The 41,988-nt window shown below is 44.7% G+C and carries 36 protein-coding genes, 2 tRNA genes, 1 pseudogene and 1 riboswitch; of the genes and pseudogenes, 20 read left to right on the top strand and 19 right to left on the bottom strand.

The window, feature by feature from the left end; translation table 11 throughout:
* Positions 1-67 precede the first annotated feature (67 nt).
* The 11 genes from H5073_RS14155 to gloA all read left to right on the top strand — a co-directional run bounded on the left by H5073_RS14155 (position 68) and on the right by gloA (position 9,917).
* Positions 68-143 (top strand) — tRNA-Asn (locus tag H5073_RS14155).
* 39 nt (positions 144-182) lie between these two features.
* Positions 183-258, top strand: a tRNA-Asn gene (locus H5073_RS14150).
* A gap of 203 nt (positions 259-461) precedes the next feature.
* Positions 462-2,369, top strand: a complete 1,908-nt coding sequence (locus H5073_RS14145) for an EAL domain-containing protein (RefSeq protein WP_182680211.1) — start codon at positions 462-464, stop codon at positions 2,367-2,369.
* Positions 2,370-2,503: 134 nt separating this feature from the next.
* Complete coding sequence (gene rsxA, locus H5073_RS14140; RefSeq protein WP_182680210.1) at positions 2,504-3,082, top strand: electron transport complex subunit RsxA; 579 nt, start codon at positions 2,504-2,506, stop codon at positions 3,080-3,082.
* A gap of 1 nt (position 3,083) precedes the next feature.
* Complete coding sequence (gene rsxB, locus H5073_RS14135) at positions 3,084-3,707, top strand: electron transport complex subunit RsxB (protein ID WP_182680209.1); 624 nt, start codon at positions 3,084-3,086, stop codon at positions 3,705-3,707.
* Positions 3,701-6,028, top strand: a complete 2,328-nt coding sequence (gene rsxC / locus H5073_RS14130; protein WP_182680208.1) for an electron transport complex subunit RsxC — start codon at positions 3,701-3,703, stop codon at positions 6,026-6,028. The genes rsxB and rsxC overlap by 7 nt, the downstream gene beginning before the upstream one ends.
* Before the next feature lie 2 nt (positions 6,029-6,030).
* Positions 6,031-7,083, top strand: coding sequence for an electron transport complex subunit RsxD (gene rsxD / locus H5073_RS14125; RefSeq protein ID WP_182680207.1), 1,053 nt, complete (start codon positions 6,031-6,033; stop codon positions 7,081-7,083).
* The gene (gene rsxG, locus H5073_RS14120; RefSeq protein ID WP_182680206.1) at positions 7,083-7,736 is read left to right on the top strand and encodes an electron transport complex subunit RsxG; all 654 of its coding nucleotides are present in this window, start codon (positions 7,083-7,085) and stop codon (positions 7,734-7,736) included. Before rsxD ends, rsxG begins: the two co-directional genes overlap by 1 nt.
* The gene (locus tag H5073_RS14115) at positions 7,733-8,428 is read left to right on the top strand and encodes an electron transport complex subunit E (RefSeq protein ID WP_182680205.1); all 696 of its coding nucleotides are present in this window, start codon (positions 7,733-7,735) and stop codon (positions 8,426-8,428) included. Before rsxG ends, H5073_RS14115 begins: the two co-directional genes overlap by 4 nt.
* Positions 8,429-8,435: 7 nt before the next feature.
* The gene (gene nth / locus H5073_RS14110; protein ID WP_182680204.1) at positions 8,436-9,077 is read left to right on the top strand and encodes an endonuclease III; all 642 of its coding nucleotides are present in this window, start codon (positions 8,436-8,438) and stop codon (positions 9,075-9,077) included.
* A gap of 429 nt (positions 9,078-9,506) precedes the next feature.
* Positions 9,507-9,917, top strand: coding sequence for a lactoylglutathione lyase (gene gloA / locus H5073_RS14105; RefSeq protein WP_182680203.1), 411 nt, complete (start codon positions 9,507-9,509; stop codon positions 9,915-9,917).
* A gap of 32 nt (positions 9,918-9,949) precedes the next feature.
* Here the strand turns inward: gloA and H5073_RS14100 are convergent, their stop codons facing one another.
* Positions 9,950-10,459, bottom strand: a complete 510-nt coding sequence (locus H5073_RS14100; protein WP_182680202.1) for a GNAT family N-acetyltransferase — start codon at positions 10,457-10,459, stop codon at positions 9,950-9,952.
* 238 nt (positions 10,460-10,697) lie between these two features.
* Here H5073_RS14100 and H5073_RS14095 point away from each other — a divergent pair, with 238 nt between their 5' ends.
* A complete protein-coding gene (locus tag H5073_RS14095; protein WP_182680201.1) occupies positions 10,698-11,600 on the top strand; it encodes a LysR family transcriptional regulator in 903 nt (300 codons plus the stop codon).
* Positions 11,601-11,677: 77 nt separating this feature from the next.
* Here H5073_RS14095 and H5073_RS14090 read toward each other — a convergent pair whose 3' ends face one another.
* On the bottom strand, positions 11,678-12,388 hold the full coding sequence (locus H5073_RS14090; RefSeq protein WP_182680200.1) for an SDR family NAD(P)-dependent oxidoreductase: 711 nt from the start codon (positions 12,386-12,388) through the stop codon (positions 11,678-11,680).
* A gap of 135 nt (positions 12,389-12,523) precedes the next feature.
* Between H5073_RS14090 and H5073_RS14085 the strand changes: the two genes are divergently transcribed.
* Positions 12,524-15,232: an acetate--CoA ligase family protein gene (locus tag H5073_RS14085; RefSeq protein WP_182680199.1), complete on the top strand. Its 2,709-nt coding sequence runs from the start codon at positions 12,524-12,526 to the stop codon at positions 15,230-15,232.
* Between the two features lie 68 nt (positions 15,233-15,300).
* Here the strand turns inward: H5073_RS14085 and H5073_RS14080 are convergent, their stop codons facing one another.
* Entirely contained in the window at positions 15,301-16,320 is a 1,020-nt protein-coding gene (locus H5073_RS14080; RefSeq protein WP_182680198.1) for a GGDEF domain-containing protein, read from the bottom strand.
* Between the two features lie 391 nt (positions 16,321-16,711).
* On the opposite strand from H5073_RS14080, the gene H5073_RS14075 reads away from it, so the two are divergent.
* Positions 16,712-17,359 (top strand): ecotin family protein, encoded by a 648-nt coding sequence (locus tag H5073_RS14075; protein ID WP_182680197.1) that lies wholly within the window; start codon positions 16,712-16,714, stop codon positions 17,357-17,359.
* Here the strand turns inward: H5073_RS14075 and H5073_RS14070 are convergent.
* The 5 genes from H5073_RS14070 to pssA form a co-directional block, all read right to left on the bottom strand.
* Positions 17,356-17,631 (bottom strand): hypothetical protein, encoded by a 276-nt coding sequence (locus H5073_RS14070; RefSeq protein ID WP_182680196.1) that lies wholly within the window; start codon positions 17,629-17,631, stop codon positions 17,356-17,358. The genes H5073_RS14075 and H5073_RS14070 overlap by 4 nt on opposite strands.
* Positions 17,632-19,581, bottom strand: coding sequence for an ATP-dependent DNA helicase RecQ (locus tag H5073_RS14065; RefSeq protein WP_404948402.1), 1,950 nt, complete (start codon positions 19,579-19,581; stop codon positions 17,632-17,634).
* Between the two features lie 80 nt (positions 19,582-19,661).
* Positions 19,662-20,006: a hypothetical protein gene (locus tag H5073_RS14060; protein ID WP_182680194.1), complete on the bottom strand. Its 345-nt coding sequence runs from the start codon at positions 20,004-20,006 to the stop codon at positions 19,662-19,664.
* A 184-nt stretch (positions 20,007-20,190) separates the two neighbouring features.
* On the bottom strand, positions 20,191-21,033 hold the full coding sequence (locus tag H5073_RS14055) for a DTW domain-containing protein (protein WP_310734255.1): 843 nt from the start codon (positions 21,031-21,033) through the stop codon (positions 20,191-20,193).
* Between the two features lie 8 nt (positions 21,034-21,041).
* Positions 21,042-22,355 carry a CDP-diacylglycerol--serine O-phosphatidyltransferase gene (pssA, locus tag H5073_RS14050; RefSeq protein WP_182680193.1) on the bottom strand — a complete coding sequence of 438 codons (1,314 nt, stop codon included), beginning with the start codon at positions 22,353-22,355 and terminating at the stop codon, positions 21,042-21,044.
* Between the two features lie 478 nt (positions 22,356-22,833).
* Between pssA and dacB the strand changes: the two genes are divergently transcribed.
* Positions 22,834-24,525, top strand: coding sequence for a D-alanyl-D-alanine carboxypeptidase/D-alanyl-D-alanine-endopeptidase (gene dacB / locus H5073_RS14045; RefSeq protein ID WP_182680192.1), 1,692 nt, complete (start codon positions 22,834-22,836; stop codon positions 24,523-24,525).
* Between the two features lie 76 nt (positions 24,526-24,601).
* Here dacB and H5073_RS14040 read toward each other — a convergent pair whose 3' ends face one another.
* The 9 genes from H5073_RS14040 to H5073_RS14000 all read right to left on the bottom strand — a co-directional run bounded on the left by H5073_RS14040 (position 24,602) and on the right by H5073_RS14000 (position 34,811).
* The gene (locus tag H5073_RS14040; protein ID WP_182680191.1) at positions 24,602-25,723 is read right to left on the bottom strand and encodes a putative metalloprotease CJM1_0395 family protein; all 1,122 of its coding nucleotides are present in this window, start codon (positions 25,721-25,723) and stop codon (positions 24,602-24,604) included.
* Between the two features lie 278 nt (positions 25,724-26,001).
* The gene (locus tag H5073_RS14035; protein ID WP_182680190.1) at positions 26,002-26,286 is read right to left on the bottom strand and encodes a chemotaxis protein; all 285 of its coding nucleotides are present in this window, start codon (positions 26,284-26,286) and stop codon (positions 26,002-26,004) included.
* Positions 26,287-26,418: 132 nt separating this feature from the next.
* On the bottom strand, positions 26,419-27,528 hold the full coding sequence (gene thiH / locus H5073_RS14030) for a 2-iminoacetate synthase ThiH (RefSeq protein WP_182680189.1): 1,110 nt from the start codon (positions 27,526-27,528) through the stop codon (positions 26,419-26,421).
* Positions 27,525-28,325: a thiazole synthase gene (locus H5073_RS14025; RefSeq protein ID WP_182680188.1), complete on the bottom strand. Its 801-nt coding sequence runs from the start codon at positions 28,323-28,325 to the stop codon at positions 27,525-27,527. The genes thiH and H5073_RS14025 overlap by 4 nt, the downstream gene beginning before the upstream one ends.
* A gap of 2 nt (positions 28,326-28,327) precedes the next feature.
* Entirely contained in the window at positions 28,328-28,531 is a 204-nt protein-coding gene (gene thiS / locus H5073_RS14020) for a sulfur carrier protein ThiS (RefSeq protein ID WP_182680187.1), read from the bottom strand.
* 9 nt (positions 28,532-28,540) lie between these two features.
* On the bottom strand, positions 28,541-29,464 hold the full coding sequence (locus tag H5073_RS14015; protein WP_182680186.1) for a HesA/MoeB/ThiF family protein: 924 nt from the start codon (positions 29,462-29,464) through the stop codon (positions 28,541-28,543).
* Entirely contained in the window at positions 29,454-31,229 is a 1,776-nt protein-coding gene (gene thiE, locus H5073_RS14010) for a thiamine phosphate synthase (protein WP_182680185.1), read from the bottom strand. Before thiE ends, H5073_RS14015 begins: the two co-directional genes overlap by 11 nt.
* 2 nt (positions 31,230-31,231) lie before the next feature.
* Complete coding sequence (thiC, locus tag H5073_RS14005) at positions 31,232-33,259, bottom strand: phosphomethylpyrimidine synthase ThiC (RefSeq protein ID WP_182680184.1); 2,028 nt, start codon at positions 33,257-33,259, stop codon at positions 31,232-31,234.
* 268 nt (positions 33,260-33,527) lie between these two features.
* Positions 33,528-33,628: riboswitch (TPP riboswitch) on the bottom strand.
* A gap of 370 nt (positions 33,629-33,998) precedes the next feature.
* Entirely contained in the window at positions 33,999-34,811 is an 813-nt protein-coding gene (locus tag H5073_RS14000) for a hypothetical protein (protein ID WP_182680183.1), read from the bottom strand.
* Positions 34,812-35,100: 289 nt separating this feature from the next.
* Here H5073_RS14000 and H5073_RS13995 point away from each other — a divergent pair, with 289 nt between their 5' ends.
* From H5073_RS13995 to H5073_RS13985, 3 genes are all read left to right on the top strand, one after another.
* Entirely contained in the window at positions 35,101-35,808 is a 708-nt protein-coding gene (locus tag H5073_RS13995; RefSeq protein ID WP_404948403.1) for a hemolysin III family protein, read from the top strand.
* A gap of 158 nt (positions 35,809-35,966) precedes the next feature.
* Entirely contained in the window at positions 35,967-36,347 is a 381-nt protein-coding gene (locus tag H5073_RS13990) for an MGMT family protein (protein WP_182680181.1), read from the top strand.
* 150 nt (positions 36,348-36,497) lie between these two features.
* A complete protein-coding gene (locus H5073_RS13985; RefSeq protein ID WP_182680212.1) occupies positions 36,498-37,289 on the top strand; it encodes a DUF3108 domain-containing protein in 792 nt (263 codons plus the stop codon).
* A 44-nt stretch (positions 37,290-37,333) separates the two neighbouring features.
* Here the strand turns inward: H5073_RS13985 and H5073_RS13980 are convergent, their stop codons facing one another.
* Positions 37,334-38,110 carry a class II glutamine amidotransferase gene (locus tag H5073_RS13980; protein WP_182680180.1) on the bottom strand — a complete coding sequence of 259 codons (777 nt, stop codon included), beginning with the start codon at positions 38,108-38,110 and terminating at the stop codon, positions 37,334-37,336.
* A 234-nt stretch (positions 38,111-38,344) separates the two neighbouring features.
* Here H5073_RS13980 and fadE point away from each other — a divergent pair, with 234 nt between their 5' ends.
* Together fadE and H5073_RS13970 are read left to right on the top strand one after the other, a co-directional pair.
* A complete protein-coding gene (fadE, locus tag H5073_RS13975) occupies positions 38,345-40,792 on the top strand; it encodes an acyl-CoA dehydrogenase FadE (RefSeq protein WP_182680179.1) in 2,448 nt (815 codons plus the stop codon).
* Between the two features lie 172 nt (positions 40,793-40,964).
* Positions 40,965-41,882: a hypothetical protein gene (locus H5073_RS13970; protein ID WP_182680178.1), complete on the top strand. Its 918-nt coding sequence runs from the start codon at positions 40,965-40,967 to the stop codon at positions 41,880-41,882.
* Here the strand turns inward: H5073_RS13970 and H5073_RS13965 are convergent.
* Positions 41,879-41,988 (bottom strand): annotated as a pseudogene (locus H5073_RS13965) (IS982 family transposase); the annotation flags it as partial. The gene H5073_RS13970 and the pseudogene H5073_RS13965 overlap by 4 nt on opposite strands.

Raw genomic sequence — 41,988 nt, 5'->3', positions numbered from 1 at the left:
TCACTGGTTCAAGTCCAGTCTGGGGAGCCACTCAACACAAAGCAAGACAAGAATACAGTTATACCATTCCCCAGTAGTTCAGTCGGTAGAACGGCGGACTGTTAATCCGTATGTCACTGGTTCAAGTCCAGTCTGGGGAGCCACTGTATTTTACTAGCGTTATCCAGCAATAAAGTTTCGATTCCCCAGTAGTTCAGTCGGTAGAACGGCGGACTGTTAATCCGTATGTCACTGGTTCAAGTCCAGTCTGGGGAGCCAACTTTACTGACCACCTTCCCTATTTTATTACAATCTTTACTGACCACCTTCCCTGACCACCTCCCCTGTTTTATTACAACATTCCTGTTTTAATTAGCATTGAGATTTTAAAAGACATTTATTTTAATAAATCCAATACCGTTTTATCCCTAAGCGTTACACTATAAGCATTAATCTACATCTAATGACAAAAGAGTGCGTTTATGGGTCTGTCTCGTTCCGTTCAGCTTATGCTACTCCTTGTATTTACAGCCTTACTAACCTGCTGTTACTTAAGCGCACAGCAACAAATTAAACTCAGCTCTTTGCAAGCGGTCGCTCAAGCCAAGCAACATATTCGTCAATATCAAGATTGGTCAGGTAATGGTGCTGCACTTTATCAGCGTCTAAGCCAGGATGATTCTTTTCAGTTTTTTCAATTTATACATGCCACCGATGGCAGCCTTAACTTCACCCATGGCAGTCTATCAGCCCAAGGCAACCTCCAAGAACCTGTTATCGGGCAGATATTCAGTTTTGATTTAGATAACACAACAGAGTTATCCCAAGCTAGGCTGCAGATCAGGCTGAATAAACACCAAGTGCTATCCGCAGAATTCAATACCCTCAGCCAGATCATGCTTCTTATATTACTGGCATACTTGCTCTTAAGTCTGATGTTTGCGGTACTTATGCATAAACACAAACAGCGCATTGTTTACGCAGCACAATGTATCAAACAAATGTCTGAGCTATCTTTTGATGCTATAGAGTCTTCTAAACTTATCGGGGCATTGATCCCCGTCGGTGAGTCGCTGGAGTATTGCCGCTCAAGATTAAAATTAAGTTTGGAAAAAGTGAAGCAAGAAAATGAGGCTCTGACTAAAGCTGCCTATCAAGATCCTGTTACCGGCTTTGCAACTCGCCAGCCTTTTATGCAGCATTTGGATGCTATTGCTCATTTAGAACAAGAAAAAAGTGGTCTTTTGGCCATGATAAAAGCCAGTGAACTTGGCAACATCAACCAACTCTTTGGCCGAAACGCTGGTGATGACTACTTAGCTAAAGTCGCCAACTGCATCCGAAAAGCCACGCAAGGCTACACCCAATTCAGTATTTATCGAATTTCCAGTGGCGATTTTGCGGTCATTTTTGCCGACATTCCTTTAAAAGAAAGCAAAACCTTTCTCGACAAACTCAAACTGCTATTGAATGAATACGGTCAGAGCAATAATGTGGATGCTGTCGCCCACACAGGACTTGTGCCTTACATTGGGCAAAATAAGCCAGAGGCGCTGTTATCTCTTGCCGATACAGCGGTCAGTATTGCCCAAACTTTAGGCCCTAACCGCAGCCACATTATTGAAAAACAAGATGAGCAGCAAAACACTGGCGATCATCACTGGCGCACTACAATTCATGAGCTCATCCAGCAAAAACGGATAAGTTTTCATCAGCAACTTATTCAGCCCAGTCAAAGTCATGTTGAAATATACCGTGAGCTTTTGACTCGCTTTATTAATGTCCAAGGTGATGTACTACCAACCACCAGTGTGATTGCAATGGCTGAGCGGTACGGTTTACATACCGAACTTGATGCCATGATTGTCACTCAAGCATTGAAAATGCTTACAGGCAACCCTAGCCTTTCTGGCCGATTTGGCGTCAACATCAGCGCAGCGTCGATTTTACAAGACAGCTTTGTGTTGTGGTTAAGAGATATACTGTCTAAGCAGGCTCAATTGGCATCAAGGATTATATTCGAAGTGAATGAAGTGGGCATGCAAACTAACTTGGCAGCCAGCCAGCGCTTTGTCAGTGAAATGCATAAAGTCGGCAGTAAAGTCGCTGTTGAGCGTTTTGGTTTGGGCTTTACTTCCTTCAAATTTTTCCGCGAAGTGCGCCCCGACTATATTAAACTCGACAGTAGTTACAGCGATGGCATAGAACAAGACAATAACAATCGCTTCTTTGTGCGGATGATTGTCGATATTGCCAAGCGAATAAGCATCAAGGTTATTGCCACCGGCGTTGAACGCCAAGATGAAAAGCTCACCTTAGAAAAACTGCTACTCGATGGCTTGCAGGGGTATTACATTGCCAAACCTGAAGCGATTGTCATCAGTAGCTGATCTGATGAAACCTTTCTCGTTAAGGAGATAGAGCGATTAAGTAGGGTTAATCTTGCCATATCGCTTTTTATCCGTTGTTTCTGCAGCGTAAAACGCCGATAATATGGCAAAATTTTAATGAAGAAAGCGTAGCGATGACAGAGTATCTCCTGCTGTTGATTGGCACTGTGCTAGTGAACAACTTCGTATTAGTTAAATTCTTAGGTCTTTGCCCCTTTATGGGGGTGTCGAGCAAATTGGCCTCGGCTATTGGTATGTCTATGGCCACCACCTTTGTGTTGACCTTAGCATCCGTACTCAGCTATCTCACTAATGAGTTTCTTTTGCAGCCTTTCTCGCTGGAATACCTGCGCACCATGAGTTTTATTCTAGTCATAGCGGTCGTGGTGCAATTTACTGAAATGCTGGTGCAAAAAACCAGTGCCAGTCTGCATCGCGCCCTAGGTATTTACCTGCCACTTATCACCACCAATTGCGCCGTTTTAGGGGTTGCCTTACTGAATATCAATGAAGACCATAACTTTATTGAGTCTGCCATTTATGGTTTTGGCGCAGCCGTAGGCTTTTCTATGGTGCTAATTTTGTTTTCTGCCATGCGTGAGCGCTTAGCGGCCGCTGATGTGCCACTGCCTTTTAGAGGCGGCGCGATTGCCATGATAACCGCTGGGCTTATGTCTTTAGCCTTTATGGGATTTGCGGGGCTGATTAAATAATATGTTTGAAGTGTTAATTGCTGTTGGTCTACTGACATTATTGGGGCTTATTTTCGGTGCCATTTTGGGCATTGCCGCAATCAGATTTAAAGTTGAAGGCAACCCCATAGTCGAGCAAGTAGAAGCTTTATTACCTCAGACCCAGTGCGGTCAGTGCGGCTACCCAGGTTGTCGTCCCTACGCTGAAGCCATCGCTGGCGGCGATAAAGTCAATAAGTGCCCTCCTGGCGGTACAGCCACCATGGAAAAGTTGGCGCAACTGATGGGCGTTGAGCCTGAGCCTTTAGATCAAGAACAACAAGATACCATTAAAAAAGTCGCCTACATACGTGAAGACGAATGCATTGGTTGTACTAAATGTATTCAGGCGTGTCCTGTGGATGCCATTTTAGGTGCTGGCAAACTGATGCACACAGTGATTACCGCCGATTGCACTGGCTGCGATTTGTGCGTTGAACCCTGCCCTGTTGATTGCATCGACATGTTGCCGGTAGAAACCAACCTTAAAAATTGGGATTGGAAATTAAATGCCATCGCTGTGAGAGTGATCGATACTGCCGTATCTATTCAAGCCCAAGAAAAAAACGAACATACAGATAAAAATCAAGGGGATAAGCAGTGTTAACCCTATTGGAACAATTGGATAAAGGCACCCTTTGGCACTCTCCTGGTGGCATTCATCCACCCGAGCTTAAACATTTATCAAATCAAAGCTCCGCCGCGACATTGGCTTTAGCCGCCCAGTATATCGTCCCTGTGCCCCAGGTAGGTGAACAAGCCATACTGCTGGTTAATGTGGGCGATAAGGTCAACAAAGGCCAAGTGCTCACCCAAGGAAAAGGCTTTAGTTACCTGCCCGTACACGCGCCCACATCGGGCGAAGTGATGGCCATTGAGCCTAGTGCCAGTAACCACGCCTCATCATTGCCCGTCATGAGCTGCATCATTCGCCCTGACGGTAATGATACCTGGACTGAGTTAACACCTGCGACGCTCACTGAGCTAAGCAAGAGTCAAATGTTAGCCCGCATAAAAGATGCTGGAATTGCAGGCATGGGCGGCGCGGCTTTTCCAAGTCATATAAAGTTAAATCCAGCCAGTGAAATTGATTTGGTGATCATCAATGGGGTTGAGTGTGAACCTTATATCACCGCCGATGACTGCCTAATGCGTGAACACAGTGGGCAAATTCTTGAAGGGATAGGAATTATTTTTGCTTTGCTGACGCCAGAGCGCATCATCATCGCCATTGAAGACAATAAGCCCCAAGCGGCCAGCGCCATGAAAGCCGCCATTATCAATGCTGAAGAGCAAGGCTTACTCACTAAGGGCTGCGTGCGAGTCACTCAAATACCCACTAAGTATCCTTCTGGCGGTGAAAAGCAGTTAATCCAAATCATCACAGGTAAAGAAGTCCCCAGTGGCACTATTCCTGCCCAGCTTGGCATAGTGGTGCACAATGTCGGCACTGCATTTGCGATAAAACAAGCAGTGCTTGATGGCAAGCCCTTGGTAGAGCGCCTTGTCACCATCACAGGTGAGCGCGTGGCGCAGCCTGGTAATTATTGGCTTCCTATTGGTATGCCCATTAATGACGCCCTTGAGCAGACGGGTTTTAGCCCCCAAACCGAGCAAAGAGTCATTGTTGGCGGCCCTATGATGGGGTACGCGCTGTCAAATTTAGCTGTGCCAGTGCTCAAAGGTACTAACTGCCTATTGGCACCCAGTGATAACGAAATTGCTGCAGATGCTGAAGAAAAAGCCTGTATTCGCTGCGGTGAATGCGCTGTCGCCTGCCCTGCACTGTTATTGCCTCAGCAATTGTTTTGGCATGCCAAAGCAGAGGAATACGATAAAGCGGCCAGCTTTAATCTTAAAGATTGTATCGAATGTGGCTGTTGCAGCTACGTATGCCCAAGCGACATTCCTTTAGTTGAATATTATCGAGTGGCAAAATCGGCTATTCGCTTAGAAGCTGAGGAAAAACTTCAGGCAGAGAAAGCTAAGCAGCGTTTTGAAACTCGCATTCAACGCCTTGAAGATGAAAAGCTTGCACGTGAAGCCAAGGCCAAAGAGGCGGCTGATAAACGCAAAGCGGCCATGAACAGCAGCGATAAGAATGCTGTCGCTGAAGCTATGGCGCGCATCGCGGCTAAAAAAGCCGCTCAAGCAATCACGACTGAGGCTGAAGAGGCATCAAGCACTCAAGCACGATCATCAATGCCAGAAGCTGGCACCACAGATAAGAAATCTGCTGTAGCCGCTGCGATTGGCAGAGCTAAGGCAAAGAAAGCCGCGCTGGCGGCTGGCACAGGTGACACACCATTAACCATTGAACCCACTACTGAGCACAGTGAGATCGATGATAAAAAAGCTAAGGTGACCGCTGCGGTGGCAAGAGCTAAAGCGAAGAAAGCGGCGTTAACGGCCCAGGCCAATAATGACGCCTCAGCGGACTCCACTCTCACTGAATCTATAAGCACTGGATCTATGGCCACGGATTCAGCACGCTCTGAGCCAGTGAGCAGTGAAGTTGATGATAAGAAAGCTAAAATTGCCGCCGCAGTGGCAAGAGCTAAAGCTAAGAAAGCAGCGTTGGCGGCCCAGGCCGATGATACTCCAGCGGTGCCCCCCCTTAGTGCAGAGGCATTCATCACTGAAACACTTAGCCCTAAGCCCGCTGTGTCTGAAGATATTGTGACACAAGCTGATGACAAGAAAGCTAAGGTAGCAGCGGCCGTGGCTAACGCTAAAGCAAAAGCCTTAGCGAAAAAACAACAGAGCCAAGAGACTGCTGCGCCCGAAACTAGCGCCGACACCAGTAGTGCAACCTGCATTGAAACGAGTGCTGATGACGCTAAGAAAGCCCGTATCGCGGCAGCAGTTGCAAAAGCTAAAGCCAAAGCGGCTCAGAAACGCGCCGAACAAGAACAGCAAGAGGATTAATCATGGCATTTAAAATTGCCTCGTCACCCCATGTGAGCCAAGGCCTGCAAACCGCCAATGTGATGCGCCGCGTTGCCCTGTGTCTTATTCCCGGCATTATAGTGCAAACGGTGTTTTTTGGCGTTGGCAGCCTAATTCAACTTTGTCTGGCCATCTTAACGGCATACCTTGGTGAAGCCTTAGTGCTTAAAGCACGAAAACGCCCTATTCTCGTCACTCTGAAAGATAATTCAGCCTTAGTTACAGCAAGCTTATTAGCACTTGCCATACCGCCATTAGCACCATGGTGGGTTGTGGTCATAGGCAGTTTATTTGCTATTGTCATAGTGAAACACCTTTATGGTGGCCTTGGGCATAATCTGTTTAATCCTGCCATGGCAGCTTATGTGGTATTACTTATCTCGTTTCCACTGCAAATGACTTCATGGGTAGCGCCCCAAAGCTTAGCCCTTAATGGGGTTGATGCACTGGCCGCTATCAAGGCGATTTTTGCTATTGGTCCGAGTTTTGCCAATGATTTTTACCGTCTAGGCTTAGATGGTATTGCCATGGCAACCCCCTTAGACACAATCAAAACTGACCTGTCTTTGGGGCTTACCACGATTGAAAGTTTGACCAAACCTATTTTTGATGGCAGTTATGGTATTGGCTGGTTTTGGGTCAATCTTGCTTACCTGGCTGGCGGCCTTGCCTTACTTAAAATGAAAGTCATCCGCTGGCACATCAGTGTTGGGATCTTAGCGGCGTTATTTGTGTGTGCAAGCTTTGGTTTTTTAATTAGCCCAGACACTCATGTCAGCCCGCTGTTTCACTGGTTTTCTGGTGGCACTATGTTGGCGGTGTTTTTTATCGCAACCGATCCTGTCACTGCCGCAACCAGCCCCAGAGGACGACTTATTTTTGGTGCCAGCATAGGCATTATTATTTATCTTATTCGCACCTATGGCGGTTACCCTGATGCTGTTGCCTTCGCTGTGCTATTAGCCAATATGTGTGCCCCTTTTATTGACCATTACGTGCGCCCAAGAACTTATGGTCATAGGAGTGCCAGCTAATGACACTTTTCAACAATCGCTTAGCTAACAACCCTGTAAGTAAAAACGCCGCACTGTTAGCCATTTTTGCACTCTTATGCACGGGCTTTGTTGCTGTAGTGAATTCCTTAACCGTGGATACCATCGCCGAGCAGCAAAGAAAGCACTTAGCCAGCGTATTAGATCAACTTGTGCCCCATAAGATGCAGGATGACAATTTAAGCCAGCGCTGCACCTTGGTCACAAGTCCAGAGCTTGGCAGTGACGCTCCATTATCAGCTTATCTTATTGAGCGCGATAATACGCTGCTGGCCATCGCCATTGAGGCTATTGCCCCGGATGGTTATAACGGTGAGATAAAATTAATCTTAGCCGTGGATGAGCACAATACGTTACTCGGAGTACGTACGTTATCCCACCAAGAAACCCCAGGTTTAGGTGATAAAATTGAGCTCAGAAAATCACCTTGGGTGCTTAATTTTGCTGGCAAAGTATTCAGTCAAGACGACAAAAGCTGGAAAGTAAAAAAAGATGGCGGTCAGTTTGATCAATTTACCGGGGCAACCATTACGCCTAGGGCTTATATCAAGGCTATCGCTAGGGCGCTCAGCTTTGTTGAGCAGCACAGACAAAGCTTGATCAAGAATCATAATCCCTGTGGAGGCGTTCAATGAGTCAATATCAAGAAATAGCCAAACAAGGGCTATGGCACAATAACCCAGGATTAGTGCAATTATTGGGGCTTTGCCCTTTGCTGGCGGTAACCGCCACAGTAACCAATGCGTTAGGGCTGGGTTTTGCCACGTTATTGGTGCTCGTTGGCTCGAATATTTTAGTATCACTTGTACGTGATTACGTGCCAAAGGAAATACGTATTCCGGTGTTTGTGATGATAATCGCTGCACTCGTGACCTCAGTGCAGCTACTTATCAATGCCTACGCCTATGGTTTATACCTGTCACTAGGGATATTTTTACCGCTTATTGTCACCAACTGCGTGATCATCGGCCGCGCAGAAGCCTTTGCCTCCCGCAATAATCTCGCGCATTCAGCCTTTGATGGCCTGATGATGGGCATAGGTTTTACCTGTGTATTGGTAGTATTAGGCGCAGGTCGTGAGCTACTAGGTCAAGGCACGTTATTTGATGGCGCTGATTTATTGCTCGGTGATTGGGCCAAGTCTTTAGTAATGCAAGTCTGGCAAGTGGATACGCCGTTTTTATTAGCTTTGTTACCCCCAGGTGCCTTTATCGGCATGGGACTCCTGATTGCCTTTAAAAACGTTATTGATGCCCGCTTAAAAGCCCGTCAGCCTAAAGCTCAGACTGAGCCTGTGGCTCGAGTTCGCATTACCAAAGTCAGCTAGGGATGCCATGAATAAAGATAAACGCCTGCAAATTCTAACTCGCCTTAGGGACAATAACCCTAAACCTGAGACTGAACTTAATTTTTCAAGCCCGTTTGAGCTGTTAGTTGCGGTAACCTTATCGGCCCAAGCAACCGATGTGAGTGTCAATAAGGCCACAGATAAGCTATTCCCAGTGGCCAATACTCCCCAGGCTATTTTTGATCTTGGGGTTGATGGATTAAAAACTTACATTAAAACCATAGGCTTATATAACAATAAAGCCATTAATGTCATTAAAGCCTGTGAGATATTAATCAATCAATATCAAGGTATAGTGCCTGAGAATCGTGAAGCGCTGGAGTCTTTACCCGGTGTGGGCCGTAAAACTGCCAACGTGGTGCTAAACACCGCTTTTGGCTGGCCCACCATTGCCGTGGATACGCACATTTTTAGAATGGCGAACCGCACTCGATTTGCCCCAGGCAAGAATGTCCAAGAAGTCGAAGATCGGATGTTAAAAGTGGTCCCGAGCGAATTTAAAGTGGACGTACATCACTGGTTTATTCTTCATGGCCGCTACACCTGCCTTGCAAGAAAGCCCCGTTGCGGCAGCTGCCTGATTGAAGATTTATGTGAATTTAAAGAGAAAATCTATCCCGAGGACTAATGCCTGAAAATGAGTATGATAAAGACAGGCGATCCACTGAATCTTATTAGATCGCGCTGTATTTACGATTTAAAACTGGATTAAAGGTTAGGTTAAAACAAGGCAACAAAAAAAGCACTAAAACAAATAGCAATGACTAAGGTGGTGCCTAGGGCCATTTTAAGTTCAGTCGTCATGATGCGCTCCAATTAGGCAGTCGATACGCCGCCTTTATTAGTCAAGTAAAAAACCATTAAGCTGTAGCCTTAACACTGCAACTTATTGCTACAACTCTTTGCTACAGTAGAGCCTGTGTTGCAAGTGCTTAAGTTAAGTAGAATATAACCAATAATTGCTGTGCTGACGTAATTTATCTGCGTCAACATAGACACTAATGTCAATTTTGTGAGTGAACGCACGCAAAACATGACCTAATCAAGGAGTCTTTCAATGTCGCAATTACTGCATACCATGATCCGTGTTGGCAATTTAGAGCGCAGTATCGCGTTTTATACCCAAGTTCTTGGTATGAAATTACTCAGAACCTCAGAAAATCCTGAGTACAAATATACCTTAGCCTTCGTGGGTTTTAATGATGAGTCCAGCGGTCAAGCCGTAGTAGAACTGACCTATAACTGGGGGACAGACAGCTATGACTTAGGCACAGGCTTTGGTCATCTAGCCATAGGCGAAGCCGATATTTATCAGCGCTGCGAGGCGATTGCAGCAGCGGGCGGAACTATCACCCGAAAGCCAGGCCCTGTTGCTGGCGGTAGCACCCATATCGCTTTTGTTGAAGATCCTGATGGCTACAAGATTGAACTCATTCAATTAAAAGATGCCACCAAGGCACTAGGTTAATCGCCACCTACAGCGCCTTTTGCAACATGAGTTTAGCTGAGGGACTTTTCCATGGGGACACAGGACAATACCAGTCCCCGTGGTGAATGATAATGGCTGAGCTCAGTGCCAATAAAGCCGCAGCGCTGATAAAACGGCGCAGCATTGAGGGTTGCATCCAGTTTTAAGCGTTGAAAGCCCGCCGTTTTAGCTTGTTGCTCTAAATACACTATCATGGCTTTGGCCGCGCCGCTGCCCATATGCAGTGGATCCACAAAAATAGCATCAACAAGGCCAAGATCACCTTCATCTTGTGCAGCCCTTAGTTGCCCAGAGCCTATAATGTCGCCGTTCAGTTCTGTGACATAGAAACTCACAGCCACATCATCGAGAAATTCTTTCGACATTTCCCCTTGGGTCCAATGAATTAGCACTTGCTCATCATAATGGCCGCTGCATTTAGCAAGAATGGCGCGAGTTCTAATATCAAATATTTGCTTAGCATCATAAATGCTGGCTTTTCTTATTTTAAATGCCTGCTTGTTCGTCCCTATTTCTTTCATATGTCGCCTCCCTTTTACAAGATGAGTAATGTTAGCGTTATCAAAATCTATCGTAGATTTATTTCATCCGCCATTCTTAACTGCTATCAATCGAAATAAAGTACCGTGAATATTAAAGCCCACCAAAAAATACTAAAAATAATTCACGAGACAGTAACGATTTACCGATAAAGGTTTGAATTATTAGCATGAAAACGCCATTATTTAATCTTATTGAAGCATTTATTGGAAAGATACTATGAGCCGAGCAAAATCAACCTTAGAACAATGGCGAATTTTACAGGCTGTGGTGGATCATGGCGGCTATGCTCAGGCTGCTGAGGTGTTGAATAAAAGTCAATCATCACTCAACCATGCGGTGGCTAAGTTGCAGCACCAATTAGGCATTCCATTACTTGAAGTAAAGGGCCGTAAGGCCTACTTGACTGAGCAAGGTGAAGTCATGCTGCGCCGCTCTCGTCATTTGACTCAAACCATGGAAGAGCTTGAACAACTGGCGAATAACTTAGAGCAAGGCTGGGAGCCGAGCTTAACCATAGGCAGGGAAATCATTTATCCTATGCCCACGCTAGTCGCGGCGCTAAAAGCTTTCTTGCCTCACAGCCGTGGGACCCGCGTGACCATTTTAGATACTGTGATATCAGGCACTAATGAGCTTATCAGCGCCCAAGCTGTTGATATTTCTATCTGCACCATTCCGCCTAAAGGCTTTATCTGTGAGCCTTTGTGTGAGATGGAGTTCTACCTAATGTCACATCCCAGTCATCCGCTTGCGCAGCTTACCCAAGTTGATGAAAAGCAATTGGCTCAGCACCTGCAACTGGTGATAAAAGATACTGGATTCAAGGGGAATACTGAAGCGGGCTGGCTCAAGGCTGAGCAGCGCTGGACAGTTGCCAATTTTCACGAAGCCAAAGAAATTCTCTATCAAGAGATAGGATTCTGCTGGCTACCTAAATTATTGGTGGAGCAAGACTTGGCAGCAGGCAAGTTAGCTCGAATTTGTTTACTTGGCAGTCAAAGCCGCAAAATTATGATGTCACTGGTTATCCCTAATCGTGACCGACAGGGCCCAGCCTCAAAATTACTTGAGCAGTGCATATTACAGCAACATAAATTAACCCCAGTTGAGGTTAAATAAGCAAATTAAGGTTAAGCCCGAGTTCAACTCTGAGGCCGCCGCTGACATGCCAGCCTCAGTCTCTAATGCAGATAAGTTTATCTGCGATTAATAGTGAGATCAGACACATAACCGTGAGCGGTACTCATTAATGCATGTTTTATCATTGAAGCGGTTTCAGCGGCGCTCATAAAGCCTGTGGTGTCTAACGCTTTACCACTGGTTTGCCAAAACTCTGTGGCCATCCCCCCGGGGTACACGGCAATTAAAGACAGCGGTTTACCTTTAAGCTCGAGTCGTAATGATTCAATTAATCCTTTAATGGCCCATTTTACCGCACAGTAACTACTCTCACCCGCTTTAGCTTGCAATGCCGCGGTAGATAACACCACCACTACCTTGATCGGAAGATCTTGATAACGACGGATCAATTCTTTTAAAAACAGTAAAGTGGCTGTAAGATTATTATTGACAAGATTGATTATCCCTTCACTTGTTTGCTCCGCCAACGGGCCAAAATAACCGCTGCCCGCGCAATGAAACACCACCTCCGGAGCTTGGGGCAAACTATCCAATAAAGCATTGATACTGACAGGCTTGTTGAGTTCTGCACTCATGGTATTAATGCTGCCTGCCATTGACGACTTAGTCGATGAAGTTATATTGAGTGGTAATTGCGACAATGACAGTGTAACTTGAGCAAGCTTGGCTTCATCGCGACCCGTTAGGTAGAGTTCGTGTCCATCCTGCGCATATTCATGGGCAAGTGCGGCCCCAAGGCCACTGCTGGCACCGGTAATTAAATACATATACTAACCTTGTTGAAATCTCAGTGTTCTATATCCTAACCTAGCTTAAGTTTGGTTCCTAAAAGATTGTGAAATAGGTATAGTATTTAATCACTTCTCTCTAAAAGTTTTTCTGCTCAGTCTAAAGGATTGCCAATGAGTCAACGCAGCATACATGCCTTGTTTAAACCCAGCTCTGTGGCTGTGATTGGTGCATCCGATAATCCCCAGCGCGCTGGTAATCTGGTGATGAAGAACTTATTGGCTGGGGGATTTAATGGCCCCATCATGCCTGTGTCACCTAAGTACACTGCGGTGATGGGCGTGCTTGCCTACTCCAGCATAATGATGCTGCCCATTAAACCCGATTTAGCCATCATCTGCACTCGTGCCAGCCGCGTCCCTGAATTGGTGGAGACCTTGGCGCAATTTGGCTGTAAAACGGCCATTATTATGGCCGCGGGTATGGCTCAAGAAAGTGATGACTTAGGCAATAATTTACTGCAATTGGCCCTAAAACACGCTAAACGCTACGGCATGCGGCTACTTGGTCCAAATTCTTTAGGCATGTTACTGCCCAATATTGGCCTTAATGCCAGCTTGGCGCACACAGGCGCTAAGCGCGGTAAAATAGCTTTCTTGTCCCAATCTTCAGCTATTTGCACTACTGTATTAGATTGGGCCAACAATAAAGGCATTGGGTTTTCATCGATTATTTCCTTAGGTGATGCCGCCGACGTGGATTTTGATGAATTACTGGATTACCTAGGTAAAGACAACCAAACCAGTGCCATTATTCTTTACTTAGATGCCATCAATGAGAAGCGGCACTTTTTATCAGCAGCTCGCGCAGCATCGCGAAACAAACCTATTTTAGTGATAAAGTCGGGCCGCAGTCTTGAAGGCATGCAAGCGGCTAAGCTACATACTGGCGGCACTCAAGGTAATGATGCGGTTTATGATGCTGCTTTTCGCCGTGCAGGTATGCTCAGGGTTAATACCTTAGTAGAGTTGTTTGCCGCAGTAGAGAGCTTGGCGCATTCCGTACGCCTTAAAGGTGAGCGCTTAGCCATTATCAGTAATGGTGGCGGACCAGGTATATTAGCAGCCGATGAACTTATCATTAAAGGCGGAAAATTAGCGCAATTATCGCCCGCCACCACAACCGCGTTATCAAGACTATTACCTAGCACTTGGTCTGGTCAAAACCCCATAGATATTGTTGGTGATGCTACTGGGCAACGCTATTGTCAGGCATTAGAGCTTGTCTTTAATAGCGGTGAAGCCGATGCTATTTTAATCTTGCATTCACCCTCAGCCAGCCAAGACAGCCTTGCTATTGCTGAGCAGCTCAGTGACTGTATTCGCGGACTTCCAGCCCATAAGGGCATTAACATTCTCACCAACTGGAGCGGTGAAGACTCCGCCTACAGTGCAAGAAAATATTTAAATCACGCAGGTATTGCCACATACCGAACCCCAGAAGGTGCCGTTAAAGCCTTTATGCACATGGTGGAATACCGCAGGAATCAAAAGCTGCTCCAAGAAGTTCCAGCATCGATCACCGCGTTTATTCCAAAAGATACCGTGAAAGCGCGAAATATACTTAGCGTAGCTCAAGCCCGAGGCCAGGATCAATTGGCCACCCATGAAGCCGGTGAAATCCTCGCAGCTTATGGACTTAATACCATAGAAACCGGTTTTGCACTCGATACTGATGCGGCGATTGATATGGCAGATCAACTGGGTTATCCAGTAGCGGTCAAACTTAAATCCGATGATATTACTTATAAAAGTGATGTCCATGGAGTGATGTTAAACCTTAAAAATGCGGCTGAGCTCAAAAAAGCCGTGGACGATATGTTAGCTCGAGTTAAGCAGACACTGCCAAGTGCGCATATTGACGGGCTTATCATTCAAAAAATGGCCTTAACTGCAGGAGCCCAAGAGCTTCGTCTTGCGGTTATCCATGATGAAGTGTTTGGTCCTGCCTTGTGTCTTGGCGAAGGTGGCAGTGAGTGGGATCCCACTCGCGACGCGGCAGTTGCCTTGCCGCCACTGAATATGGCATTGGCAAGGTACATGGTTATTCAAGCCCTTAAAACCAAAAAAATCAAAGACAGGCATTTGCCATCAGGGCTTGATTTGCACGCCTTGTGCATCACTTTAACCAAAGTGTCTCAGCTGATTATCGATTGCCCACAGATTAGAAGCCTAGATATCAATCCACTCTTAGCCAGTGGTGACAAGATTTGTATTCTAGATGTCTCAATGACGTTAACGCCTCAAGGGGTAGAGCCACTGAATCGCCTCGCTATCATGCCTTATCCTGTGGAGCTTGAAGAAGCAGTGACCCTTAAAAATGCCATGAAAATTATATTAAGGCCGATTTTACCTGAAGATGAGCCGCAGCATTTGGCCTTTGATAATGCCTTAAGTGCTGAAGACAGGTATAAGCGATATTTTGGTGCTCGCTCAGCCATGACTCATGAAGAAATGGCAGTATTGACACAAATTGATTACGCTCGCGAAATGGCCTTTATCGCGACCTATGACAAAGATGGTGACAACATTACCTTAGGCGCGGTGCGTGCATCAATCGACCCCGACAATACTGAGGCTGAGTTTGCTATGGCGGTGCGTAGTGACTATCAAGGGCTTGGATTGGGGAAATTATTACTGCAAAAGCTGATTAGATATTATCAGCAACAAGGCACTGAGCGATTAATCGGCTATACCATGTTTACGAATCAAAATATGGCAAACCTTGCTAAATCTTTAGGCTTTATTGTGTCCTTTGACATGGAAGAGCAACTGATCAAAATGGACATGCCATTAACATCGCAGGCAGAGGCAGAGAATTAACCACTGGGTATTTAAGTCAATTAACCATGTAATGGTAAAACGCGATCCCCACATTCCTGCGGTCAGCGTTAGCTTTTGACGCAGTTTCTACCTGAGCCTTTGGCTTCATAAAGTTTTTCATCTGCGCGGGACAGCAAGGTATCAGCATCATCGCCCACCTGCATACAAGCGGCGCCGATAGATACAGTCACTTTGCCCAATTGTTGCTTTTTTTCTTTACCTACGGTGAGCTGTTTATGGGATATACGCTCCCGTAAATTGTTGGCGAGCGTTACAGCATCCTCAAGGCTAGTGTCAGGCAATAGGATCACAAACTCTTCTCCGCCATAGCGGGCCACAAAGTCGCCTCCTTTAACGCCCTGTTTTAACGACATAGCCACAAAGGCGAGGACTTTATCGCCAATAAGGTGTCCATAGGTATCATTAAAACCCTTAAATAAATCAATATCGACAATCAAGAGACTACAGACTGTCTGAGTTTGATTAAATTTCGCCACTTGCTCCAAAGCAAAAACCTCATAAGCACGGCGATTGTTTAATGAGGTCAACTCATCAGTCATGGCAACTTTACTGAGGTTATCCATTTCATCTTTAAGACGACTTAACTCAAAATCTAATGTGTTGAGGTTTGATTTCATCTCTTCATTGTTGCTGATCACAAGATCCACTTCAGATGATATGTTTACGATAATTTGATTAAGCATTTCAAGGGTAGGTTTCTCCTTAAGCTGCTGATTATAATCTGTAAGTATTTCAGAAAAATCTTGAGTTTCATCAGTGAGCTGGTGGATTTTATTGAAAAGGCTCTTAATCAGTATTTGGGTTTCTATCTGTACATTTTGAATAATATCTGGGGATTGCTCTTGAATGAAATTGTTATAAAGCCCTTGGTTAACTTGACGGGTAAACGAGACTTCATTAGCTAACAAACCGTCGATGGCACGTTTCAAGTTGAGGTTTGTTTCAGAAAAATATTCATACCAAATGGCATAGTTTTCTGGGGTGACAGGAATATTCAATTTGGCCATTTGAGGGATCGCCATGCTCAAAATATGCGCTGAATAATCCAATTCTTTTAGCTGCTCCATCCCTGTCTACCTATTTTAAGTTAAATGAACCTTATCAAATTACGTCTTAATATCATTGACGCTACGGGCGGATTACGCCTAGTCATTATATAGGCAAGATCCATTAATCAGAACCAAACACTATGCCCAACAAATCATAACCGCATGATAGGATATGAATATAAGCACAAACAAAACAGACACATACAAAGCAGAGGGTGATAATTTCATTTAGCCTTAAGCCTGCATTCACTATCATTCATAAGTATAGTCGGCTTTTGTGTGTTACTGATTTTTTACCTTGTATACTGACTAAATATTGATTAATTTAAGGCCATAGTAGCTCAAGATGCTGTGATGTTTAGCAGCTGTGCATTAAACGAACAAATGGTTAACCATAAGGGATATTGCAGTGACGCCACCTAACACCAAGCTAAATGCTGTTGACACTAACAAATCGACTAAGAAAAGCACTGCACAAGCATTATTCAATAAGGTCGCAAACTTAAGTCTTCGAATAAGCTCAGTACTGCTATGTTTAGGTATGAGCCAAGCCTGTCAAGCAACAGCGGCACCAGAAGTCCTATTAACTAGTCCAGTCACGAGCCACATTCTACAAGCCGCTGACGTCTCTAGCATCGCCTCAGCCAGCTACCCTAAGCCTTTAGATAACCAAATCATACATGTCCTAAAGGTGGCTCAACTTGTTGAGCCAAGCAAATATCAACTACAAGTACAAATAGGTTTAACGATTATGCAAGACTGTAATCAGTCCAAGCTTATGGGGGAGATACAACAGCTTGCGCTGCCCGTAGAGCCAAATCAACTCGCTGACATGGAACAAGGGGCTGCAAGTTATTACTGGCTTGAAAGCCTGATGCAAGCTCCCATGGTAACCATGCCTTGTATTAACCCTAAAATCGCCACCTTCGTGCCCTTAGGAGACACCATCGTCATTGGGCCTGAGGCATTATCTGAAAATGTGTTTTATCTGCCACAGCACGCACAGCTGCGTTACCGACTCTGGCGTGCCAACGAAGACTGGTCATACAGCCACTAGCAACGCCTTAACCTGATAATTTGCATCACTTCTATTTGCATACCTGCAAGGGATTCATGTTTAGGGTAGTAGCTGATATTCACTCGTTGATCATTAAGGCTTTTAAAACGTTTAGTACGCTTGTATTTAAAGGGCACATCGTAGCCCTTTAACATTAAGGTATTCAAAAACCAATCGCCCTGCTCTCGTTGAACATGGGATACAACCTGTAGTCCTTCACTGTGAATAAGATTTGAGTGTTTCTTAAGCAATTCTTCGGCCGAAATATCCATCTATTCCTCGCTGTAAGTTGATAATTGCATTTTTACTTCATGAAAGCGTTGTGTCGCGCAAAGGCCAAAGCCTGCAAGCTTAGTTAAACCACTGCGGCTATAGGCCGGCATACTAAGCCCCATCAAAAACTTAGTTTTCATGCTCAAAGAGAGCTTAGGCGCAACGCTGTGCTGCTCAGCCCAAACCTGCAGCTGCTGCAAATGAGAATCCAGTAACTCTTTTGCTGGCATGGGGGAAATTTGAGTCGCGGTTAAATGAACTGGGCGTCCCAGACATACGCTGCAACTCATGCATTGGGCTGGACTCTTGTCATCATCAAAATAGCGCGCTAGGGCGTGACTTAAGCAAGTTTTCAGTTCAAAAAAGCGCACCAGCTGTGCAATTCTGGCAATTTCTTTTGTTTCTTTATCATTAAAATAATCAAGCAATTGGGATTGAATCGCTTCTATTTCAAGCTCATTAGCAGCAAGTGCAAACACCTGCGTCAGCTGTTTCGTCTCAAGTTGAATATGTCCTTGTTCACTAAGATAATCGAGCGCTTTCAATACTCGTTGCCTTTCATGGCCCAGAGCTTGATAAAGTCCATCAAAATCAATACTACCCCAAATCTTTTTAAAATGAGTATGGGCAAATACTTGCTGAAGAAATTCGCGGCGCTCCTCGGTGAATAACGCTAATATATCAGCCTCGCTGCTAATAAACTTAAAGCGGCAATCAGCATAATATGCGTGACTGGGCTTAAGCAAACCAAGAAGCTCGAGCTGCACCAGTAAGGTTTTTAGCGCCAGCACGCGGATATTGGTGAGTTTAGCTAAACTCAACTCTTGCATTTCCCAGCGAGCTCCCTGACGAGTGCTTTGAATATGCTGCAATAAGGTACTGATGCTATCGCCTTCAGGCGTATCACCGTAAACAAAGTTTTCGACTGTGCTCAAACCATCTAAATTAGCTAAGGTAATGCATTTTGACGGCTGATTATCTCGCCCTGCTCGGCCGATTTCTTGGCTGTAATTCTCAATCGACTTAGGTAAGTCATAATGAATAACAAAACGGATATCCCCTTTGTCTATTCCCATCCCAAAGGCGATGGTGGCAACAATGATCTGAATATCGCTTGCCATAAATGCACTTTGTACCTGTTGCCGCGTCTGTTGCTCCATCCCCGCATGGTAGGCTTTTGCATTGAAACCTTGGCGCTGTAAAAACGTCGCTATCTCATCGGCGGTATGCTGCAAAGTCACATAGACAATCCCAGCTCCCGCTAATGCTTGTAACTGCTGCACTAATTCAGCATTTTTTTGCACCTGAGGCACGCTAAGCACAGTTAAAGCTAAATTTTCACGATAAAAACCCGTCTGCACGATATGGGCGGCATCAATAGCAAAACGCTCAGCCATGTCTCGCTTTACTTTTCTTGTGGCGGTGGCTGTCAACAATAAGACTTTATCAATAGCAAAATCTTGGCAGTACTGAGGAATTTTTAAGTAATCGGGCCTAAAGTTATGCCCCCATTCAGAAATACAATGAGCCTCATCCACTACCAACAAAGAAATCTGTACGCTTTGTAAGAAATGACGAAAACGTTCGTTATTAAAACGCTCAACTGACACCATCAGGATTTTGATCTTACCTTGTCTGATGTCTTGCATTGTTTGTCGTGACTGCTCAGCGCTAAGGCCTGAATCAATACTTGCTGCCGCAATGCCTTTACCATGCAAGAAAGCTAACTGATCCTTCATCAATGCCAGTAAAGGAGAGATCACCAAGGTGAGATGAGGCAACTGTAGAGCACAAAATTGGTAACACAATGACTTGCCTGAGCCTGTAGGGAAAATGGCTAAGGCACTGTTGTTTGATAAAATAGATTCTATAACTTGCGCTTGTCCATCACGAAAATCATCGAAACCGAACTGTGTTTTAAGCTGGGGTAAATAATTGCTTTGGGTCACAAACACCTTCTTTGCTTATCCATCCATGGCTTAGGCAGGCGAAGAAGGCCTCACGTTGTTCAAGCTCATGAAAATTGCGACTAATGCTTACGTGCAATATATAAATTAATTAACTGGGTCAGTTTATCTTCAAACTTCTCTTCAAAGTTATCCCACTCTCTACCTGCATGGGCCAAATATTTTTTGGTCTGTTCTTTGGTTAACATTTTCCCCTTTAAGCCGTATTGAAACTCTTCAAGGCTTTTGTCAAATCTCGGCTCCAGTAACCAATGACAGACTTCAGCCTCATGGGTGACTAAGGCTTTTTGAGCCATGAGGCAAAATGTTTCAATATGATCAACGCCATCAGGTCCTAAACAACCAGCCTCTAATCGGCACAGGATCACTAATTTATTGTCTATGATTTTGGTTGGATCTTGACTCATTAATCACGCCCTATCAGGAATATCCCTTAATGGGAAAAATAATGACCGCTCAATTACCTCTGGGTAATGATGATCCCTAAAATCTATGGTTAACGTAATAGGTTAACTTAATGCCGAACTCAGTAACGCTGTCGCAGTTTATCTTAGCTTTATAGAGCATTTTTTCAATCTGCGAAAGTTAAACTTACTCGTTTTTAAGACTGGAGGCTTGATATGACAGCGCCAGTGCACGGGTAAACTTATCTTGGTAATTTTTAATAGGAAGAATATCTTCTTTACAGCGTCGATTACGCCCCAGTAAAGATGATTCAACGAATAAATCAAACCAAGCACTGAGCACCAAACCATTGTGCGGCTCCCCTGCAGCTTCTATGGCCAATGCAGCTACTTCTGCGGTGCCCAGCTGAAAATCATGGCTACCTTTACGTAAAGCATAAGTGGCTAATACTTTTGGATCAAACGATAACAAGGGTAGATGATGCAAATAGGGACTTTTTCTGAACATTTTTATGGCTTCACGCCAGCTTCCGTCAAGCATGATCAATAAGGGGCGTTTGACGGGAGCCTTCATTGATAACCTAATGCCAGTGTTATTTATGCTTGAGAGAATTTCTTGTCCTGTGTGCGCGTATTGCCCGGGGAAAACTAAATAAGCTTGGTATTCTGGATTATTCAACAAGGCTAACATTGCAGCATCGGTTTGCGTTCTGGACCAAATATATGCATGAGTCTCTGGCACAAGATCAGCAATCAAGCGGCCGCTGTTTGTCGGCTTTAGGACTTCATCATCATACATAATCAGTAAAAAGCTGACATTGGTTTTTAGTTGTCGACGAAATTCACAAGTGCAAAATTGTTGACCGAGCAAGCATGCATTACAACGAACAAGCTTCTTACCCCTTGCTCCAAAAGGCTTAGTCGACAATGCTTTACGCTGGAGATATAATTTATGAACAGCGTGAGGCCCTAGTGGCTGATGAGTATCAGCCAAAAAAATATCTTCATGTGAAAAAGATTCATCGGAAATATTATCCACTAAAGTATACGCCTCAATAGAAAGTCTGCCTTTAATCGCCTGATCCGAGTCATGACTTTTCTCACTGGCGCGGGGTACTTTTGCAATGTTTCTATCTGGCTATAGTGATACAGACGCTCGGTATGCTGCAAAATATGCGCTTGTTCCTGCTGGAACTTCTCTTGCCATGCACCTGATTCATCTTGTAATAACAAGCCATTTTCAAGATCTAATGCCCAGGCTCTTGGATTTAAATTAGAACCTGTGATCAGATGGCGTTTATTGTCAGCACTGATCCCTTTTAAGTGGTAGCTGTTTTTATCATGTTGCCATAAATAAATATTAAGCTGACCATTATCAATAGCCCATTGCTGACGCTTAGCAAAGTTACGCAGCGATTGCTCATACATATAAGGCAAAGCCCCTATGGTAGAGAAATCTTGTTCAGGGGGAATATAGAAGTCATTAGCTTTCTTATCACCGACAACTATGTCTATCTTTTTGCCATTTCTCAAGTGCTTAGCCAATGCACGAGTCAAAGGATTTGGCGGATTAAAATAAGGTGTGCAGATAAATAACGACTGTGTAGATGATTCCACTAGTCTTATAACAGTCTGATTAAGCTGATTTTTCTTACGTCCAAGGCCCACGATTGGGGTCACTCTGTTACCGATCCGAGTCGCTGTAAACTCGTATTGAGCTTGACTAAGACGATGCTTAAAACTGCGTATATCATTCTTTTCAGGATTTACATCACAATCTTCAGTTTGCACTAAAGAACACACAGCAGCATCGGCGACTAAATGCTGTTTAATGTAATCACGCATGCTACGGGCAAGTTCAACAGACTCAATTAAATGATAGCGATCGAAACGGTACTTCTCTTGCTGCTGCAGGTAGATATTATTGATGCTGGCACCACTAAAGATAACTGCATCATCAAAAATAAATCCCTTAAGGTGCAATACGCCCATAAATTCACGGGATTTAACTGGCACGCCAAGAATATCAATGGCTTCTTGAGCTTGTTCCATGGCGCGGCGGTACATTTTGTCATTTCCGCCATCATCTTTTTTACCTATGAGTCCACGACGGGCTCTGTGGTAGTCCACCAGCACCTTTATATCTAATTCTGGTTTCACCGCTTTTGCATCTAATAAGGCCTGCAGAACTTCACGTCCGGCTTCGTCATCTTCTAGATATAAGGCTGTAATATAAATACTGTGCGATGCACTGTGAATACGGCTTAACAGTTCTTCTTTAAAACGAACTGGGTTAAGTAACCAAGTCAGAGCATCGGCATTGAGGGCAATACCACCTAGCTTATCGAGCAAGGCATCCTCCTAAAATATGTTGGCCCTTAGGGCAATAAGCTTGAAGTTCAAGCCATCTATAGCTGGCTGCAATAATTAGATTTGTTGTTTTGATTTTTGCAGTTTTTCCATATTGCTTACTGGTATTAGTGCTTATCAATACAAGGCATTTGCCCAAGAATAGCAATTGCGATGATTTTCTCACATTGTTGCCGATTTTGAATGCTGTTTTATCATTAAATCTGCCTTAGTGGCTCATAAACGTGAATAAATGCTTAAAAAAACAGCTGAGCTGTTCGGTGCACGACTATTCTGCTGCGTATCATGCGGTACTTAAGCGACTTTTTAGCACTATGTAAGAGGATAACGTTTCTTCATCAGGCTTTTGAACTCCCGAAGATGCAGTAAATATGCCTACATATTCATCCCTAGACCATGCTTTTGAGCTAGAAATAGCGTAATTTAGTTAAGTATTCATTCAACTGTTAGGTTCTTATACGTGACTTGGCTATCTCATCATAGGGTGCGGGTACTGCTGGCTTTAGCCACCTGCTCAATTTTTTCTATTACCGCTGAAGTTAATGCCGAAGTGACGGCCAAAGTTAATAACGCTGCAAGCTCAGGCTTAAGTGATAGTACCAATCATTTACATGAAAACACTGATATAGGGAAGACGATAGCAGATGCAGTAAAGGCTATAGCATCGCCTTACTCGCAACTTGCTGTCGCTATCTGGGACCCAAATCATCAGCGCAGCATCTTTGAGTTAAATACACAGAAACTGATGCAACCTGCTAGTGTGATGAAGCTTTTTACGGCTGTCACCGCCCTTGCTGAACTCGGTAATGACTATCACTACCAAAGCCAAATCTATGCTAGGGGCACTATCATTAATAAGGTGCTTAAGGGCGATGTATGGATAAGGTTATCTGGGGATCCGACACTCACCTCTGAGCAGTTATCTGCCATGGTCGCTGAACTTAAGCAAATCGGAATTCAGCAAATACAAGGCCAAGTTTACCTATTAACAATACCTAACGAGCAAGTACGGGCACCAGGTTGGGTATGGGATGATTTAGGTATTTGCTACGCAGCACCAGTGTCACGGCTCATTCTTGATAAAAACTGTGTATTAGCTAAACTTGCCCCAGCTCAAAATACTCAAAAGGGGAAAACTGTTATTAACATGGCGCCATCTTCCGCGATTCATGTGACCAATCAGGCACGTTTCATCCCCTTGACCGCAGATAAACATACTCGTGACTTATGCCAATTATCCTTAGCACGTTTTGATAATAATCAGTATCAACTCAATGGCTGCTACCCCAGTAATGGAGCCATTAAGCTTGCTATTGCCGTTAATCAAACTGAACCCTACATGCTAGCAAGGCTTGAAGCCATCTTTAACCAACACGCCATAACACTCGATAATAATATTAGTCTACATTCAGAGACACCTGCGTTAATTGCCTTGCTCACTGACAGGGCTATGCCTAATATTATCAAAGAACAAAAACAACTTTCAGATGAGTCCGGCCATCACATTAACAGTGATGACATTCGCCTTATCGCTAGCCACAACTCAGAGCCGTTGTCTGTCATGCTCGATACCATGTTAAAAGACTCCAACAATTTGATAGCAGACAGCCTCTTTAAGGCTATCGGAAAATTTTATTATCAAAGTACAACAACTACATATAAGGAAGATTTCATTTCAGCAGCAAAAGCCCAGCTAACACGCCTTACAGAGATGGGCATAAAGCTTGATACTGCAAACGTAGTCGATGGTTCTGGGCTTTCTCGTTATAACGCTATTTCAGCAGAGCAATTAATGACGTTGATGAAATTAATCTACACTGACAAGCGATTCAGCAGCTTAGATGCTGCACTGCCAGAAGCCGGAGTCAGTGGCACCCTCACCTACAAACGAGGTTTTCAACGGCTGTTGCGAGCCAAAGTTAAAGCAAAGACAGGCACTATGTTAGGAGTATCAAATCTCGCAGGACGCTTACAGACAAGTAAAGGGGATTTGTTGTTTGTCATCTTAGAAAATGGCATTAGTCCCCATCAACAAGCTGAGAGTCGAACTGGCAGTGAAATACTCACAGCAATTATGGCAATATATGAAGCTGAGGCTGAGGCTGATAATGAAGCAAATACTAATGGCATAAAGCCAATTAGTAATAAGTGAATACTCGAGTAAATGAGTACTGGGATAGCAGCCATATAAGCTAAAAAAACAAGCTGATAAAATCGAGGTGCAAAGCTTAGACGTAAGCGTTAATCTTACTTGCCTGACGCACTGCGCCGGAGTTATTCAAACTGGCATTGGAGGCTTGATGATAGGCTAAGCTTGCATGCGATTGAACGCTTGAGCTGGTATTTCGACTATTTGCTTTGCTCTCAGTATTATCAATACCACTGATACTGATTAAAGGATCATCGGGTGATTTTTTGAATGGCTCAAGTTGCGAGAATTGCTCTTCTTGTTGGCTAGTTTTCATTTTTTCACCCAGACCAATAATATGATCTACATCATCAAGTTCTATCACGCTTTGCTGGCGCTCGATAGCAAGCTCTTCTCTCGCCGCATTCATCTTTTGTAATGCTTCAGCAGCAACGCGGATATCAGCCATTGAAGGTTGCACTGGTGCCATAGCCGCAGAATAGACTTTCATCATCTTATTCAGTGTGGCCTGAGCATCACCATTGACCACTGAAACATCAATTTGTACTTCACCATCGACAGCATAACGCTTTCCATCTGGACCTTTTTCATAGGTAAAGCTTGGGCTTTGAGCGTGAACACCACCTACGTCTGCATGAGCCTGCTCATGGGTTTTAACTTCAGTGTCACGCTTACTAAGCTGATTAACTTGTGCAGCTTCGATTTTTTCAGTTTTTTGAGCAAGTTGCTGCTCTTGCTGCTTTATGGCATCTTGATTCTGTTGCTTAGATTCTTGCTCACTTTGCGCTTGCTTTGTGATGGCTGCATCTACATCACTGCTTTGTTGATCACTTTGCTTAGTTTGTGCTACTGAGTCATCTTCATCCATTTGTTTTACAATGCTATTTTCATCCGCTTCATCACCATAAATACTCGCGAAGCTTTCAGCAACCGAAGGCTTAGCGACCTCTTGCGCAGGAACTTGCTCAGTTGGGGCTGTGTTCGGCTGGCTATTGGTTACCTTACCCGCTAGCCCAGTGCTGAGATTTGGATCATCAATCACTTGGCTTGTTATAGCACTTTTGAAAGATGAACTAGAAACTGACGATACTGTATCCAAGGTATTACTACTGAAACTTTGTAACCCCAGTAGCCCCTGAACACTGATAGCCCCTTGCTTTAAATTAAATTGTGGACTATCCGCTGCTACATTAGGTAACACGGTCGCAGGATCACGGGTAGCTATAGAATTTGCTGTAGAAATGACACCAGACGTTATTGCTATCTTTGATGGTACTGGCGTTGATATAAGAGATGAAGGTGATGATACAAATGATGAAACTGGCGTATTTGTTGAGTTAACATGAGCAGAGCTCAGATTGGCAGAGCTAACAACATCCAAGCCGCTTGAGGCAGAAGGCCTTGAGCTAGTGTTATTACTCTGCGACGTCTTTGGTGTAAAAGACGTCATCATAGCGTTTGCTGACGTCATTTCCATAATTAGACTTCAATATCAATCAAGCTGCCGACTGTCTCCGATGCAGCTTCGATAACTTTTACAGAAGCTTCACCTTGCTGCTCGGATTGAACTGCAGATACTAACGCTGAGGTTTTATCTGTCTGAGCAACAGCATTGGCACTTAAGGTTACTGTATCTTGAGTCGCCTGAGCTTGTGCAGGTTTTGGTGGCTCAGGCGCCGCGACAGCTGTAGTGGCTTGAGCCAAACCTGACTGCGCACTGCTTAAGCCTTGTAGCCCTGATGCATAAGCGGATTGGATTTGCATAGATAAACCCCTTGGGTTAAAGGTGCAAAATTGCTGCACCTGAACGTAACTAAGGTTAATTATTAATCAGTCTTACTATAAAGTACAGCAGATAATGATTAATATCTTCTGCCAGTACAGAGTTTGCATTCTTTAACTCCAACCCGCTTCCCAATCTTTCCATACTGGGGTAAAGCCCTGTTGCTGTATCTGAGCGACAACAAGTTCAACGGAGCGAGCATCGCTGATTTCAAATTGATCTAGCTGGGTGTGCGGTGCTTGATAGCCACCCGGTTGAGTGGAGCTGCCAGCGCTTAAATGTGTCACACCAAGCGGTAATAAATTATCACGTAGTTGTTCGGTCTCCCGTGTCGACAAGCTAATTTCCAGCTGGGGATTAAACAATCTAAACGCACAAATCAATTGCACTAAACCCAGATCAGTTAAAGGCACTTTTGGATTAACTCCTCCAGTGCAGGGCCTCAATCTGGGTAGTGAAATACTGTAACGGGTACGCCAATACTTTTTTTCCAAATAATCAATATGATGCCCCATGATTAAAGCATCTAAGCGCCAATCATCTAACCCCAGCAACACCCCTAAGCCAATTTTATCAATACCCGCCTTTGCGGCTCTGTCAGCAGTGGTTAATCTATGTTGAAAATCCTTCTTTTGACCTCGAGTATGGTGCTTGGCGTAAGTTATTGGTCGATACGTTTCTTGATACACCATCACAGCATCGACGCCCAACTCTTTCATGCGGGCATAATCAGTTTCACTTAATGGCTGCACTTCGATAGCAAGATAGCTAAAGTGGGCTTTGACTATAGGGATAACCCAAGAAAAATAATCCATCCCCACTTTTGTCTCATGCTCACCGGACACCAATAAAATAGAATCAAAGCCTCTGGCCTTAATGATACCAATCTCAGATCGCAACTCAGCCTCATTTAAAGTTTTGCGTTTGATTTTATTACTCATGGTAAAACCGCAGTAATCACACTCATTAGCACATAAATTAGACAGATAAAGCGGCAGATATAAGCCTAAGTTATTGCCAAAACGCTGCCGTGTTAGTCTTACCGATTCTGCCGCCATGGTTTCAATAAAGGGTGCTGCTGCCGGCGACAACAGCGTCATTAGACTTTCAAGATTGCCTTGAGGCGCAATTAACGCTTGCTCTACATCTGCTGCCGTTTTGCTATAAAGCCGCAAAGACAAATCATCTTGCTCAATGATGGCAAAAACATCGCTAAAACTCATAATTGCCCCGCTGTTGCTGGCATTTGTGCTTTACCTTGATTGAGAAACCCCGTCAAGGGGCTGGTGTGACTGGCATGAGTCAGTACTTGTCCCAATCCAGCAAGATAGGCTTCACGGCCTGCTTTCACTGCATCCGCAAAGCATTTTGCCATCACGATAGGCGAGCGGCTGCTGGCAATTGCGGTGTTGACCAATACTGCATCTGCGCCCATCTCCATCGCGCGGCACGCTTGAGAAGGTGCGCCAAGTCCTGCATCGACAATCACAGGCACTTTGGCTTGCTCTATGATGATTTTTAGAAAAGCTTCCGTTGCAAGCCCCTGATTACTGCCGATGGGACTGGCTAATGGCATCACAGCGGCGCAGCCCGCCTCTTCTAGACGGCGGCACAATACTGGATCTGCATGGACATAAGGCAAAACGTTAAAGCCCATTTGGCACAATTTCTCTGCCGCCAACAGAGTTTCGATAGGATCTGGCATTAGATATTTAGGATCTGGGTGTATCTCAAGCTTAAGCCAATTTGTACCCAATAAATCCCGAGCCAACTCGGCGGCAAAGATGGCTTCTTTGGCGTTTCTGGCCCCTGAAGTATTAGGTAATAGTGTGACGCCTTGCTTCAATAATGGCGACAATATGTCATCTTGGCCTTGCTTTAAGTCGATGCGCTTCATTGCAAGGGTGACGATTTGGCTTTCGCTGGCCACTATGCTAGCAAGCATGGTTTGAGGATTAGTGAATTTCCCTGTCCCAGTAAGAAGTCGTGATTTAAAGCATTGTTCTGCAAGTTTGAACATAATTAACCTCCTGCTACGGCAGAGAAAAATTCAACTTTATCTTGATCCTGACACATGATGTGCTGCCAGCGACTACGTGGCACAACTTCAGCATTAAGCACTAAGGCAATGCCTTTAGCATTTAGCGTTTTTATGCTGACCAACTGGGCTAAATTACTGTGTTCGTCCACTTCAATGGACTCACCGTTCAATTGTATTGAAATCATATTCATTCCTTAATCACTTAAGCGTGAGCCATAAAGCGTTTGACATCTCAAAACGTTGTTACTGATATCAACGCTGTCACTAATGTGACTGTTACAGACTGGGCAACTGGGATCTTGACTCAAGCCATAGCGTTCCCAAGTTAAGCTTTTCCCATCAAACTTATGCAGCACACCGCCTTGTGGACGATTAGAGAGCAGAATATTAAGCCCCATCATGGCTTGCATCGAGGTGACAGCCGCGACCGCAGGCCCGAGTACTCCGCTTTGGCTGCAAGATTGTTCAATTTGGGTGTCTTTGGGATACAAGCAGTGGTAACAAGCAGAAGCCCTGCTTTTTGGATCGTAGCTAAAAAGCTGGCCATTAAAATTGGCCACCGCAGCGCTGACAAGCACCAGCGAATGCTTTACACACAGCTGATTGACTTGATGACGTGTTACTAAGTTGTCCGAGCAATCAAACACAATATCTGGCATAGCACCAAGTAGACTTTTAAGCTTTTGACTATCAAAGCTGTATTGGATTACATCCTGATTATCGACATGACTTTTATCCCGTTCATTCATCTCATTGCCAGTAAAATAGCCATTGATGGCGATGAAATTAACATCAGGATAAGCAGGTTTAAGTTTACTCAGCGCCGCATTGGCCTTGTATTGACCAATGTCTGCGGCATCATAGAGTAATTGGCGCGGCAAATTGGAAAGCTCGACCTTATCAAAATCAATAAATAGCACAGTGCCGACACCCGCGGCTGCCAACATCTGCACTAATTGCTGTCCAAGACCTCCCATGCCAATAACGAGCACCTTGGCATTAAGTAGCTTAATTTGCCCAGCCTCATCCACTTCTGGCAGCATAATTTGCCTACTGTAACGGATGAACTGACTATCGCTCAAGCTATCAATTAGGGATTTTTTAGGTTCACTCTGCATAGCTTGTCTCCTCTACAGAGTCACGACTTTGGACAATATTCGCGTCTGCTGCCTTGGTCGCGACAAGATGCTTCCCTAACGCTAAAATAGACTTGCCATACCAAATTTCTGTCAATTCATCAAAGGCAGCTTTTGGATCTGCTGCCTGAGTCAAGGCACGTACCACTGCGGCATTACTCACCCCAGTGGCTTTTATCCCAGCCAAACACTGGCTATCTATTCCGCCAATGGCCACAGTCGGGTAATGGCCGTGTAATAACCTGGCATAATGGTTAAGCTTGATTAAGCCTTGAGGTTTAGAGGCCATGGTTTTTGTGGGGGTGGGGAAAATATGCCCAAGGGCGATATAAGAAGGCCTAAGCTGATGAGCCAGTAAAATCTCAAAATAACTGTGACTCGACAATCCAAGGGCCATACCTGCACCGCTTATGGCGTTAAGGTCGACCTCAAACAAGTCTTCTTGGCCTAAGTGGATCCCAAACGCTTGGTGCTTCAACGCCAATTGCCAGTGATCGTTAATAAACACTTGCGCATTAAAGGTTCGGCCAAGTTCAATAGCATTGATGATTTGAAGCTCAAGTTGCTGCGCTTGGGGCGGTTTTCCTTGCTGGCAGCACTTGCTATCACTCTTAAGCCTGAGCTGAATAGTGCGGCAACCTGCCTCAAGTAATTCCTTAAGTAACGCTACACTGTCCACCACAGGGTAAATACCTAAATCCGCACTTAATTTTTTGAATGTTAAGTTACTTGACTCACTCGCCTTGTCGCTTTTTCCTTGGTGATTATTTGCGTCAGCCATTCGAGCTATACGCGGGAACAGCGTCAAATCATTAGCCCAGCCCGTTCTTGCCAGCGAGCCAGGTCCCGCCCCTGGCTGGTAGCTATTGATTAATCCTTTCGTCACATAGGCTTTGGCCAATACGATGGCATCATGGAGCACAAAATCTTGCGCCATAAAGCTCGCTATCGCCGCAGATAACGTGCACCCTGTGCCATGGTTATTGCCAGTATTGATTCTGGTGTGTGTCAGCAAATAGGTGGCGTTATCATGGTGAAGGCTTGCACCTTCAACCTGATGACACACATAGCAATCAATCGCTTCATTGCCTTGCCAGTGTTGACCATCGCCACCTTTTGCCAATACATGGCAATCAAGGGCTTGGGCTAGAGCCTGAGTTTTAGCAATGAACTCTGCTTGGTTATCAATAAAAGAGTCAGCGTTGCCATTTAAGCTTGTCTGGCAAACCTCACGATAATCAAGCCCTGAAACCAGATGCTGTAACTCTTGCTGATTGGGAGTAATTAAACTTAACAGCCCTTTAAAAGGACTAAAATCTAGGCCAGAGCTTGAACCCGCACGAAAAGCAGTGTCAGTCTCTGAACTTAAGTTAAGTCTGTCGCCGCTGCTGGCGACCATTACAGGATCTAAAATCACCGCAAGCGGGCCTTCACTGTACCGTCCCTGAGTAAAGCGCTTTAGCCAATTCGCTACCACATCAAGCTGTTGCTGTGATGCTAATAAACCAATTTTAATCGCTGCAGGAGGTAAATCACGGGCGAGACTATTCAGCTGTGCCAGCAACATCGCTGCTGACACGCTTTCAACCAGACTGACACTGACAGAGTTTTGCGCCGTCACTGTGGTGATAACAGTGGCGCAATGACAACCTAAGTCCTGCGCCGTTGCTAAATCAGCCTGTATTCCCGCACCGCCGCCGCTATCTGATCCCGCTATGGTCCAGACAATTTTTGGAGGTGTGTTCATGTTTAGCCCTCGATTTCAAGGCTGGTGGCTCGACGCTCAGTTGCATTGTTAATGCCTGGTTCTGCATCAATGCCATGGTACAAGGCTGAGCCTTGGGATTTAAATTCTGCCGACTTTTGTGCCATAGCCTTAGCAAGATCTGCTTCAAAGGCTTGGCGTGCCTTGTAATCATCAGGGCTAATAAGTTCGACACCCTGAACATTAGCTTGTGCTAATAGCGCTTGTGCTTCTTGCTCAGCGGCGTATTCTCTGACTTCCTGGGTAATTTTCATTGAGCAAAACTTAGGCCCACACATGGAGCAAAAGTGCGCCACTTTGGCTGACTCTTGGGGTAATGACTCATCGTGGTAAGCGCGAGCCGTCTCAGGATCTAGCCCTAAGTTGTATTGATCTTCCCAGCGGAATTCAAACCTAGCTTTAGATAACGCATTGTCTCGAATTTGCGCACTAGGATGACCTTTTGCAATATCAGCGGCATGAGCGGCAATTTTATAAGCAATAAGCCCTTGTTTTACATCCTCTTTATTTGGAAGGCCCAAATGTTCCTTTGGCGTGACATAGCACAACATAGCGCAGCCGTACCAAGCCATTTGCGCGGCGCCTATGCCTGAGGTGAAATGATCATACCCAGGTGCGATATCGGTGGTTTGCGGGCCTAAAGTATAAAATGGCGCTTCATCACAGTGCTCAAGCTGCTTCTCCATATTCACTTTAATCAAATGCATAGGCACGTGACCTGGGCCTTCGATAATGGTTTGCACGTCGTATTCCCAGGCAATTTTCACCAACTCACCTAAGGTCTCTAATTCTGCAAATTGGGCTTCATCATTGGCATCAGCAATACAACCTGGGCGCATACCATCCCCAAGGGACAATGACACATCATAGGCAGCGCAAAGCTCACAAATCTCTCTAAAATGCTCATATAAAAAGCTTTCTTTATGATGGCTTAAACACCATTTCGCCATAATAGAGCCGCCTCGAGACACTATGCCGGTAAGGCGTTTTGCCGTCATGAGCACGTATCTGAGTAACACTCCAGCATGGATAGTGAAGTAATCCACCCCTTGCTCTGCCTGTTCAATTAGGGTGTCGCGAAACACTTCCCAGGTGAGATCTTCGGCAACCCCGTTTACTTTTTCTAACGCTTGATAAATCGGTACTGTGCCTATGGGCACAGGGGAGTTACGAATGATCCACTCGCGGGTCTCATGGATATAGCGCCCGGTGGACAGATCCATCACAGTATCTGCGCCCCAACGGGTAGACCACACCAGTTTCTCCACTTCCTCCTCAATGGATGACGTTACCGCAGAGTTACCAATATTGGCGTTCACTTTCACCAAGAAATTGCGCCCGATGATCATAGGTTCAGCTTCTGGATGATTAATGTTTAACGGGATAATGGCGCGGCCTCGAGCCACCTCAGAGCGAACAAATTCCGCCGTGATGGGCTCACCAATACAGGCGCCAAAAGATTCGCCAACCGCTTTTTGGGTTAACACCCCTTCCGGTACATTTTCACGGGCCATGTTTTCACGGATGGCAATGTATTCCATCTCCGGGGTGATGATCCCCTGTCTTGCATAGTGCATTTGGGTCACACATCGCCCAGCTTGAGCACGCCTTGGTTTCACAAGTGCATCAAAGCGCAAGTGATCTAGGCCATCATCAGCCAAGCGCTGCTGAGTAAATTGCGAGCTCACACCCTCAAGCAGTTCAGTATCTTGGCGCTCTTCAATCCAAGACTGCCTAAATTTTTCAAGACCTGAATGGACATTAATATTGGCATTAGGATCTGAATAAGCCCCAGCGCAGTCATAAACCATAATGGGTGGGTTTTGTTCCCTAAACGTCTCACCGTTGGTTTTTGCATGCAGGGTGTCAGTTTGATGAATTTGGCGCATGCCAACCCTAAGATCGGCTCGGCTTCCTGTTAGGAATATTTTCTCAGAATTTGGGTGTTGTAGCGGTTTTAAATTTTCAATAAATGTTTGTGCATTTGCACGGGTTTCACGACGCGATGACATAAGCAACCTCACTAAAAAATGAAAAGTGTTGCTTGCCTGGAGAATATGTTGAGGACCAGCGAATAACTGAGATATCAGTTACTTAAATAATCAAATTGCTATTTTAACTTAGGTGAATGACCAAATTTTGCCAAAACATTAAGCAACACCATCAAGGTTGCAGGTCTTGACATAAAATTTTAGTTCTATGGTAATCACGCACTAAGTGCACAGTTAAAAAGCTAAATCAAAGCCACTTAAAATAATAAGTAATAGCTTGATATGCAACAAGATTATTATGCTTGTTTCCTTCGCAGGTGTTAGCCTGATCAGGTTCAACGGATCCCGAATAAACGGTCTCAGCCATAAATGGCACTCCGACAAGAGGTTTTTAGTATAGGCAGTATATTCATGTTAATTCAAGCATTTATTAACAGCACATTCTAATCAAAGTCATATCAATAAATGATGATAAAAGCTTAGCCTTAAACTTAAGATGAAAATATTTGATGCGATAAGTAACTGTAAATATTTAAATAAACAACAAAACGTTAACTTATGAAAATATTAAAATCTAAATTCCTCATATTAATTCCTATTCACTTAGCGTAATTTAGCAGCTAAAGATGCCTAACAAGGTCACGATATTGTGAGACGGATCACTCTATGCCGGTTTGAAAACATCGAGATCCTTTGCCAGTTTTTACTTTATGAGTATCTAAAGGTTTCTTGCGTACTTTTATTTAGCTACATTTGAGTTTTACTTAAGCTTCATTTGAGAGAGTCGTTTACTGATCGCAGCATCTAATGCATGCTTAGTTGGAGACACAGGATCACAAGGCTCAGCAAACCCCAACCCTTCTGCGTGAGGATTTATCTGGGTCCCAAGCTTGACCACTTTGTAACAGGTATCACCAATTTTGACTCTGCGATTAGGATCTAACCTATGATCTAACGTGGTCGCTTGGGTTTTATCTTCGATTATATTGACTTGATATTGCGGCATTTCAGGGGTCATCTCACTTAGGCTGGCACCATACGCATTCACGTCCTTCGCTCGGGACAACCCCATGGCGTCAATACTCGCATCAGCTTCCCTTTGTAAATAGCCCCGCGTGGCTTGTAATAACTGATGCGAGGATATTACCTCCCTGCTATTTGGTGTATTTTCCTGAACACTGGTCTTGGTCTCAGTATTTTCCTTTGCGCTATGCGCCTTACTATCACTGCGGACCGGAGCAGATTTGGCCTTATTGGATATTGGGATTGCAGGTGTGACTGGCATTGGAGTTTTTATTGTGGCTTGTAAAGCTGCGGCAGCTTCTGGCGATTCTTCAAGGGGGTTATGTACTGGCATTTTAGCTTTCAGTTCTTGTGCCGTGATGAAGTAAGCGGTGAGTTTAGGTACCTGAGATGATAAAGCGGGATCTGGCCTCCAAAGCAAAGATTTAGGGTCTGGCTCCCAACTCAGCAGCAATAATATGAATACCCCAAGGTGAACCAAAACAGCAAGCGACACCGCGCGGCCGTGATTAGCCATTGCTGCGAACAAACCCGCTTCCATTAATTTCATGCTTCCTTTTTATGCTCATCATCTGCTTAGGTTTGAATCTTCGAGTTTAATAAAGTTCCATCCTCGTTTAAAAAGTTATTCCTGCTGTAATAGCCCAAAGTCATTGTCAACGCTATTATCACAATCCTCGTGAAAAACTATAATAAAAACAGACCTCTGAACAATGATTTGCTTACCATTGAAGATAACCACATACACACCAAAATTCAGCTTACAAGTGTACGCCAAATTGGTGGTTTTGTCGTTCTAGAGCTGATAAACTCCAGCCATCTAAGTTTAACTAGCCATCATAATGACAATCGAATTTACAGAGGCAAACGCAAACCCTGCTGCAGCTAAGCTCAAGTTTAAGCAAACGCATAAGTTGTATGAATATAGCCACAAAGAAGAAACCGCCAATGTCATTACTCATGGACTTGGGGTATTTTTAGGGCTAATGGCGCTGGTTTTTATGCTGCTAAAGGGCTATCAACAGCAAGTAGGCAGCATTAACTTGCTCGGTCTTGGCATATACGGGACCAGCATAGTGTTACTGTTTCTTGCATCTACTCTTTATCATGCCAGTCGCAGTGAATTATGGCGAAAACGCTTAAAGATTGCTGATCATTGCGCCATTTATACCCTCATTGCAGGGACTTACACGCCTTTAATGTTATTGACCTTGAATACCAGCAAAGCTAATGGCGTATTACTGGCTATTTGGCTGTTAGCATTAGGCGGGATCATCTTTAAAACGTTTTTTATTGGCCGCTTCAAGGCCTTTAGCGTCATCTTGTATCTCGTTATGGGCTGGCTGTGCGTGACTGTCATGGATGAGCTTGTAAATGCGATGTCGACACTGGGATTCAATCTACTGTTAGGTGGCGGAATTCTTTATAGTCTTGGGGTCATTTTCTATGTGACTAAACGCATTCCATATAACCATGCTATTTGGCATTTGTTTGTCCTCGCCGGTGCCTTATCCCATTTCTTGTGTGTTTATCTCACCGCTATGTAAGCGCTGTTATTCCAGCTTCTGCGACAACCACTATCACTAATGCCACGGCCAAGGCGAGCTAGAGCCTCGCCTTGGCTTTACATCTGCACATAAACTCATTATTTTAGGGCTTTGGTATCATCACCTTGTTTGAATCAAGGCTCTGTTTATAGGCTTTCATGACTCACCCTTTTTATCAGCCACAAGGATCTCAATCGCAAAAACTAACGCCCAAAGAGCGGATCTGGTTTGTGGTGGCACTCATTCCCGAAGGCAAGGTCATAAGTTACGGAAAAATAGCCGATTTAGCAGGCTTACCCGGACGAGCCCGCTATGTGTCTCGTGCGTTAAAGGAAGCCCCCGAACACTTAATCTTACCTTGGCATAGGGTGATTAATAGTCAAGGTAAGATTTCATTCGACAAATATAGCCAAATGTTCCAACATCAAATGCAATGCCTTCGCACTGAGGGTGTACCTGTGAACTCTGGCAAGATTGCCTTGTCTGAATTTGAATGGCGCCCAGAAATGGCGACCTTAGTGATGTCGCTGCCTTTTTAGTGGCTAGTTTGGATTTAAATATAAGGAAACACCTTGGGAACATTCGTTAATACTGCTGCCACTGGTTTATCAATAGCATTTTTTGCACTCACGACTTCAGCGGTTGGCGCACAAGAGTCACCAATTAAGCTTAACTCCGCTAAGGCACCTTTGACTCAGTCGTTATTATCCCCCTCATCCGTGGGACTTGACTCCGAAGCGGCCCCTAAACTTACGCCGCTTACGCCGCACAAAGCGCAATATCGCGTTTTTTACGGCAGCATAGAATTGGGACTGGCCAATTATGTGCTACCTCGTCATGATACTGGCTTGTATCGCTATGAATTCACCAGCAATGTCAGCTTATTAATGCTGTCCGATCTGCGCCGTGTAAAGAGTGAGTTTATGGTCGATGGTGATAAATTATTACCCTATCGTTACACCCATGAGCGCTCGGGCACTGGCAGCGACTATTCTGAACACACCTCATTCTTTAAGTCACAACACAATATTTTCACCATTTATAAGAATGAAAAAGCCGATCTTGCCTATGAAGGCACGATTTTCGACCCCTTGATGGTGCAATTGCAGTTTCGCTTAGACTTAAGCACCACAGCCGTTATCGATAGCTATAAAATGGTCAAAGAAAAGGAAGTTGATGAGTATAAATTCAACATCGTTGGTGAAGAAATCTTAACACTGGAGAGTGGCACTTACGATACCATTAAAATAGAAGTCGTGCGTGACAGCGCTAAAAGACAAACTTTTTTCTGGATGGCGCCCAAACTTGCTTACTTACCTGTGCGGTTAAGTCACTTTTCTAAAGGCAGTAAGCAATTGGATATTCAACTTGATAGTTATCAATTTGAATTGCCAAAGCAAGTCTTGATTGAACAAGAAAAAGGCGCAATCATGATGGGTGATAATCAAGCCTCTACAACTGAGACACAGCCATCACATTAAGCGTGTGAAACCAGTGCACTTATTAAAAGTGCACTGGTATCAGTTTAAACCGTCACCAACTCACCTTGGGAGAATAACGTCCACTCCCCAGGGGTTAATATTTTCCATTGCTCGTTGTTTGTTAACGGCCGCGTAGCGATAACGGTGACCACATCATCAGGGGTGGTTTCTTTTTTGAAATCAATCACTACATCGGTATCAATAAGCTTGGCTTCACCAAAGGGCGCGCGGCGGGTGATGTAACTTAAGTTATTAGTGCAATAACACATTAAGTAATTACCATCACTTAAGATCATATTAAACACCCCTAGTGCGCGCATCTCATCCGCAAGTCCTGCAATAAAGCGAAATACCGGCCGCATATCTGCTGGCGCTTTATCACCGAACTCAAACAAGACTTGCTCCATTATCCAACAAAACGCTAATTCGCTGTCGGTGTCACCCACACTTTGGAAGCGAGAAACGCTAAATTTAGTTTCATAATCAGATAATTGACCATTGTGGGCATAAGTCCAATATCGCCCCCATAACTCACGGGTAAAAGGGTGGGTATTCTCAAGTGACACGCAGCCACGATTGGCTTGCCTGATATGACTCACCACGATTTCACTTTTAATCGGGTAAGATTTTATTAACTGTGCAATATGAGACTCACTGCTGGGACAGGCATCTTTAAAGGTACGGCTTCCCTTACCTTCGTAAAAGGTGAGCCCCCAACCATCAACGTGGGGACCTGTCACTCCACCGCGCTCAGCCAAGCCAGTAAAACTAAATACAATATCCGTTGGCACATTGGCACTCATCGCCAGTAATTCACACATCTATCAGCCTTAGCCATTAAATTTATTCATTTTAACTATTGTACCTAGCACCATTAAATAGTGGAACATTTGCCTTTCACAAAATTTTAAACAATTGTTTGAAAATTACTTGTATTCAATGCCCGTTAGGGTTAACTTTTATGCGACACAGGTCTGACCACGGTCTATACTTGTGAATAGGATCATCATAATAAAAGTTACCTCAACTATTGAGTGGCTTTAAGGAGAAAAACAGTGACTACCCTACTTTGGATCATCGCCATGATCTTGGTGTTAGGTGCCATGGCTTACCTTCGGGTATCGTTACTCACAGCCACCTTAGGTGCGCTTGTAGTAATGGCAGTTGGCAGCGCAACTGAGATTGTAAATACCACAGCTTGGATCGTTTTCTTAGTCGTGGCATTACCTTTTAATATCAAATCATTTAGACAGCACTTTATCAGCCGTCCATTAATGAAAGTTTACCGCGGCATTATGCCTGAGATGTCTTCAACCGAAAAAGAAGCCATCGAAGCCGGTACGACTTGGTGGGAAGCTGACTTATTTGCCGGCAATCCAAACTGGAGCAAGCTGCATAACTACCCACAAGCCCGTTTAACGGCTGATGAACAAGCCTTCCTAGATGGCCCGGTAGAAACTGTTTGTGCCATGGTAAATCAACACCAGGTTTCTCACCAACTTGCCGATTTGCCACAAGATGTGTGGCAGTACCTTAAAGATAATGGCTTCTTCGCCATGATCATTAAGAAAAAGTACGGTGGTTTAGAGTATTCAGCTTATGCCCAGTCTCGTGTATTACAGAAATTGGCTGGCGTGAGCAGTGAATTAGCATCAACTGTAGGTGTACCTAACTCGTTAGGCCCTGGAGAATTGTTGCAGCACTACGGTACTACTGAACAACAAGATCATTACTTACCCCGTCTAGCTAAAGGCTTAGAAGTGCCTTGTTTTGCATTAACCAGCCCTGAAGCTGGCAGTGATGCAGGCGCTATCCCAGATTTTGGTATTGTGTGTAAAGGCGAGTGGGAAGGTGAAGAAATACTGGGGATGAAGCTGACTTGGAACAAGCGCTACATTACCCTTGCCCCTGTTGCTACTGTGCTAGGTTTAGCCTTTAAGCTGCGCGATCCTGATCATTTAATCGGTGAAACTGAAGAGCTAGGCATTACCTGTGCGCTTATTCCTACCGATATCGAAGGCGTGATCACCGGTCGTCGTCATTTCCCACTGAACTGTATGTTCCAAAATGGTCCAACTCAAGGCGAAGAAGTCTTTGTACCATTAAGTTTCATTATCGGTGGACCTGAAATGGCAGGCCAAGGCTGGCGTATGCTGGTTGAGTGTTTGTCGGTTGGCCGTGGTATTACCCTACCGTCAAACTCAGCAGGTGGTGTTAAAACTGCAGCACTAGCAACCGGTGCTTACGCTCGTATTCGTCGTCAATTTAAACTGCCAATTGGTAAACTTGAAGGTATCGAAGAGCCAATGGCGCGCATCGGCGGCAACGCTTACTTAATGGATGCGGTGACTACATTAACAACAACGGCCATCGATTTAGGCGAAAAACCATCGGTCATCTCAGCAATCGTTAAGTTCCATTTAACTGATAGAATGCAAAAATGCGTTATCGATGCCATGGATATTCACGGCGGTAAAGGCGTGTGTCTTGGCCCGAACAACTATTTAGGCCGTGGCTACCAGGCTGCCCCTATCGCGATTACCGTTGAAGGCGCAAACATTCTGACTCGCGCTATGATCATTTATGGTCAAGGTGCCATTCGCTGTCATCCTTATGTACTGGCAGAAATGGAATCAGCCTTTGATACTGAATCTGGTCAAGGATTAGCAAATTTTGATGCCGCCATCTTTGGTCATATTGGTTTTGCAACCTCAAACTTTATCCGCAGCTTCTGGATGGGCCTAACATCAAGCCGTTTCACTAATTCGCCTTATTCTGATAAAACCAAGCGTTATTATCAGCAAATGAACCGTTTCAGTGCCAACTTAGCGCTACTGTCAGACTTAGCCATGGCAACTTTAGGTGGTAATCTTAAGCGTAAAGAACGTATTTCGGCACGCCTTGGTGATTTATTAAGCCAGTTATACTTAGCTTCGGCAACCCTTAAGCGTTATCAAGATGAAGGTCGTTTAGCTGAAGACTTACCACTGGTTCAGTGGGCAGTGGAAGATTCATTGCACAAGCTACAAACCTCATTAGATGAGTTATTGGATAACTTCCCTATGGGACTAGGTGCTGTGCTACGTGTGGTTATCTTCCCGTTTGGTCGCCCGCTTAAGCGTCCATCTGACGTGTTAGATCACAAGGTTGCACAAATCATGCAAACCCCTTGTGCAAGCCGCGAACGCCTTGGTCAAGGCCAATACTGGACTGCATCACAGTACAATCCTGTGGGCATTCAAGAGCAAACCTTTAAAGATATCCTCGCTGCTGAGCCACTGTACGACAAAGTGTGTAAAGCTGCAGGCAAACGTCTGCCTTTCATGTGGTTAGATAAAGTGGCTGCAGAAGGTCGTGCTCTAGGTGTGTTAAGTGACAGCGAAATCGCCTTACTTGAACGCGCCGAGATTGGCCGCATGAAGTCAGTCAACGTGGATGACTTTGCCCCAGAAGAGCTTCAGGCTCAAGTGGTAAAAGCTGCCAAGCAAGTTAAAGCGGCTTAATTGCCGGCTATGTCATAAAGCCCCTGTCTTTATGACTCAACTCAAAAAGGTAACGCCAAGGCGTTACCTTTTTTGTTTTCATTATTCCTACAGCATGGGAAAATCCCCTGTTTAAGGTAAAGCCAAGCCACTTTCTCTGATTTTCACAGCGGCAAAATAATGGGAGTCAAGCATGCTAGATAAATTTTTACGTAAGAAAAAAGCCGCCCGCAACGATTTGGTTAAATATCAAGATGTGTATAACTATAACCAAGGAAAGTTACAAGCTTATGTCGCTACAGGCAAGGTAGAGTCAGCAGTTGCCCTACCCGATGACTGGTTTCCTTGGGAGCAGCTCCATGTGCTGACCATTCCAGAATATAATTGGGAAACCGCTGCAGAAGTCACTTTTATCCAGTCAGCAAGGGTCGATTACCCATTGTTGATGCGCTCATTAGCCTATGGGTATATTCAGACTGCCTTGGATTATTATCGGTTACACCATTTTTTCGCCCGTTTCGGCCGTGAAATGGATGGTGCTATAGCAGCGCATTCCATTTTTCGTCTCTGCTTCGCCGAGCTAGCTGGGCTAGATAAGGAGGCGCGTCAGCTGTATCAGGTTTTTAGCACTGGCTACAAGCGGGACTGGTTTATTCGCTCTAATAGCCATATCGGCGATGTATTACTGCTTATCTATTCTCGCTACCTTGAAAATCTAGACTTGGAAAAACGAGGCCTTGAGAGACCGGAGTATGGGGAAACACTCGAACCTAGGGTGGATGATTTTGCCTACCCCGATGTGTTAGCCCATTGGGATAGCACAGTTCTCAAGCAAGTGACCGCCGTGCTGCAACGCTTGTGTGATGAGCAGGTGGCTCAGGCCGCCTCGCCAGCGAGTAAGTTTTTCACAGAGTTTAAAACCGGTAATTGGTGCTACATTCCTTATCCCGCCTTGTTTGTGCTCAAGCTTAGGCAAAATTTGGGGCTTGCTAACCCTAGCTTTTCTCACCCAGGCTTTGGTGAATTGACCGCCTTAATGCCGACGGGGCCGATGAACATGGTGGTGGATGAGTTTCTTGAGGGCGCCCTAACTAACCTGAGATCGGTTTAAGCCATAACAGAAATCGCATTGAAATCGACATCTGTGATATTAAGTTGTGGCTTACTCTCTTTGAGTTGATAGGCAATTAAACCGCCAATCATATTCAGCATAAAAC

This window comes from Shewanella sp. SR44-3, from assembly GCF_014163735.1.
In the GTDB taxonomy this organism is placed as follows: Bacteria; Pseudomonadota; Gammaproteobacteria; order Enterobacterales; family Shewanellaceae; genus Shewanella.
Note: the sequence above shows the minus strand (reverse complement) of the source record. Positions and strands in the feature narration are given on the sequence as shown.

Coding starts and splice junctions, on each gene's coding strand:
- thiC (WP_182680184.1), bottom strand. CDS start 33,259: ATGTCATCGCGTCGTGAAACCCGTGCAAATGCACAAACATTTATTGAA.
- H5073_RS13970 (WP_182680178.1), top strand. CDS start 40,965: ATGCTAGATAAATTTTTACGTAAGAAAAAAGCCGCCCGCAACGATTTG.
- rsxG (WP_182680206.1), top strand. CDS start 7,083: ATGACACTTTTCAACAATCGCTTAGCTAACAACCCTGTAAGTAAAAAC.
- H5073_RS14085 (WP_182680199.1), top strand. CDS start 12,524: ATGAGTCAACGCAGCATACATGCCTTGTTTAAACCCAGCTCTGTGGCT.
- H5073_RS14025 (WP_182680188.1), bottom strand. CDS start 28,325: ATGTTCAAACTTGCAGAACAATGCTTTAAATCACGACTTCTTACTGGG.
- H5073_RS14070 (WP_182680196.1), bottom strand. CDS start 17,631: ATGGATATTTCGGCCGAAGAATTGCTTAAGAAACACTCAAATCTTATT.
- H5073_RS14000 (WP_182680183.1), bottom strand. CDS start 34,811: ATGAAATTAATGGAAGCGGGTTTGTTCGCAGCAATGGCTAATCACGGC.
- H5073_RS14015 (WP_182680186.1), bottom strand. CDS start 29,464: ATGCAGAGTGAACCTAAAAAATCCCTAATTGATAGCTTGAGCGATAGT.
- H5073_RS14080 (WP_182680198.1), bottom strand. CDS start 16,320: ATGGAGCAGCTAAAAGAATTGGATTATTCAGCGCATATTTTGAGCATG.
- nth (WP_182680204.1), top strand. CDS start 8,436: ATGAATAAAGATAAACGCCTGCAAATTCTAACTCGCCTTAGGGACAAT.
- rsxA (WP_182680210.1), top strand. CDS start 2,504: ATGACAGAGTATCTCCTGCTGTTGATTGGCACTGTGCTAGTGAACAAC.
- H5073_RS13980 (WP_182680180.1), bottom strand. CDS start 38,110: ATGTGTGAATTACTGGCGATGAGTGCCAATGTGCCAACGGATATTGTA.
- thiE (WP_182680185.1), bottom strand. CDS start 31,229: ATGAACACACCTCCAAAAATTGTCTGGACCATAGCGGGATCAGATAGC.
- H5073_RS14060 (WP_182680194.1), bottom strand. CDS start 20,006: ATGAGTCAAGATCCAACCAAAATCATAGACAATAAATTAGTGATCCTG.
- H5073_RS14090 (WP_182680200.1), bottom strand. CDS start 12,388: ATGTATTTAATTACCGGTGCCAGCAGTGGCCTTGGGGCCGCACTTGCC.
- gloA (WP_182680203.1), top strand. CDS start 9,507: ATGTCGCAATTACTGCATACCATGATCCGTGTTGGCAATTTAGAGCGC.
- rsxD (WP_182680207.1), top strand. CDS start 6,031: ATGGCATTTAAAATTGCCTCGTCACCCCATGTGAGCCAAGGCCTGCAA.
- thiH (WP_182680189.1), bottom strand. CDS start 27,528: ATGAGTTTTAGCGATGTTTTTGCCATCATTGAGCAAGATGATTTGTCT.
- H5073_RS14095 (WP_182680201.1), top strand. CDS start 10,698: ATGAGCCGAGCAAAATCAACCTTAGAACAATGGCGAATTTTACAGGCT.
- H5073_RS14115 (WP_182680205.1), top strand. CDS start 7,733: ATGAGTCAATATCAAGAAATAGCCAAACAAGGGCTATGGCACAATAAC.
- H5073_RS14100 (WP_182680202.1), bottom strand. CDS start 10,459: ATGAAAGAAATAGGGACGAACAAGCAGGCATTTAAAATAAGAAAAGCC.
- H5073_RS14035 (WP_182680190.1), bottom strand. CDS start 26,286: ATGCAAATCCAATCCGCTTATGCATCAGGGCTACAAGGCTTAAGCAGT.
- thiS (WP_182680187.1), bottom strand. CDS start 28,531: ATGATTTCAATACAATTGAACGGTGAGTCCATTGAAGTGGACGAACAC.
- rsxB (WP_182680209.1), top strand. CDS start 3,084: ATGTTTGAAGTGTTAATTGCTGTTGGTCTACTGACATTATTGGGGCTT.
- H5073_RS13990 (WP_182680181.1), top strand. CDS start 35,967: ATGACTCACCCTTTTTATCAGCCACAAGGATCTCAATCGCAAAAACTA.
- H5073_RS14145 (WP_182680211.1), top strand. CDS start 462: ATGGGTCTGTCTCGTTCCGTTCAGCTTATGCTACTCCTTGTATTTACA.